General features: G+C 71.7%; 46 protein-coding genes (1 of these 46 running past the window's edge). 17 read left to right on the forward strand and 29 right to left on the reverse strand.

The window, feature by feature from the left end; translation table 11 throughout:
- Positions 1-78: 78 nt before the first annotated feature.
- Positions 79-309: a hypothetical protein gene (locus tag Aut01nite_RS08700; protein ID WP_043529344.1), complete on the reverse strand. Its 231-nt coding sequence runs from the start codon at positions 307-309 to the stop codon at positions 79-81.
- A 591-nt stretch (positions 310-900) separates the two neighbouring features.
- Between Aut01nite_RS08700 and Aut01nite_RS08705 the strand changes: the two genes are divergently transcribed.
- Positions 901-1734, forward strand: coding sequence for a hypothetical protein (locus Aut01nite_RS08705; protein WP_204037475.1), 834 nt, complete (start codon positions 901-903; stop codon positions 1732-1734).
- Between the two features lie 75 nt (positions 1735-1809).
- Here the strand turns inward: Aut01nite_RS08705 and Aut01nite_RS08710 are convergent, their stop codons facing one another.
- The 3 genes from Aut01nite_RS08710 to Aut01nite_RS08720 all read right to left on the reverse strand — a co-directional run bounded on the left by Aut01nite_RS08710 (position 1810) and on the right by Aut01nite_RS08720 (position 7323).
- Positions 1810-3729, reverse strand: a complete 1920-nt coding sequence (locus Aut01nite_RS08710; protein ID WP_236642978.1) for a S8 family peptidase — start codon at positions 3727-3729, stop codon at positions 1810-1812.
- Between the two features lie 93 nt (positions 3730-3822).
- Complete coding sequence (locus Aut01nite_RS08715; protein ID WP_043529349.1) at positions 3823-5805, reverse strand: S8 family peptidase; 1983 nt, start codon at positions 5803-5805, stop codon at positions 3823-3825.
- Positions 5806-6078: 273 nt separating this feature from the next.
- Positions 6079-7323, reverse strand: a complete 1245-nt coding sequence (locus Aut01nite_RS08720; RefSeq protein ID WP_043529352.1) for an IPT/TIG domain-containing protein — start codon at positions 7321-7323, stop codon at positions 6079-6081.
- Positions 7324-7790: 467 nt separating this feature from the next.
- On the opposite strand from Aut01nite_RS08720, the gene Aut01nite_RS08725 reads away from it, so the two are divergent.
- Together Aut01nite_RS08725 and Aut01nite_RS08730 are read left to right on the forward strand one after the other, a co-directional pair.
- Entirely contained in the window at positions 7791-8741 is a 951-nt protein-coding gene (locus Aut01nite_RS08725) for an IPT/TIG domain-containing protein (protein ID WP_043529353.1), read from the forward strand.
- A 196-nt stretch (positions 8742-8937) separates the two neighbouring features.
- The gene (locus Aut01nite_RS08730; protein WP_043529355.1) at positions 8938-9639 is read left to right on the forward strand and encodes a hypothetical protein; all 702 of its coding nucleotides are present in this window, start codon (positions 8938-8940) and stop codon (positions 9637-9639) included.
- A 119-nt stretch (positions 9640-9758) separates the two neighbouring features.
- Here the strand turns inward: Aut01nite_RS08730 and Aut01nite_RS08735 are convergent, their stop codons facing one another.
- Complete coding sequence (locus Aut01nite_RS08735; RefSeq protein WP_043529357.1) at positions 9759-11621, reverse strand: IPT/TIG domain-containing protein; 1863 nt, start codon at positions 11619-11621, stop codon at positions 9759-9761.
- 383 nt (positions 11622-12004) lie between these two features.
- On the opposite strand from Aut01nite_RS08735, the gene Aut01nite_RS08740 reads away from it, so the two are divergent.
- The 5 genes from Aut01nite_RS08740 to Aut01nite_RS08760 all read left to right on the forward strand — a co-directional run bounded on the left by Aut01nite_RS08740 (position 12005) and on the right by Aut01nite_RS08760 (position 16428).
- Positions 12005-12295 carry a DUF1540 domain-containing protein gene (locus Aut01nite_RS08740; protein ID WP_083999609.1) on the forward strand — a complete coding sequence of 97 codons (291 nt, stop codon included), beginning with the start codon at positions 12005-12007 and terminating at the stop codon, positions 12293-12295.
- 172 nt (positions 12296-12467) lie between these two features.
- Entirely contained in the window at positions 12468-13235 is a 768-nt protein-coding gene (locus tag Aut01nite_RS08745) for an NUDIX hydrolase (protein ID WP_043529359.1), read from the forward strand.
- 32 nt (positions 13236-13267) lie between these two features.
- Positions 13268-14224, forward strand: a complete 957-nt coding sequence (locus Aut01nite_RS08750; protein WP_043529407.1) for a protein kinase family protein — start codon at positions 13268-13270, stop codon at positions 14222-14224.
- 9 nt (positions 14225-14233) lie between these two features.
- On the forward strand, positions 14234-15190 hold the full coding sequence (locus tag Aut01nite_RS08755) for a hypothetical protein (protein ID WP_043529361.1): 957 nt from the start codon (positions 14234-14236) through the stop codon (positions 15188-15190).
- A gap of 29 nt (positions 15191-15219) precedes the next feature.
- Positions 15220-16428, forward strand: coding sequence for an adenylosuccinate synthetase (locus Aut01nite_RS08760; protein WP_043529362.1), 1209 nt, complete (start codon positions 15220-15222; stop codon positions 16426-16428).
- 61 nt (positions 16429-16489) lie between these two features.
- Here Aut01nite_RS08760 and Aut01nite_RS08765 read toward each other — a convergent pair whose 3' ends face one another.
- A complete protein-coding gene (locus Aut01nite_RS08765; protein WP_043529364.1) occupies positions 16490-16927 on the reverse strand; it encodes a nitroreductase family deazaflavin-dependent oxidoreductase in 438 nt (145 codons plus the stop codon).
- A 125-nt stretch (positions 16928-17052) separates the two neighbouring features.
- Between Aut01nite_RS08765 and Aut01nite_RS08770 the strand changes: the two genes are divergently transcribed.
- The 3 genes from Aut01nite_RS08770 to Aut01nite_RS08780 are packed head-to-tail and all read left to right on the forward strand — an operon-like array spanning position 17053 to position 20260.
- Complete coding sequence (locus tag Aut01nite_RS08770; RefSeq protein ID WP_043529409.1) at positions 17053-18879, forward strand: S8 family serine peptidase; 1827 nt, start codon at positions 17053-17055, stop codon at positions 18877-18879.
- A gap of 37 nt (positions 18880-18916) precedes the next feature.
- Positions 18917-19516: a sulfite oxidase-like oxidoreductase gene (locus Aut01nite_RS08775; protein WP_043529366.1), complete on the forward strand. Its 600-nt coding sequence runs from the start codon at positions 18917-18919 to the stop codon at positions 19514-19516.
- 6 nt (positions 19517-19522) lie between these two features.
- Entirely contained in the window at positions 19523-20260 is a 738-nt protein-coding gene (locus Aut01nite_RS08780; protein WP_043529368.1) for a ferredoxin reductase, read from the forward strand.
- A 129-nt stretch (positions 20261-20389) separates the two neighbouring features.
- Here the strand turns inward: Aut01nite_RS08780 and Aut01nite_RS08785 are convergent, their stop codons facing one another.
- Genes Aut01nite_RS08785 through Aut01nite_RS08805 form a run of 5 tightly spaced genes read right to left on the reverse strand, consistent with a single transcriptional unit; the run spans position 20390 to position 27480 of the window.
- The gene (locus tag Aut01nite_RS08785) at positions 20390-22462 is read right to left on the reverse strand and encodes an alpha-galactosidase (RefSeq protein WP_043529370.1); all 2073 of its coding nucleotides are present in this window, start codon (positions 22460-22462) and stop codon (positions 20390-20392) included.
- Positions 22463-22464: 2 nt separating this feature from the next.
- On the reverse strand, positions 22465-23790 hold the full coding sequence (locus Aut01nite_RS08790; RefSeq protein ID WP_152628946.1) for an ABC transporter substrate-binding protein: 1326 nt from the start codon (positions 23788-23790) through the stop codon (positions 22465-22467).
- Between the two features lie 26 nt (positions 23791-23816).
- Positions 23817-24650, reverse strand: a complete 834-nt coding sequence (locus Aut01nite_RS08795; RefSeq protein ID WP_236642980.1) for a carbohydrate ABC transporter permease — start codon at positions 24648-24650, stop codon at positions 23817-23819.
- Complete coding sequence (locus tag Aut01nite_RS08800) at positions 24647-25510, reverse strand: carbohydrate ABC transporter permease (protein ID WP_043529374.1); 864 nt, start codon at positions 25508-25510, stop codon at positions 24647-24649. Before Aut01nite_RS08800 ends, Aut01nite_RS08795 begins: the two co-directional genes overlap by 4 nt.
- Entirely contained in the window at positions 25507-27480 is a 1974-nt protein-coding gene (locus Aut01nite_RS08805; RefSeq protein ID WP_043529376.1) for a beta-galactosidase, read from the reverse strand. The genes Aut01nite_RS08800 and Aut01nite_RS08805 overlap by 4 nt, the downstream gene beginning before the upstream one ends.
- Positions 27481-27671: 191 nt before the next feature.
- Between Aut01nite_RS08805 and Aut01nite_RS08810 the strand changes: the two genes are divergently transcribed.
- Entirely contained in the window at positions 27672-28682 is a 1011-nt protein-coding gene (locus tag Aut01nite_RS08810) for a LacI family DNA-binding transcriptional regulator (protein ID WP_043529377.1), read from the forward strand.
- Between the two features lie 155 nt (positions 28683-28837).
- On the opposite strand, the gene Aut01nite_RS08815 is transcribed toward Aut01nite_RS08810, so the two are convergent.
- The gene (locus Aut01nite_RS08815; protein WP_043529379.1) at positions 28838-29212 is read right to left on the reverse strand and encodes a hypothetical protein; all 375 of its coding nucleotides are present in this window, start codon (positions 29210-29212) and stop codon (positions 28838-28840) included.
- 151 nt (positions 29213-29363) lie between these two features.
- On the opposite strand from Aut01nite_RS08815, the gene Aut01nite_RS08820 reads away from it, so the two are divergent.
- The 3 genes from Aut01nite_RS08820 to Aut01nite_RS08830 all read left to right on the forward strand — a co-directional run bounded on the left by Aut01nite_RS08820 (position 29364) and on the right by Aut01nite_RS08830 (position 31869).
- Positions 29364-30134, forward strand: a complete 771-nt coding sequence (locus Aut01nite_RS08820; RefSeq protein WP_043529381.1) for an SGNH/GDSL hydrolase family protein — start codon at positions 29364-29366, stop codon at positions 30132-30134.
- A gap of 61 nt (positions 30135-30195) precedes the next feature.
- Positions 30196-30507, forward strand: coding sequence for a PLD nuclease N-terminal domain-containing protein (locus tag Aut01nite_RS08825; RefSeq protein ID WP_043529383.1), 312 nt, complete (start codon positions 30196-30198; stop codon positions 30505-30507).
- 132 nt (positions 30508-30639) lie between these two features.
- A complete protein-coding gene (locus Aut01nite_RS08830; protein ID WP_043529385.1) occupies positions 30640-31869 on the forward strand; it encodes a PQQ-binding-like beta-propeller repeat protein in 1230 nt (409 codons plus the stop codon).
- A gap of 98 nt (positions 31870-31967) precedes the next feature.
- Here the strand turns inward: Aut01nite_RS08830 and Aut01nite_RS08835 are convergent, their stop codons facing one another.
- The 3 genes from Aut01nite_RS08835 to Aut01nite_RS08845 form a co-directional block, all read right to left on the reverse strand.
- The gene (locus tag Aut01nite_RS08835) at positions 31968-33596 is read right to left on the reverse strand and encodes a serine/threonine protein kinase (RefSeq protein WP_236642982.1); all 1629 of its coding nucleotides are present in this window, start codon (positions 33594-33596) and stop codon (positions 31968-31970) included.
- A 42-nt stretch (positions 33597-33638) separates the two neighbouring features.
- Positions 33639-35663 carry a response regulator gene (locus Aut01nite_RS08840; RefSeq protein ID WP_236642984.1) on the reverse strand — a complete coding sequence of 675 codons (2025 nt, stop codon included), beginning with the start codon at positions 35661-35663 and terminating at the stop codon, positions 33639-33641.
- Positions 35664-35735: 72 nt separating this feature from the next.
- Positions 35736-36674: a ribose-phosphate diphosphokinase gene (locus Aut01nite_RS08845; protein WP_043529391.1), complete on the reverse strand. Its 939-nt coding sequence runs from the start codon at positions 36672-36674 to the stop codon at positions 35736-35738.
- Between the two features lie 66 nt (positions 36675-36740).
- Here Aut01nite_RS08845 and Aut01nite_RS08850 point away from each other — a divergent pair, with 66 nt between their 5' ends.
- Positions 36741-37583, forward strand: a complete 843-nt coding sequence (locus tag Aut01nite_RS08850; protein ID WP_043529393.1) for an ABC transporter ATP-binding protein — start codon at positions 36741-36743, stop codon at positions 37581-37583.
- Between the two features lie 471 nt (positions 37584-38054).
- Here Aut01nite_RS08850 and Aut01nite_RS08855 read toward each other — a convergent pair whose 3' ends face one another.
- The 3 genes from Aut01nite_RS08855 to Aut01nite_RS08865 all read right to left on the reverse strand — a co-directional run bounded on the left by Aut01nite_RS08855 (position 38055) and on the right by Aut01nite_RS08865 (position 45028).
- Positions 38055-38708: an ABC transporter ATP-binding protein gene (locus Aut01nite_RS08855; RefSeq protein WP_043533841.1), complete on the reverse strand. Its 654-nt coding sequence runs from the start codon at positions 38706-38708 to the stop codon at positions 38055-38057.
- 297 nt (positions 38709-39005) lie between these two features.
- The gene (locus tag Aut01nite_RS08860) at positions 39006-41999 is read right to left on the reverse strand and encodes an FtsX-like permease family protein (protein ID WP_043533842.1); all 2994 of its coding nucleotides are present in this window, start codon (positions 41997-41999) and stop codon (positions 39006-39008) included.
- Positions 41996-45028, reverse strand: coding sequence for an ABC transporter permease (locus Aut01nite_RS08865; protein ID WP_043533843.1), 3033 nt, complete (start codon positions 45026-45028; stop codon positions 41996-41998). Before Aut01nite_RS08865 ends, Aut01nite_RS08860 begins: the two co-directional genes overlap by 4 nt.
- 235 nt (positions 45029-45263) lie before the next feature.
- Between Aut01nite_RS08865 and pnuC the strand changes: the two genes are divergently transcribed.
- Positions 45264-45974, forward strand: a complete 711-nt coding sequence (pnuC, locus tag Aut01nite_RS08870) for a nicotinamide riboside transporter PnuC (protein WP_043533844.1) — start codon at positions 45264-45266, stop codon at positions 45972-45974.
- A 193-nt stretch (positions 45975-46167) separates the two neighbouring features.
- Here the strand turns inward: pnuC and Aut01nite_RS08875 are convergent, their stop codons facing one another.
- The 11 genes from Aut01nite_RS08875 to Aut01nite_RS08925 form a co-directional block, all read right to left on the reverse strand.
- Positions 46168-48948 (reverse strand): DUF5682 family protein, encoded by a 2781-nt coding sequence (locus Aut01nite_RS08875; RefSeq protein ID WP_204037477.1) that lies wholly within the window; start codon positions 48946-48948, stop codon positions 46168-46170.
- On the reverse strand, positions 48945-50057 hold the full coding sequence (locus Aut01nite_RS08880) for an ATP-binding protein (protein WP_043533845.1): 1113 nt from the start codon (positions 50055-50057) through the stop codon (positions 48945-48947). The genes Aut01nite_RS08875 and Aut01nite_RS08880 overlap by 4 nt, the downstream gene beginning before the upstream one ends.
- Before the next feature lie 17 nt (positions 50058-50074).
- Positions 50075-51424 carry a VWA domain-containing protein gene (locus Aut01nite_RS08885; RefSeq protein ID WP_043533846.1) on the reverse strand — a complete coding sequence of 450 codons (1350 nt, stop codon included), beginning with the start codon at positions 51422-51424 and terminating at the stop codon, positions 50075-50077.
- Entirely contained in the window at positions 51421-52794 is a 1374-nt protein-coding gene (locus tag Aut01nite_RS08890; RefSeq protein ID WP_043533847.1) for a hypothetical protein, read from the reverse strand. Before Aut01nite_RS08890 ends, Aut01nite_RS08885 begins: the two co-directional genes overlap by 4 nt.
- The gene (locus Aut01nite_RS08895; protein ID WP_043533848.1) at positions 52794-53294 is read right to left on the reverse strand and encodes a hypothetical protein; all 501 of its coding nucleotides are present in this window, start codon (positions 53292-53294) and stop codon (positions 52794-52796) included. The genes Aut01nite_RS08890 and Aut01nite_RS08895 overlap by 1 nt, the downstream gene beginning before the upstream one ends.
- A 144-nt stretch (positions 53295-53438) precedes the next feature.
- On the reverse strand, positions 53439-54764 hold the full coding sequence (locus tag Aut01nite_RS08900) for a PP2C family protein-serine/threonine phosphatase (RefSeq protein ID WP_052164687.1): 1326 nt from the start codon (positions 54762-54764) through the stop codon (positions 53439-53441).
- A gap of 17 nt (positions 54765-54781) precedes the next feature.
- On the reverse strand, positions 54782-55570 hold the full coding sequence (locus tag Aut01nite_RS08905; protein ID WP_052164688.1) for an ATP-binding protein: 789 nt from the start codon (positions 55568-55570) through the stop codon (positions 54782-54784).
- 86 nt (positions 55571-55656) lie between these two features.
- On the reverse strand, positions 55657-56469 hold the full coding sequence (locus Aut01nite_RS08910) for a nitroreductase family protein (protein WP_043533849.1): 813 nt from the start codon (positions 56467-56469) through the stop codon (positions 55657-55659).
- Entirely contained in the window at positions 56469-56813 is a 345-nt protein-coding gene (locus Aut01nite_RS08915; protein ID WP_043533850.1) for a hypothetical protein, read from the reverse strand. Before Aut01nite_RS08915 ends, Aut01nite_RS08910 begins: the two co-directional genes overlap by 1 nt.
- Positions 56810-57532: a class I SAM-dependent methyltransferase gene (locus Aut01nite_RS08920; protein WP_052164689.1), complete on the reverse strand. Its 723-nt coding sequence runs from the start codon at positions 57530-57532 to the stop codon at positions 56810-56812. The genes Aut01nite_RS08915 and Aut01nite_RS08920 overlap by 4 nt, the downstream gene beginning before the upstream one ends.
- Before the next feature lie 63 nt (positions 57533-57595).
- On the reverse strand, positions 57596-57671 hold the 3' portion of the coding sequence (locus Aut01nite_RS08925; RefSeq protein WP_152629162.1) for a hypothetical protein. Its footprint extends 317 nt past the window's final position; only the last 76 of its 393 coding nucleotides appear in the window; its start codon lies off the right edge, out of view; its stop codon occupies positions 57596-57598.

Genomic DNA, 57671 nt, shown 5'->3' on the forward strand with positions numbered 1-57671 from the left:
AGAAGCGCTATGCGGCCGGGTGGTCAGGAGAGCGGATCCGGTGCCGGGCGCCCGGTTCTCGCTGGAGCACGTCCGGTCTCAGTCGGTCCAGCGGAGGAAACGGTCGAAGAGTTCGGAGGCGGGCGCGTGGGGCATGTCCCGGGCGGCCTCCTCGAGGTGTTCCCACATCAGCACCGCGAGATCGACCCGGCCGCGGTCGCGCACCAGCTCGGAGCGGGCCGGATGACACGGCCAGGGGCGTCCGCACGAGCGGCAGTCCCAGGAGGGCCGGGCGGGGCTGTGCTCCGCCTGGTTCCCGCTCTCGGTCATGTCCGCTCCGCCCGGTCCCCGTGCTCGGCCGCCGTCGCCCGCACCCGCGTGTCCCACACATTGCGCGTGCATCGCGCACCGGTCAACCGCCGAGGCCACCGGCTCGCCGGTCCGGGTGACCCCCGACCGGGCCATCGGTACTGGTCGTTCCGGCACAGTCACCGTCGGTCGATCGGCCACGGCCCACCGGTCACGCGCGCGCCGTGTCCGGCCGGCACTTGTCCGGCGTCGTTTCGACGCTGCGCAACCTCCCTTTCACGACCAAAAGCCTTGCGGAGGTACGCCGAACCGCAGCCCTCACCGATTCCGGGCATCCCCGGCGCCCACTGACCGGATCCGACAATGCCGACCGCACCCCGCCCGCCCTTGGTGCCGGTGTTCGGGTTCCGTGGGGAGCCTTGAACGAGCCGGGAACCCGCCGGGCCGGATCCCGTCCGCCCTCGAGCGAACCGGGAAGCCGACGGGCCCGGAACCCGTCCGGCGCGAACGAGTAGGCGGCGACGATGAGAGCGATGGGTGGATTTACGCCCTATATGTCCAGGTATTTGGAACCATGGGGAGACGAACAGCGCGCGGCACGAGGACGGTGAGATGGCCTACGACGAGCACCCGGAGGTGGTGCACGAGGGTGGGTTGTACGCGTCCTCGACGGCCTCGACTCCGCAGCGGTCGGCGCAGCGGCGCAAGCAGGCCGTGGTCGGGATCATCGGGGTGGCGGCGGTGCTGGCGGGGGTGGGGTTCCTGGCGATCGAGCTGATGAGCGAGAGTCAGACTCGTCTTCCCGAGCCGGAGGCGGTGGCGCCGTTGACGACCGCGGCCACCACCGCGTCGGAGGGGGTGGAGGTGGAGCCTTCGGTGACCCGTACGCCGAAAGTCACGAAGCACGCCGCACCCGTCGAACGCAGCCCGATGCCCACGCCTGCGGCGAGCCGTGAGGCGAGCCCGGATCCGGGTGCGGCGCGGGCCTCCGTCGCCATCAGTGAGCTGCTGGGAGACCGTGGCGAGATCACCGACCGGACGGAGGCGCTCGGCGACGGCACGATCCGGATCGTGAGCGCGCGGCGGGACCTGAGCGACGAGCGGCGGATGCTCCTCGCACGGGACGAGAGCGCGGACGAGAGCGCGGACGAGAGCGCGGACGAGAACGCGGACGAGAACGCGGACGAGAACGCGGACGAGAGCAAGGACGAGAGCAAGGACGAGAGCAAGGACGACGGCGAGGGCAAGGACGTGGGGCGTGGGGTCCGATGCGCGACCGGGATCCGGTACAGGTCGAGCCTGCCGTCCGCGGCTCCGGGGACGCTGTTGTGCTGGCGCATGTCGGCGCGCCGCAGCGTGATCACGATGACGTCGTCCACGGACGGCGGGTCACCGACCGCGGGCAGCATCGACGCCATCGACCGCGAGTGGGCCCGCCTGGAGTGAACGCGGAAAACCGGGGTGACGCCGGAACCGCGACGGGATCGGAGGATCCCGCCGCGGCCGGCGTGTGAGGTTTCGTCAGGCGACGATCGGGGCGCTGGTGATGCCGCCGATCCGGGTGCTGTCCGGGACGACGATGCGGTAGGTCTGGCCGGGCGTCACGCCGGTGAACGTCACGCGGGCGGAGGCGGTCGGGGCGGTGTAGGTGCCGACGGTCCGCCAGGTGCCGCCGACCCGCTGCTGGATCTCGGTGGCCTGGCCGGCGGCGCCGACGAGGGTGACGCCGAGCTGGCCGCGGGCGGCACGGGCGACGGTGACCGACGCCTTGACCCGGTAGCTGACCGGCGCCGAGGCGGCGCCGTCGGCCGTGGCCTTGAGGACGACCTGGTAGGAGGCGGTCGCCTTGCGGCCGACCTGGACGGTTCCGAGCATGCCGGTGGTGGTGTCGGTGCACGCCTCGGCAGCGCCGGCCTCGGTGACGCAGACCTCGACCTGCTTGCCGGCCTGCGCCTGGCCACCGGCCTTGACGGTGAACGTGGTGGACGTGGTGGCGCCGTAGGTGACCTCGGCCGTGGAGACGTTCGCGCTGATCTCCAGCTTGCCGGTCACCGGCGCGGGCGTGGTCGGGCTCGACGAGGCGGGCGGCGTCGCCGGGGCGGTCGTCACGGGAGCGGTGGTGGGAGCCGTCGTCGGCGCCTTGGTGGGGGCCGTGGTCGGCGCGGTGGTGGGAGCCGTGGTCGGCGCCTTGGTGGGAGCGGTGGTGGGAGCCGTGGTGGGCGGCGTGGTCACCGGGGCGACCGCGGCCAGCGCGGCGACCGGGTCGATCCGGCCGTAGCCGTAGTCGTTGTCGAAGCCCTTGGTGCCCAGGTCGACAGCGGTCTTCTCCAGGGCGGACTCGATCTGGTCCGGCGTGAGGGCCGGGTTGTACGCCTTGAGCAGCGCGGCGATCGCGGCGACGTGCGGCGCCGCCATCGAGGTGCCGCTCATCGTCTTGTACTGGGAGCCCAGGTTGGCCGGGTACGCGCTCATGATGTTGGTGCCGGGCGCGGCGATGTCGACGTAGGAGCCGGCGTTCGAGTAGACGCCGTACTTGTCGGCCGAGTCGGTCGCGGCGACGGCGACGACACCCTCGTCGGCTCCCGGGTACGCGGTCGGGCTGCCCTGCTGGCGGCTGTTGCCGGCCGCGGCGATGACGGTGACGCCCTTGCTGCGGGCGTACTTGACGGCGTTGCTGACCGCGGTGACCTTGGTGGTGCCGCCCAGCGACATGTTGATCACCTGGGCGCCGTGGTCGGCGGCCCAGATGATGCCCTCGGCGGTGTCGGACATGTTGCCGCTGCCCTCGTCGGACAGCACCTTCACCGGCATGATCTTGGCGTGCGGCGCGAAGCCGGAGACGCCCACGCCGTTGCCGGTGACCGCGGCCACGGTGCCGGCCACGTGCGTGCCGTGCCCGTGCCCGTCGGTGGTCATGCCCGCCCGGTCGGCGATCGCGTCGTAACCGCTGACCATGTTGGCTTTGAGGTCGGCGTGCGTGGCGTCCACACCGCTGTCGATGACCGCGACGGTGACGCCGGCGCCCGTCGACTTCTGCCAGGCCTCGGTGGTGCGCAGCTTGCCGAAGTCCCACTGCTGCGACCGGTACGGGTCGGTGCCGGTGGGCACGTCGAGCGCGTACACCTTGGCGTCCATCTCGACACCGACCGCCCCCGCGGCCTGCTGCGCGTCCTTGACCAGCTTGATCGCGGCAGTCTTGTCGGTCGCCTCCCGCACGGTGACGACGGGCTTGCCGTCCTTGCCGACCGTGGTGCTGACGACCCGCGCCGGCTGGGCCTCGGTGACGACCGCCGGAACAATCTGCTCCGGAGCGTCGGTCAGGCCGTAGGTCACCGGGGTCCAGTCCGCGCTGCCGGTGGGCAGAGCGAACACACCGACAGCGGCGAGCGCACCCGCGGCGACGGCACCGACGGCGAACTTACGGATCTGAACCTGCTTCAAAGTATTTCCTCCCCCTCGGAACGACTTCATAAGATTCGCGGGGCAGAGTTGTGGATCCAGTTGTCGGACTGTTGCTCGTCAGTTGTGGATGTATCAGGCGGTCACCGGGGTGCTGGTGACCCCGAGGACGGCGGTGGTGTCGGCGACGACGACCCGGTACTGCCGGCCGCCGGTCGCGCCGCCGATGGTCGCCTTGGCGACCGCGGGGTACTCCAGGACGGTCTGCCACACCCGGTTGGCGTACTGCTGGACCTGCACGTTCTGGCCGCTCGCGCCGTTGACGGTCACCGTGAGCACGCCCTTGCCGGCCCGCTGGACGGTCGCCTGGGCCCGCGCGGTCCAGGTGGCGGCCGGCGAGGTCGCGGCGCTGGTCGTGCCGGTCTCGGACATCTTCACGAAGACCTGAAAACCGGCTTTCGCGGTACGGGGTACGAGCACCGTCCCGGCCGCGGTCGTCGTGGCCGCCGTGCAGGCGGCGGGGGCGCCCGCCTCGGCCAGGCAGACCTCCACCGGCTTGCCGGTCCACGCCTTGCCGGCCACCCGGACGGTGAACGTGGTCGACGTCGCCGAGCCGTAGACGACCTCACGCGCCGTGACGTTGGTGGTGATCAGGGGGTTCAGTTTCGGCGCGCTGGGGCTCGTCGTGACCGGCGCGCTGGTCGTGGGAGCCGTCGTGGGTGCGCTGGTGGCAGGCGCGCTGGTGGTGGGCGTGATCGTGGGCGTACCGGTGGTGGGCGCGGTCGTCGGGGCCTTGGTCGGGGCGGTCGTGGCCGGAGCGGTCGTGGCCGGAGCGGTCGTGGCCGGAGCGGTCGTGGCCGGGGCGGTCGTCGGGGCCTTGGCCGGGGCCGTCGTGGCCGGTGTCGTGGGGGCGGGGGCGACCGCGGCCAGGGCGGCCACCGCGTCGATCCGCCCGTACCCGTAGTCGTTGTCGAACCCGGAGGCGCCCAGGTCGACCGCCGACCGCTCCAGGGCCGCCTCGATCTGGTCCGGCGTCGTCGCCGGCTGATAGGCCTTGAGCAGCGCGGCGACCGCCGCGACGTGCGGCGAGGCCATGGAGGTGCCGTTCAGGGAGGCGTACGCCCTGCCGAGCGCCGTCGGGTACGTGCTGATGATGCCGCTGCCGGGCGCGGCCACGTCCACGTAGCTGCCCCGGTTGGAGTAGGAGGCGAACCTGTCGGCGGAGTCGGTCGCCGCCACCGCGATGACACCCTCGTCCGCACCCGGGTAGGAGGTCGGGCTGCCGGACGTCCGCTCGTTGCCGGCCGCCGCGATCACCGTGACACCCTTGCTGCGCGCGTACTTGACCGCATTGCTGACCGCGGTGACCTTCGTCGGCCCGCCCAGCGACATGTTGATCACCTGGGCGCCGTTGTCGGCCGCCCAGATGATGCCCTCCGCGGTGTCCGAGGAGTAGCCGCTGCCGTTGTCGGCGAGAACCTTCACCGGCAGGATCCGCACGTCCGGCGCGATCCCGGTGACCCCGACGTCGTTGCCGGTGACGGCCGCGATCGTGCCCGCCACATGGGTGCCGTGGCCGTTGCCGTCCCGGCTGGCACCGGCCCGGTTGGTCGTCGCGTCGTAACCGCTGAGCACGTTCGCCGCGAGATCCGGGTGCCGGGGGTCGACCCCGGTGTCGATCACCGCGACCTTGATCCCGGCGCCTGTCGACTTCTGCCAGGCCTCGACCGTGCGCATCTTCGCGATGTCCCACTGCTGCGACCGGTAGGGGTCGGAGCCGGTGGGGACGCCGAGCGCGTACACCGGCGCGTCGATCTCGACGCTCACCGTGTCCTTCGCCTTCTGCGCCTTCTCGACGAGTTTCACCGCGGACGCCTTGTCGGTCGCCTCCGCCACGGTGACGACCGGCTTGCCGTCCGCGCCGACAGTGGTGCTGAGGACCCGCGCGGGCTGCGCCTCCGTGACGGTCGCCGGAACCAGGTCCTCCGGCTTCTGCGCCAGCCCGTAGGTCACCGGCTGCCAATCGTCGCTGCCGGTCGGCAGCACGAAGACCCCCACCGCGGCGAGCGCACCCGCCGCCACCGCCCCGGCAGCGAATCGAACCAGCTGAACCCTCATCGTGGAAGCCCTCCCGTTGGCGATCGGGGAAGAGCATCGGCGGCGCCCCGCGGCGGCGGATCCTTTCCCGGGTTGCCACTCGGTAGCGGTTCAGGGTCCCCTTTCGCGGGTCGCCGCGAGAGGCGGCTCAGGGTGCCCTTTCGCAGGTCGCCACGGGATGACGGTTCAGGCTCTGGACAGCGAGCGGCCCGGCGCCTTCACGGTCGCCGGGCCTATGTTCGATACGCCGGATTCAGTGGCGTACGCCGGATTCAGTTGTTCGGTACGCCGGGTTCAGTAGGGCGCCACGACGAACACCGCGCCGGTGCTCACGACCGTCGGCGCCGCGGCCACCCCGGCACTGGTGCTGCCGTCCTCGACGACCGTGAGGATGTAGGCGCCCTCCGGGATCGGGGTGTCGTCGACGACCGCGCTGTTCGCCGGGCTCAGCTTGTCCTCGGAGAGGTCGAGCGTGCAGACCAGCTCGGTGTCGCTGAGCACCACCGCGTCCCGGCATTCGGCGACACCCCGGTTGGTAGCCGAGGCGTAGGCGCCGCTGACCAGGAACACGTGCGCGTAATCGCTCGTCGGATCCCCTCCCGGCGGCCCGAAGTCGAGCCGGTTGAAGCCGACCCCGCGGATGTCGACGGTCACCATGCGGCCCGCCGGGCTGCTGCCGGGCGAGATCGTGATGCCGTTGGTGTAGGCGAAGAGGATCGGCGAGTCGTCGGTCAACGGGTCGTTGTCCGGGTCGAGGCTGCCGACCGTGCCGCCGGCAGCGGTCACCTCGACCTGCAGGTTCGCGCTCGGCACCCGCGGCGCGGTGATCCCGGTGAGGCTGTTGCCGTTCGCGGCGAGCTTGACGTCGGTCAGCGGCGTGCCCCCGATCGTGACGCTCACCGGTCCCGTGCCGAACCCGACACCGTTCACGGTGACCAGCTGCCCACCGGCTGCCGGGCTGGTCGCCGGGAGGATCGAGGTGATCTTGGGTCGCGCGACCAGGGTGTAGGGAGCCGAGGCCAGCAGAGTGCTGCTGTCCGTGGAGTCGCTGTCATAGACGCAGACGTTCCACTTCGCCATCGTCTGGGCGGCCGCCAGCACCAGTCCACCGGTGTTGATGCCGTTGCCCTGCGGATAGGACCCGGACGGAACCTCGAACGCGACCCTGTTGTACGACACCCGCTTCACATCAGCGGGATCGACCGTCACCACTCCCGCGGTCGTGGTGGTGCCGGTGGCGACGATCTGGGTGACCGGCCGCGCCGTCGCGTTGCAGACCGGCGTGGCGGCCCCGACGAATTGGAATTGAACCGTCGGGACCGTGCCCGCCGCGATCGGAATCGGAACGGCGGAACTCGGCGTGATCACGCCGACGACGAGGTTTCCACCACCGCTCGGGCCACCCGGACTGCTGAGCGTCATCGGTAACGGAGCGGCCTGCGCCGGAGCCGCCGCGGCGACCACGACGAGAGCCGATGCGGCGGCAGAGATCAGGGCGGTTCCCGCCGCCCGGAAGAACGGATGTTGCGACTTGGCCATCGGTATTCACTCCTTGGAAACGGCATCGGGAAGGAGCGTAACGACGCGCCGCCCTTTCTTGCCGAGAGCGCGAGAATAGGCCGTTCACCGATGTTCTCGGCCCATTCGTGATACGCGGGAAAGTAAATGACCGGCGTTGATTCTGGTGCCGCCGGGACGGAAGGAACCCACGACTACTTTTGGTTACCACAGCGGCAGGTGTTTCTCCCTTAAAACGTGGCAAACCGTGCTCGGCAGCAAACGTCGCTGGCTAGTCTGAATTCACTCTCAGTCACGCCGGTGCATGACTCAGCCACCGCAAGGACTGCCGTTTCAGCATGGAAGGACTCGTCCCAATGCCGCTTCTCTCATCGAGGCGTCGACGCAGGGCGGCCGCCGTAGGTGCCGCAGCTGGCCTCGTGGTAAGCGCAACGCTCGCAGGCTCCCCGGCGTACGCCGAGGCCAAGTACGGCGTCACACTCACGGCCGTGAGCCCCACGAAGCTCGCCGCCGGCCTGGCGAACCGGGTCGTCACCCTCACCGGCACCAACTTCGACGAGGACCAGATCCTCAGCATCGACCTCGGCGCCGACGCCGACTGCCAGGCGCTCACCAGCTATGTGGTGACCAGCGCGACCAGCATCGCCGTCAAGACTCCGACCGGTGGCTGCGACGCCGGAGCAGCCGCGCCGGTCACCATCAACCAGACGGAGACCGGCGAGGTCGTCAAGACCGGCGCGATCACCTTCGTGGATCCGCCCACCATCACGGCCTCCAACCCGATCTCCACCGAGAACAGCGCGGCGCTCGACGCCGCGGACCGGGTGACCAAGCTGAGCACCACCGGCGGGCAGGTGATCCGGATCAAGGCAGGCAGCGGCACCACGTTCACCGGGCAGTCGGGCGCGGCGCTCTCCGGCACTTTCGGCGGCAAGGCGCTGACCACCGTGGGCTTCCTGGACAACGCCGGCGCCCCGCAGCTGGCCTCGGCCGCCGGTAACGCCGGCAACTACTGGATCGCGCGGACCGGCACCGGCCTGTCGGCGGCGAGCAACACCCTCACCATCAACCTGAACGGCGTCTCGAAGACCTTCTCCTCCGCCGACACCGGGCTCACCATCGCGCCCATCCCGACGGTCACGTCGCTGGACGTCACGTCGGGCAAGGCGAAGACCGCCACCACTGTCAAGATCACCGGCACCAACTTCACCGCCACGGCGGCCGACTGGCGGGTCGAGTTCTGCGGCGAGGACGTGACGCCCAGCGCCGCGACCACCACGCAGCTGACGGTGACCACACCCGCCACCATCGGTGACGAGGTCGGCTTCCCGGACACCGTCTGGGAGGGCGTCTGCCCGGTCCGGGTCTACCCGGCGGCTACTCCGGCCAACATCAGCCCGGTCAGCCCCGGCAGCTTCTTCACCTACCTCACCACCTGAGTCTCATCCTGCTCGAAAAGGAGAGGCCGGCGCTCGCATCGAGCGCCGGCCTCTCCTTTTGTGCTGCCACCGACACGGACATCGTCCGCGAAATATCGGTTTCGTGAGCAATAGTCCGGATCGACTGTGACGATGGGGCTTCGGGGCCCGCTCACGGCGGACACCCCGTCGATGAGATCGCGAACGATGGGAAGACATGATGCCCGACGCCAACCACGGCGCGGCCGGGGACAGCCCGGCCCAGGCCATCCGGCGCAAGTCGCGACGGCGCAAGGCCGTCATCGGGGTCACCGGCCTCGCCCTCGCCCTCGGCACCGGCTCCTACGTCCTCGCCGAGAGACTCACCGCCGGAGACGAGGCGGAACAGCGGGAAGTGATCGCGCAGCCGCTGCCGGGAGCCGAGCCGGCCTCGCCGGAGGCGAGCCCGCCGGCCCCGACGGCCGGGGCGCAGGCAGCCATGCCGGAGACCGAGAAGCCGGCCCCGCAGGTCTCGGCGGAGATCATGGCCGCTCGCAGCCGGGCGGCCGCCGACGGTCACGAACTGCAGCGCGCCCGAGGCCACACACCCAAGCTGACCAGCGACGACGTGACTGTTACGCAGTCCGGGTCGCTGGAGCAGGGGCACACCCTCAAGGTGGTCTCCGCCCGTGGCGACCTGACGGACTACGAGGAGCTCGGCTGGCTCGGTGACCAGCCCAAGCCGGCCGGGAAGACGGACTGCACGCAGAAGTTCCAGCTCGCCACCGACCGGGAGCCCACCGAGCGGCCCACCCTGCTGCTCTGCTGGCGGATCACGGCGCAGAAGAGCGCCTACACCGTCGCCGTCAACCTGAAGGGCCGCCCCGATCGGAAGGAGAGCGTGGCCGCGCTGGAGAAGGCCTGGTCCAAGCTCTCCTGAGCAACGTTCGCAGAGAAGCCGCCGGCCGCGTGACACGGCCGGCGGCTTCGTCTCCCCGAAGGAGCAACGGGTGCGGCCCGGGGCGTTCGCCCCGGGCCGCGTTACGCGTTACGTCGCTGTCAGAAGTCGGCGACGGTGAAGGTGGAGCCGCTGGAGACCACGCTCACGGAAGCCGTGCCCCCGAAGAGGGCGTCCACACCGCCGTCGCTGACGACGGCCAGCGAGTACGTCCCGACGGGGACGACGACATCCGTGCCGGTCTGCGCCGCGCCGCTGGTCTGGACCAGGTGCCCGCCGGCCAGGTTCAGCTTGCAGAACAGCTCGTTGCCGCCGATGATCGCCGGGGTGAGGCACTCGGCGCGCGGGCCCGAGCCGGCCGTCCAGGCGGTGCCGCTCGCCGCCAGGTAGTTGTTCTGCGGGCAGATCACCGGGCTGGCTGACGTGCAGGCCCGCGAGCCGTCCAGAAGCCACACCCGCGCCTCGTTGTCGGACGGGCCGGTGTAAGCGGCGGTGGGCCAGGTGTAGCTCTCGAAGCCGGTGCCCCGGACGTTGACCCAGACGTTGTTCTGCTTGTTCGAGGCCGTGTTCGGGGTGACGTCGATGGCGTTCAGGAAGTCGAACTGGCCCGCGAGGGTGTCCGAGCCGACCTCGGTCTTCACCACCAGCGCCACGTCGTTCTCACCGGCGTGAGCCGGCGTGACAGCGGTGAAGGTGTTGGAGTTGATCGCCGTGATGTTCGTCATCGGCAGGCCACCGAGCGTCGCGGTGATGTTGCCGGAGACGGTGGAGAGGTTGGTGCCGGTGATCGTCACCGTCTCGCCGCCCCGCGACGAGCCAGCGCCCGGGCTGATCCCGGTCACGTCCGGCGGTGTCGTCGCCGTGTAGGTCGCGTGGGCGATGATCCGGCTGAGCGGGTTGGTGCTGGTACTGGTGTAGACGCAGACGTTGTACGGGATCGCCGACGTCGTCACGCCGGCCGGCAGCGTGACCGCGGCACGGTTGTTGGCGCTCTTGAGAACACTGGCGGTCACATACCCCGTCGTGCTGGTGGGATACGTCGTCGGGCACCTGCCCGTCGACGGCCCGTAAAGCGCCGCGGGCGCGCTGACACCGGTCAGGAAATCGGTGGTGGAGGACATGGTCAGCGCCGCAGTCGTCGAACCCGGACCGCCGATGGCGGTGTTCAGGGTGACGGTGGGGAGGGTGACGGTGTAGGTCGGTACGAGCGAGTCGGGCGCGGTGCCGGCGACGACCGCGCTGGTGTGGCTGTACACGCAGATGCCGTAGTTCGTGGCGCTACCGAGTTGGCCGCCGACACCCACCGGCACGGTGGCCGTCGCTACGCTGGTAGACCCGGAGTTGGGAACCAGCGTGGCGTCCATGGCCGCGTCAGCCGCGCCCCAGGTTGCGGGGCAGCCATCCTCCCGCGGCACCCAGCGGGCGATGTTGTACGCCTCGAGCGGGGCCGCCGCCGGCGCGGTGATGGTGACCGTGTTGCCACCACCGCTCGGACCCGTGGCCGGGTTGGTGGTGCCGGTCGGCAGGAGCGTGTAGGTGAGGGTCGGAGTCGCATCGTTCAGCAACGCGCTGGTGCTCGCGGTGCCGGCGTAGGCGCAGATGTTGTAGGCCCGCGCCGCACCGGCGTTCAGCGTCGCCGTGGTCGGCACCTGGAAGGTGGCGGACGTGCCGCTGACCCGCACCGGGTTGGTGCCCGCGAACGAGACCGCCGGCGAGGCGGCGGTCGTCGTGTAGGTGGCGGGACACGACGCCAGAGTGGTCAGGATGACGCCGACCGTGGTGCCGGTGAAGAAGTTCGACGGCGCCGTCAGCGTGACGGTGGTGCCCGTGGTGCCGAAGGACGGCGCCGCCGACGTGATGGCCACGGCTTGGGCGGCCGTCGGCGCGGCGAGCAGGGCGGCCCCCACCGTCCCCGCGGTGAGCCCGGCCGCGAGCAGCCGGGATGTGGTACTGGACTTACGCATGCGAGGTCCTCCTACGGGTCCCCTTGGGACCACGTCGCTGGATGTGTCGGGCCCTGGCGTCCGGTGAACCGTCGCGGGCCATTCGCCGGAAGCGTAACGATTCGCGGAGGTTCGCCAGGTAATTCTCAGAAACATGCTCATATGTCAGACTGCACCGATCGAAGCCGCTAGGCTTCCGCCGCCCGACGACCGGGCGCGAGGCACGACCGCGACCGATATCGCTCAGGAATGCGTCAGGTTTGGCACGCCTAAATTGTTTTAAGTAAGGCTTGCCTTAGCATTCTTGATTTTTGAGATAATGGCGCGAAAAGTGTGTGCGGATCCGAAAGAATGGATACATTCGGCGAGGAGCCTCATAACCTGCCGGCCTAGGGAGATTCGTCGTGACCCAGATGATGAACATGCCGCGCGTGCAGACCTGCACCGTGACGGACTGTGGGTACAACCACGATGGCTGCACCGCGTTCGCCATCACCATCAGTGAGAGCAACTCGGCCTGCGACACGTTCGCCGGCGCCGGGCTCTCCGGTGGGATGGGCATCGCGACCGCTCAGGTGGGCGCCTGTAAACGCGCCGACTGCACGTACAACAAGAATCTCGAGTGTCAGGCGCCGGCGATCACCGTGGGCGCGTCCGCGGACAAGGCGGACTGCCTCACGTACCAGCACGCCTGACCGTTTCCGGATCGACGCCCGCCGTCCCGCATCGCGCGGGGCGGCGGATTTTTTGTGCCCGTACTCGGTTGACGGGTGGATCGAGGCGCGCTAGGTTCACCTCAAGTCGAGTAATACTCAAATCGAGAAGAACTCAGATCAAGAACAACTCGGAGCGAGAAGGACCACGCGGATGGATGAGGCCGGCTTCCTGGCGGCGTACGACCCACGGGACTACCCGGCGGTCGCGGTGACCGTCGACGTGGTGGCGCTGACCATCCGCGACGGCCGGCTCAGCGTTCTGCTGGTCGAGCGCGGCACGTCGCCCTTCGCCGGTCACCGGGCCCTTCCGGGCGGCTTCGTCCGCGAGGAGACCCTGGAGCAGGCGGCACTGCGGGAGCTGGCCGAGGAGACCGGGCTGGCCGGCCAGGTGGACGCGTCGAGGGCCGAGGGGGACCTCGACCGCGTCCACCTGGAGCAGCTCCAGACGTACGGGCAGCCTCAGCGGGACCCCCGGATGCGGGTCGTCTCGGTGGCCTACCTGGCGTTCGCGCCGAGCCTGCCCGAGCCGACCGCGGGCAGTGACGCGGCCCGCGCCTTCTGGGTGCCGGTGGACGAGGCGAAGGATCTGGCCTTCGACCACGACGAGATTCTCGCCGACGGCCTGGAGCGGGCCCGGGCGAAACTGGAGTACACGCCGCTCGCCACCGCCTTCACCGGGCCGGAGTTCACCATCGGCGAGTTGCGGCAGGTCTATGCGGCGGTGTGGGGCGAGGACCTGCACGCCGGGAACTTTCACCGGAAGGTGCTGTCGGTTCCGGGGTTCGTGGAGAGCACCGGTGCGACGACGGCGCGGGGCGGGGAGCGGGGCGGGCCGAAGGCGAAGCTGTACCGGGCGGGGGATGCCCGGCTGCTGCACCCCGCTCTGCTGAGACCGACGAGAGAGGACCGGGTCAGGTGACGCAGACGACGTTCAGAACCGAGCCGCCGCGGATGGGGGGGCCGTCCTTCGAGGAGGCGGTCCAGCGGATCACGGCGGCGCAGAGCTTCCGGGATCTGCAGGGTCCGACGGTGAGCGGCTCGGCGTACAAGAAATGGGCGAAACTGGTCCACCCGGACGCCGTGAGCGCGGCGCGGCGCGCGACCGCGACCGACGCCTTCGCCAGGCTCTCCGCTCTGTACAAGAAGGCGGAGAAGGCGCCGGTGCTGCCCGGCCGCCGCCGCGCCTACCGGATGGGTGAGGCGTTCGCGGCCGGTGACATCACCGAGCTGTACGCGGACGGCGCCGCCCTGATCAAGGTGCCGCGCCATCCGGCCGACAACGATCTCCTCGCGACCGAGGCGGAGGCGCTGCGCCGGCTGTGGAGCCACGGCGACCCGAAGTTCCGGCCGTACGCGGCGCGCCTGATCGAGAGTTTCCTCTGGGAGGACGCCCAGCGCCGGCGGCGGCGGGTGAACGTGGTCGAGTTCCAGCGCGGCATGATCAGCCTCGACCGGATCCGCGGCCCGAGGGACGCCCAGGACGTGGCCTGGATATGGCGCCGGCTGCTGGTGGCCGTCGGCTGGGCGCACCGGGCGGGGGTGACCCACGGCGCGATCCTGCCGGAGCACGTGCTGATCCATCCGCAGGACCGTGGGGTGGTTCTGGTCGATTGGTGCTATGCGGGCCATCGACCGAAGGCGATAGTGAAGGCACGGATGTCCGACTACCCGCCGGAGGTGCTGCACGACAGTCTCGCCGGACCCGCCACCGACATCTACATGGTGACCAGGCTGATGACACGGCTGATCGGGCCGCGGATACCGCAGCCGCTGCGCCTGTTCGCGGCCGGCTGCATGTACGCCGCGCCCCGGATGCGACCGCAGGACGCCTGGTCGTTGCTGGGCGAGTTCGACGAATTGCTTCACCACCTTTACGGCCCGCGCAAGTTCCGGCCGTTCGTCGCATAGGAGGACAACATGGGAAGCGGCAACTGGTCCACCGATGTCTACAGCGCGGCGGCGAACTATCGTGCCGCCACCGGGGCGAGCGCTTTCGCGTACAGCGACGGCGGAGCCCGGACGGTCCACCCGGATCTCGACCCGCACGGTGTGTTCATGCGAGAGAGCCGGGACAGCGACGAGCACCCGTTCAGCACCCCGATCGCGGTCCTCTTCGACGTGACCGGGTCCATGGGCCACGTACCGCGTGCCCTGCAGACCAAGCTCCCCCAGCTGCTCGGCTTGCTGACCCGCAAGAACTACGCGATCGACCCGCAGATCATGTTCGGGGCGATCGGCGACGCCACGTGCGACCGGGCGCCGCTGCAGGTGGGGCAGTTCGAGTCGGACAACCGGATGGACGAGCAGCTGGAGAAGATCGTCCTGGAGGGTGGCGGCGGCGGTCAGAAACACGAGTCGTACGAGCTGGCGCTGTATTTCATGGCCCGGCACACGGTGCTCGACTCGATGATCAACCGCGGCCGGCGGGGATACCTGTTCCTGATCGGGGACGAGATGCCGTACCCGCGGGTCAAGCCGCGTGAGGTGAAGGCGGTCATCGGCGACGAGCTGGCCGAGCCGATCCCGATCGAGGCGATCCTGGCGGAACTCAAGCGCAAGTTCGACGTGTACTACATCATTCCGACCGCGGCGCACCACAGCGGCGACCGGGAGATCCTGAGCCGCTGGCGCAAGCTGCTCGGGCAGAACGTCCTGGAGCTCGACGATCTGGACGCGGTCTGCGAGACGATCGCGCTCACGGTCGGCCTCGGCGAGGACGCCATCGACCTGCACGAGGGCCTCGACGATCTGACCGACGTCGGCTCGCGCGCCGGTGACTCGGTGGGCCGGGCCCTGGCCCCGCTGCAGCGCACGCCGGTGGTGCGGTCGACGTTCGAGATCGCCGGCGGCCCGGGCGGGAACCAGCGCCTGTGAGACGGCGGCCCCGGCCGGATCCAGCGGTTGTGAACGAGCACGTGGCCGTGGTCGATCTCGGCTACGGCGACGCCGGCAAGGGCACGGTGGTCGACGCGCTGTGCGCGGCCTCGGAGAGACGGGCCGTCCTGCGCTTCAACGGGGGAGCGCAGGCCGCGCACAACGTGATCACCGAGGCGGGCCGGCATCACACGTTCGCCCAGTTCGGGTCGGGCACGCTGCGGGGCGTGCCGACCCACCTGACGCGGTTCATGGTGGTGGACCCGCTGGCGCTGGCGGGCGAGGCGGCAGCGCTCGGCAATCCCTTTCACCTGCTCACGGTCGACGGGGATGCGCTGCTCGCCACGCCGTGGCATCGCGGAGCGAACCGTCGACGGGAGCTCGCGCGTGGCGGCTCCCGGCACGGTTCCTGCGGCATGGGCGTGGGCGAGACGATGGCGTACGCCCTGGAGCACCCCGACGCTCCGCGGGTGAGCGACGTCCTCTCCCCCGCTCGTCTTCGGCGCCGTCTCGCCGCGGTGCGGGACGCTCTCGGCGACGGTCCCCCCGTCGACGACGTGGTCGACGCCTTCACCGCGTTCGGCGAGGCTGTCCGCATCGTCGGGGACGACTGCACCGAGCGGCTTCTCACGGAGGGCCCCTGCGTCTTCGAGGGGGCTCAGGGCGTGCTGCTGGACGAGTGGCGCGGCTGGCACCCGCACACGACGTGGTCGACGACGACGTTCGACAACGTCGCGGCGCTCTGTCCGGATTTCCTGAGACTCGGGGTGGTACGCACGTACACCACCCGGCATGGCGCGGGGCCCTTCGTCACCGAGGCCGAGCTGGGCCTGGCGGAGGCGCACAACGGAAGGGACCCCTGGCAGGGGGAGTTCCGGACCGGCCACTTCGACGCCGTCGCCCACCGTTACGCCGTCGAGGTCGCCGGCGGCGTCGACGCTCTCGCGATCACCCACCTGGACGCCCCGGACCGCTCCCCCGGTCTGCGGATCTGCACTTCCTACCGGATCGACGGCGGGACCTGGGACCGCATCGAGCCCGGCCCCCCTCGCGATCTGGCCCACCAGGAGCGGCTCGGCGAACGCCTGCGGCGGGCCGTGCCGGGCGAGTGTCACCGCCCGGACGACTGGTCCGCGGCGATCGCCACCCACCTGGGCGCCCCGGTCCTTCTCGAGTCCACCGGCCCGCGCTCGACGGACAAGCGGATGTATCCGCTCGGCGTACCAGCCCTGACGTAGATCCCGGCGTGTGGAGTCGCGGCGCGCACCGCGGCCGCACTCCACACGCGGGACGCGGGGGTCAGGAGACCGGGGTCAGCAAAAAGAGCGGGATGACCCGGTCGGTCTTCTTCTGGTAGTCCGCGTACGGCGGGTAGGCGGCGACCGCCCGCTCCCACCAGATCTCCCGCTCCTCGCCGGAGATCTCGCGGACCGTGTAGTCCTGCTTCCGCGGGCCGTCCTGCAGCTCGACCAGCGGATTGGCCCGGATGTTGTGGACCCAGACCGGATGCTTCGGGGCGCCGCCGAGAGAACCGACAGCGAGGTACTCCCCGTCGTGCTCGACCCGCATCAGCGGAGTCTTGCGCAGCTTGCCGCTCTTGGCGCCGACGTTCGTCACCACGACGATCGGCATGCCCTGGATGTCGTTGGCCTCGGCACCATTGGAAGCCTCGTACTTCTCTGCCTGATTGCGCGCCCAGTCGGAACTGCTGGGGGCGTACTCACCCGTCAATGGCATGATCCCGACCCTACCTCGCGCTCCCGGATCGCACCGGCCACGAGCCCGCTTCGCACTGCGACGGCCGCACCTTTGTCCACACGGGCCCGCCACGGACGGACGGCTCACGACGGAGGGTGGACCGGATGCGCCGCAACGTACTCGCTGGTGGGCTCGCGGCGATCATCGCCGCCTCGGTGGGCGCCATCGCTCTCCCCACCGGCAGCCACGCGTTCTCCCCCGTCTCGTACGGGCTGGCCCTGCCCGCCTCGGTGACCCCGGCGAACCCGGTCCGGATCGTCACGACCACCCTGGACGCGACCGGCCGCCCGGTCTTCACCGTGCAGGAGGCCGCCGACCGGGCGCACGCCACCCGGATCGCCGCCGCCGCACACGACGGCGCCGCCCCGGTCGCCGTCGAGGTCGACGTCCCGGTCCACGCCCTCGATCTGGTGTCGGCGGCCGGTGACCCCTACAGCGTGCACCAGTACGAACTGGCGAAGCTCGGCATGGAGCGGGCCTGGCGGTCGAGCACCGGCGCCGGTGTGGTGGTCGCCGTCATCGACAGCGGTGTGCAGGGTTCGCACCCCGACCTGGCGGGCCAGGTCCTGGCCGGTTACGACGCGATCGGGAACGTGGCGGGCGGCGACACCGACGGCAACGGGCACGGCACCCATGTGGCCGGCACCATCGCCGCCGTGGTCGGCAACGGCGTGGGCGTGGCCGGGCACGCCCCGAACGCGAGGATCCTGCCGGTCAAGGTGCTCGGCGCCAACGGCGAGGGCACCACCGCGGACACCGCCGAAGGCATCGTCTGGGCCGCCGACAACGGCGCCCAGGTCATCAACCTGTCGCTCGGCTCCAGCGTCGCCACCAGGGCCGAGGAGGCGGCGATCCGCTATGCCCGGAGCAAGGGCGTCACGGTCGTCGCCGCGGCCGGCAACGAGCGCCGGGACGGCAACCCGGCCAGCTACCCGGCCGCGTACGACGGGGTGATCGCGGTGGCCGCCAGCGACGCGTACGACGAGGTCGCCCCGTTCTCCAACTTCGGCGACTACGTGGACGTGGCCGCGCCCGGCGTCGCGATCATGAGCACCTACCCGGCCGGGCTCGTGAAGGACGGCGGCGCGTACGTGAAGATGAGCGGCACGTCGATGGCGGCGCCGCACGTGGCGGCGGTGGCGGCGCTGGTCGAGGCGTACCGGCCGGAGTTCGGCCCGGACCGCGTCGAGCAGGTGCTGGAGGATTCGGCAGTCGATCTCGGCGCGCCCGGTTTCGACACCGACTTCGGCAACGGGCTGGTCGACGCCGCCGACGCGATCCACCTGGCCGGCGGCGGCAGCGTTGAGAACGGTGGCGGCGACAGCGGCGGCGACGTCGGCAGCGGAGACGGCGTTGGCAGCGGGGACGGCGTTGGCAGCGGGGACGGCGGCTCGGTCGACCAGCGGATGGCGCCGGTCATCACGCCGAGCGCGAACGGCCGGACGGTCGTGCACGGCGCCAGGACCAGCACCGCCTTCACGATCGCCGACAGCTCGGGACCGCTGGCCGGGGTGAACCTGGACGCCTGCGTCTCGGCCGGCGGCGGCGCCTGGCGATGCGTGCCGGGCCGGGCCGACACCCGCGGCGGGTACGTCGTCACGCATGTCGCCACCGGCTCCTTCAAGGTCCGGGTGACCGTGCCCGAGGGCCCGAAGACACTGGCGGGCTCGGCGACCGCGTCGTACACGGTCAAGGCCGCGGTCAAGGCCGTCCGCACCGCCAAGGGCGTGCTCACCGTGCGGGTCACCGGCGCGGCCGGGCAGAAGATGACGCTGCAGCGGCTCGTGAACGGCAGGTGGGCGGCCGCGAGGACCTTCACCGCGACGGCCACCCGCAAGATCAGCGGGCTGGTGAGCGGCGGCAGTTACCGGGTGGTGCTGGCGTCCGGCCCGGCGATCCAGGGCGTGACCAGCGGCACGGTCAAGGCCTGACACGTTCGGTGACGCTCGTGAGGTTTACTCGTACCCCATGAGCATCATCTCCCGGGGTTTCGGTGGGCGGCGGCGTGAGCCGTCGCCCGACCTGCCGCCCGGCCAGTACCTCGCCCACGATTTCCCGGTCCTCTCCGCGGGGCCGACGCCGAGGATCCCCCTCGACCGCTGGCACTTCTCGATCGTCACCGAGACCGGCGAGAAGCACACGTGGAACTGGGCGGAGTTCACCGCCCTGCCGGCCGAGGAGTTCACGGTCGACATCCACTGCGTCACCAAGTGGTCGAAGCTCGGCACCTCCTGGAAGGGCGTCTCCCTCGACACCCTGTTCGAGGACGTGGAGACCGCCGGGGACTACGCGATGGCGCACAGCTACGGCGGCTACACCACGAACGTCCCCCTCGAGGATCTCCTCGACGGCAAGGCCTGGATCGCGTACGAGTACGACGGCGAGCCTCTCCACCCCGAGCACGGCGGCCCGGCCCGGCTGCTGATCCCGCACCTGTACTTCTGGAAGTCGGCCAAGTGGGTCGACGGGCTGCGGATGATGCACGAGGACGAGCCCGGCTTCTGGGAGGACGCCGGCTACCACATGTACGGCGACCCCTGGCGCGAGCAGCGCTACCACGGCGACTGATCTCCCGTGGTGAAACGCATCGCATGGCGTGCGGCCACGGTCGTCGAGGTCCGCGCGGAGACCCCCTCGGCGCGGACCCTCGTGCTGGACGTCCCGGAGTGGGGCGGGCACCTGCCCGGCCAGCACGTCGACATCCGGCTCACCGCCGAGGACGGCTACCAGGCCCAGCGCAGCTACTCCATCGCCTCCGCCTGGTCCGCCGAGTCCGGGCGGGTCGAGGTGTCGGTGCAGCGGCTGGCCGACGGCGAGGTGTCGCCGTACCTGACCGACGTCGTCGAGACCGGCGATCAGATCGAGGTCCGCGGCCCGATCGGTGGCTGGTTCGTCTGGCGGCAGACCTCGACGGCGCCGGTGGTGCTGGTGGCCGGCGGGTCCGGCGTGGTGCCGCTGATGGCGATGATCCGGGCGCGCGGTCTGGCGGGCGGCCGGCAGCCCTTCCGGCTGATCTATTCGGTACGGACTCCCGAAGACGCGCTGTACGCCGATGAGCTGCGCCGCCGTGCCCGGGAGGACGCCGGCCTGGACGTGCACTTCGTCTACACCCGCAAGGCGCCGGACGACTGGCCGGTCCCGCCGAGACGGCTCGACGTCGCGGTGATCAACAGCCACGGCTGGCCGGCCGACTTCGAGCCGGACTGTTACGTCTGCGGCCCGAACACCTTCGTCGAGACCGTCGCCGACATCCTGGTCGCCCTCGGTCACGACCCGAAACGCATCCGCACCGAACGTTTCGGCGGCGCGTGAACCCCGGCTGGGCGTGGTCGCTGTCTCCACCGCCCCGAGACAGCGACCACGACCAGCGGCGAAGATCCGAACCGGCCGGCCGTCACTGCTGCCTGGACCACGCCGAGACCGCGGCCACGACCAGCGGCGTCAGGTCAGTTCGAGCAGCAGGGCCTGTTCGGGGGTCAGGAGCGGGGACGGGAGACCGGCCTCGACGAGGACCCGGCCGGGGAGCGTCACCGAACCCGCCGCGAGCCACGGGGGTGGCGCGTCCTGCATCGTGCGGGGCGGGACGCCGATCGGGCGGACCGTGTAGAGGCGGTCCGGGTCCAGGCCGGGGAACTTCAGCGGCGGCGGCAGCGCGGCCGCCGGCGTGCCGAGGGTGACCAGGGCGAACACCGCGTGGCTACGGTCTCCGGCGACCACCCCGTGGATCAGCTGGGCGGGGTCGGCCGTGTCGGCGCGGACCACGGTTCCGGAGTGCAGCAGCGGCCGCAGGCGCTTGTGCTCGGCGATCCAGGCGGCGATGTCCCGCCGTTCGGCGGGCGTGGCGGTGGTCAGGTTCCATTCGATGCCGGCGCTGCCGAACAGGGCGGTGGCCAGCCGGAACCCGAGGGCCGAGGTGCGGCCGGTGACGTGGGCGGCGCCCGCGCCCAGGTGACCGCCGAGGTACTCCGGCGGGATCAGGATGCCGGTCCAGCGCTGGATCGACTGCCGATCGAGCGGGTCGTTGGTGTCCGAGGTCCAGAACCGGTCGACCAGGTCGAGGATGCCCAGGTCGATGCGAGCGCCGCCGGACGCGCAGCTCTCGATCTCCACGTGCGGGAAGGCGGCACGGAGTTCGGCGAGCAGGCGGTAGAGGGCGCGGGTCTGCCGGTGGGCGGTGCCCGGGGTGAGCAGGTCGCGGTTGTGGTCCCACTTGAGGAACGCGATCGGGTACTCGGTGAGCAGCGCGCTCAGACGGTCCCGGACGTGGGCGTAGGCGCCCGGCTCGTGCAGATCGAGGACCCGCTGCCAGCGCCAGGTCGGGCCGGCGGCGGAAACGGGTGTGCCCGGCGGGGCGGGAGTGGGACGGGAGCCCAGGATCCAGTCCGGGTGGGCGGCGGCCAGGGCCGAGTCGGGGCTGATCATCTCGGGTTCGACCCAGAGACCGAACTCCATGCCGCGCGAGACGACGTGCTCGATCAGGGGGTGCAGGCCGCCCGGCCAGACGTCCGCGTCGACGGTCCAGTCGCCGAGGGCGCGCTTGTCGTCGCGGCGGCCGGTGAACCAGCCGTCGTCGAGGACGAAACGTTCGACACCGGCTTCGGCGGCAGCGTCGGCCAGGTCGCTCAGGACGGCGAGGTCGTGATCGAAGTAGACGGCCTCCCAGGTGTTGAGGACGACCGGGCGGGGCATGCGCGTGTTCTTGAAACCGCGAATCCAGGGATGCAGCCGGTCGGAGAGCCCGTCCAGCCCGGCGTCCGAGAAGACGGCGACCAGCCACGGCGTCTCGTAGGAGTCGCCGGGCGCGAGGCGGATCTCGCCCGGGGCGAGCAGTTCGCCGGCGCCGAGGACGTTGCCGCCGAGCGCGGAGCGTTCCGCCCAGATCCGCTTGTCGCCGCTCCAGGCCAGGTGGGTCGCCCAGACCCGGCCGTTTCGGAAACCGAAACCGGGCTCGCCGGCGATCATCAGGAACGCGTCGTCGTGGCCGGGGCGGCCGTGCCGGCTCTCCCGGCTCCACACGCCGTGCCGGAGCGGGGCGCGCTGCGGCTGCCGTTCGTGTGACCAGAGGCCGGTGAAGTCGAGCAGCTCGGACGCCTCGTGCGGGATCGGGAGCAGGACGTCCAGGCCGGGGACGGCGAGCTCGGCGTCGCCACGGTTGGTGAGGCGGTGCCGGACTCGCAGGACGCCTTCCGGCGACAGCTCCAGCTCCGTGACCACCTCTTGCGCGGAGTCGGGGCTCGACGACCGTACGACAATAGTTTGATCTTGAAGGTGGGCCTCGGCCAGGCGGAAACCGTGACCGGACTCGAGAGCCGGACGCCCGCTCCACCCCTCGGCGAGGGACGGCAGGAGCGACAACCGCAGGGGTACGTCGATCGAGCTCGGTGGGATCGCCGGCACGAAGGTGTCCGCGGAGGCGGAGAAGTCGCCCAGGTCCGGACCCCAGTGGAGGATGTGCGCGGCGGTGCCGCGGGTGTCGAGCACGAGGCTGACACCCGCGGCGCGCAGGTGGAACATGGTCACTCGGCGACCGGGATGGACTGGGACTTCAGGTTCTCGACGGTCTTGGTCTGGGTGGTCTTGAGCGCGTCGAGCAGGGTGCCGGAGCCGGAGACGGCGGACTTGAAGCCGTCCGAGGCGGTGGCGTAGGTGCTGGTCATCGTCGGTCCCCAGACGAAGTCGGCGGCGACCTGGGTGGAGGCGGTCGCGAAGACATCGTAGATCTTCTGGCCGCCGTAGAACTCGACTCCCTCGGTCAGCGCCGGGAGCTTCGCGCCGGCCTTGGTCGCCGGGTAGAGCTGGGCCTCGGAGTTGAGGGCGGTGAGCGCCTCCTCGGAGGTGTTCAGCCACAGAGCGAACTTCGCCGCCTCGTACGGGTGCTTCGAGTTCTTGAAGACCGCGGTGGCCGAGCCGCCCCAGTTACCGGCCTTCGCGTCGCCGGCGGTCCACTGCGGCATCGGGGCGACCGCCCACTTGCCCTTGGTGTCCGGCGCGCCGGAGATGATCGAGTTGGCGCCCCACACCGCGGAGACCCAGGTCCAGGCGTTGCCCTTGTTGTAGGCGTTGTCCCACTCGGTGGTCCACGGCGGCACGCTGGAGACGAGCTTCTTGTCGATCAGGCCCTGCCAGTAGTCCGCGACCTTGGTGGTGCCCTCGTCCTGCAGGTTCACCGTCCACTTGGCGCCGTCGTTGGCGAACCAGCGGCCGCCCGCCTGCCAGGACAGGCCGGCGAACTGGTTGATGTCGCTCTGCGAGAAGTTGGTGATGTAGCCACCGGCGGCCTTCACCTTCTCGGCGGCCGCGGCGTACTCCGCCCAGGTGGTGGGGACCGGAATGTTGTTCTTCTCGAACAGGTCCTTGCGGTAGAAGAGGGCCATCGGGCCGGCGTCCTGCGGCACGCCGTAGACCGAGTCCTGCTCACCGAAGGTGACCTGACCCCAGGTCCAGTCGACGAACTGGTCCTTCGCCGCGGTCACCTCGCCGCAGCCGGCCAGGTTCGCCAGACCGTCCTGGACGCGGAAGCTGGGCAGCGCGTCGTACTCGATGTGGCCCAGGTCCGGGGTGTTGCCGGCCTTGATCTGGTTGAAGAAGTTGGCGTAGGTGCCGCCGTTGCCGTTCGGGCCGGTCTGCACCTTGACCTGGATGTTCGGGTTCTTGTCGTTCCAGAGCTTCACCACCTTGTCGATCCCGGGGATCCAGGTGGTGTAGGTGAGCGTGACGTTGCCGGTCGACGGGGCGCAGTTCCCCGCCGCCGCCGGGTCGCCGCCCTCCGAGGAGTCGGTCGACGAACAGGCGCCGAGTGCAAGCGCCGAAGCCAGCACGACGCTGAGTGACCTCATACGCATGGTGATCCTCATTTCTCAAAGGGGGATTACTTGATGGCGCCGGAGCCGAGGCCGTTGCGCCAGAAGCGCTGCAGGAGCAGGAAGGCGATCACCAGCGGGACGATCGAGACGAGAGCCCCGGTGAGCACCAGCATCCGCAGCTCGGGGATCTGGTTGACCTGGGTGTTCCAGGTGTAGAGGCCGAGGGTGACCGGGAAGAGCTTCTCTTCGCCGAGCATGATCAGCGGGAGCAGGAAGTTGTTCCAGACCGCCACGAAATGGAACAGGAAGATCGTGACCAGGGCCGGGAACATCAGCTTGCTGGAGACCGTGAAGAAGGTGCGGATCTCGCCGGAGCCGTCCAGGCGGGCCGCCTCGAGCAGCTCGTCCGGCACGCTCGCGGTGGCGTAGATCCGGGCCAGGTAGACGCCGAACGGGTTCACCAGGCTGGGCAGGAAGACCGACCAGAAGGTGTTCGTCGCCTCGAACTGGCTGAAGATCAGGAACAACGGTAGGGCCAGGGCGGTGGCCGGCACAAGGACCCCGCTGAGAATGACGTTGAAGATCGCCTCGCGGCCCCAGAACCGGTACTTGGCCAGGGCGTATCCACACATCGCGGCCAGCAGGGTGCCGAGCAGCGCGGCGCCGCCGGTGTAGACGACGCTGTTCAGCATCCAGCGCAGGAAGACACCGTCGCGGTAGGCGAGCAGCTCCTTCAGGTTGTCGATCAGCGCGAAGTCGGCGAACCACAGCGGGTCGGTGCTGGAGAACTGGCTGCGGGTCTTCGACGCGGCGACCACCAGCCACCAGATCGGGACCAGGAAGTAGAGCGTGGCGGCGCCCATGACCAGCATGGGGCCCACACGGTTGAGGTTCTTCACTTGTCGCCTCCCCGCTGGGTGAGCTTGAGGAAGGCGAACGAGAGCAGGCAGGTGGCCATCGCCAGCACCACCGAGAACGCCGCGGCCAGGTTGAAGTTCGGGATGGACGAGGTGGAGTAGACGGTCAGGTTCGGCGTGTAGGTGCTGGACACCGCGGAGCTGAACGTGCGGAACACGGCCGGCTCGGCGAGCAGCTGCAGCGTGCCGATGATCGAGAAGACGGTGGTCAGCACGATCGCCGGCATGACGAGCGGGATCTTGATGGACCAGGCGGTCCGAAGCGCCCCGGCGCCGTCGATCTTCGCGGCCTCGTACACCTCCTGCGGGATGGCCAGCAGGGAGGAGTAGATGATCAGCATGTTGTAGCCGACGTAGACCCAGGTCACCACGTTGGCCATGGACCACAGCACCAGATCCGCGCTGAGCAGGTCGGCGGCGCTGGTGACGGCGGTGAACGGGGACAGGTTCGGGGAGTAGAGGAAACCCCACATGATCGCGGCGACGACACCGGGGATGGCGTACGGCACGAAGAACGCCAGCCGGAAGAACCGCCGGCCCTTGACCAGTCCCGAGTCCAGCAGCAGGGCCAGGGCGAGAGCCAGACCCAACATCACCGGCACCTGTACGACACCGAACAGCAGCACCCGGCCGATCGACTCCCAGAACGGGCCGTCGGTGAAGACCCGCTGGTACTGGGCCAGTCCACCGAACACCTCCTGGGCCTTGCCGAAGGTTCCCTTACGTTCCACCTGGTAGAGGGACTGCTTGATCGCGTACCCGATCGGGGCCAGGTAGAAGGCGGCGAACAGCAGGCCGAACGGGAGGATGAAGAAGAGCAGCGCCTTCTTGTTCGCTTTCACTTCCTCTCCTCCCGGATGACGGCGACCCCGCCGCCTTCGACGGTGACGCTCCCGTCGCTGTGCTTCCCGGTGACCAGGTCCTCGCCGGTCGCCGGGTACTCGACGGGTTCGGCGCCGTGGTTGATGACGAACAGGTAGGCCCCGCGCCGTACCACTTCCACGTCGTCCGCCGTCTCCCGCGATCCGATGCCGGCGGTCGTGGCGGCCTCGCGGAGGAGGCCAGTCATGTCCGTCGCCGTGGCGACGTACCAGGCGACGCCCTCGCCGTGCCGGTTGCGGGTGATCGCCGGGACACCGGGCAGCGGGCCGTCGACATAGTGCGCGATCCCGGTGGCCGTGGTGACGCGGAGCCGCTCGGTCCACAGCGAGCCGGCCGAACCGTCGCTCAGTTCCACCGTGACGCCCGGCAGCAGCGGCGCGAACTCCTCGGCCAGCACGCCGAGCACGTCCCGGAACGCCCCCGGGTAACCGCCGAGCCGGATCCGGTCCCGCTCGTCGACGATCCCGCTGAAGAAGGTGACCACCACGTGCCCGCCACCGGCCACGTAGTCGGCGATCGCCTGCGCGTCGGCGTCCGAGACCATGTAGAGCCCCGGGACGACGACCAGCTTGTACCGGCTCAGGTCGGTGCCCGGCGCGATCACGTCGGTGGTGACGCCCAGGCTCCGCAGCGCCCGGTGGCTCGCGTGCACCTGGTCGAGGTAGGTGACCGCCTGCGACGGCCGGGCCTCCCCCTCCGCCGACCACCACGACTCCCAGCTGAAGAGCAGGGCGGCCTCGGACTCGACCTCGGTGCCGGCCACCTCGGCGATCCGGTCCAGGATGTCCGACAGCTTGAGCACCTCCCGCCAGGCGACCGTGTCGGTGCCGGCGTGCGGCAACATCGCCGAGTGGAACTTCTCGGCGCCCTGTGCGGAGGCCCGCCACTGGAAGAAGCAGATCGAGTCGGCGCCGCGTGCCACGTGGGTCAGCGAGTTGCGGATCATCTCGCCGGGCGCCTTCGTCAGGTTGTGCGGCTGCCAGTTGACCGCGCCGGCCGCCTGCTCCATCAGCATCCACGGGCGGCCGCCGGCCAGGCCGCGGGTCAGGTCGGCGGCGAAGGACAGCTCCGCCACCGGGTCGCCGAGGCGGTGGTCCAGGTAGTGGTCGTTGGCGATCACGTCCATCTCCGGCGCCCAGGACCAGTAGTCCAGGTTGCGGATGTGCGCGGTGACCATGAAGTTGGTGGTGACCGGCTTCTCCGACGACCGGCGCAGGATCGCCGCCTCGGCCCGGTAGTGGTCGAGCAGCTCGTCGGAGCTGAACCGCTGGAAGTCGACGAGCTGGGCCGGGTTGCGCAGGGACAGCGCCAGACGCGGCACCCGGATCTCGGACCAGTCGCTGTAGCGCTGGCTCCAGAAGGAGGTGCCCCACGCCTCGTTCAACGTCTCGATCTCGCGGTACCGGCCGCGCAGCCAGGTCCGGAACGCCTCGGCGCTGGTCTCGCAGTAGCAGAGGGCGTTGTGGCAGCCCAGCTCGTTGGAGACGTGCCAGAGGGCGACGGCGGGGTGGCCGCCGTACCGCTGCGCGACCCGCTCGACCAGGTCCAGCGCCCGCTTGCGGAAGACCGGCGAGCTGGGGCACCAGGCCTGCCGCCCACCCGGGAAACGGACCGTCCCGTCGGCGGTGACCGGCAGCACCTCGGGGTGCAGCGTGGTCAGCCACGGCGGCGGCGAGGAGGTGCCGGTGCCCAGGTTGACCCGGATGCCATGGGCGTGCATCAGCTCGACGACCTCGTCGAGATCGTCGAACCGGTACTCGCCGGGGCTCGGCTCGAGGTTCGACCAGCCGAAGATGTTGACGGCCACCAGGTCGACCCCGGCCTGGCGCATCAGCGCGGCGTCCTCACGCCAGACGTCCGGCGACCACTGCTCCGGGTTGTAGTCGCAGCCCAGGCTGATCCCGGGTAGCGGCATGCGCACGGTTTTCATAGAACTCCTGGTCAAGGCCCATTCGAGTGTGGGGAGTACGGACGCGCTGGGCAGCCGGAATCCGCACACTCGGGGATGTGTGCACGTGCACACATTGCCGTGCGCCGTCAGGGCGGTTACGGATGTGTGAACGTGCACACGTTAGGACCGACCCCCCGCAAGGTCAAGAGGCCGGCGGCTACTGTTGACCGATGAAGCCCGCGAAGCGCCCGACCGTGCACGACATCGCGGCGGCGGCCGGGGTTTCCCGAGGCACCGTGAGCCGCGTCCTCAACGGGGGCTACGTCTCCGCCGAGGCGCGCGCCGCCATCGAGACGGCCATGAGCGACCTCGGCTATGTGCCGAACAATGCCGCTCGCGCGCTGAAGATGCGCCGGTCGCAGGCGGTCGCCTTCGTCGCGCTGGAGCCGCACTCGCTCTTCCTCGACGACCCCAACATCGGCGCGATCATGCTGGGCGCCAACGCCGCCCTCTCCCTCGCCGATCACCAGATGGTCAGCCTGGTCGTCGAGTCGGCCCGCGACACCGAGCGCGTCGCGCGCTACCTGAGCGGCGGTTTCGTCGACGGCGCCATCGTCGTCTCGGCCCGCACCAAGGACCCGATCATCAAGGTGATCAGCGACCTGTCCCTGCCGGCCGCGTTCGTCGGCCATCCGCCCGAGCTCGACCAGCACATCCCCTTCGTCGGGATAGACAACGTCGGCTCCGCCCGGGCGATCACCGAGCACCTGCGCTCCACCGGCCGCCGCCGGATCGGCATGATCGCCGCCGCCCTCGACCGGGATTCCGGCATCGACCGGCTGACCGGCTTCCGGTCCGCGCTCGGCGACCTGTTCGACGAGGATCTGGTCGCCGACGTGCCGCACTACGACTACGGCTCCGGCGTCAAGGGCATGCGCGACCTGCTGGAACGTGAGCCGGCCATCGACGGCGTCTTCGCCGCCTCGGATGCCATCGCCGCCGGCGCGCTCGAGGTCCTGCGGGAGGCCGGGCGCAGCGTCCCCGGTGACGTCGCCGTCGCCGGGTTCGACGACAGCACCTGGGCGGTCCGCACCCAGCCGCAGCTCACCACGGTGCACCAGCCGGCCAAGGAGATCGGCTCGTGCGCCGCGCAGGTGGTGCTGCGCCAGCTGCGCGGCGAGCCGACCGATGCGGGCGGGCAGCTGCTGCCCACTCCCCTGGTGCTACGCGACTCCGCCTGAAACAGAGCGGTCGCCCTCGACCGTGTGTGAAGTTCGGCCGGCCCACACGCGGCCGAGCCCGCCAGGACTCGGCCCGGAGGCGTTGGGCGAGGCTCGGCCGGGGCCACGCAGACCCCGGAGGCGCTGGGCGAGGCTCGGCCGGGGCGGTTGAACGGTCAGCCACGCAGACCCCGGAGGCGCTGGGCGAGGCTCGGTGGCGGGGGCGGCGGAACGGGGCGCTGCACCGCGGGCCGCGCGGAGCGGCCGATCGGGCGGTCGTAATCAGCGGCGGCGATGGCGTCGACCACCTGCTCGTCGGTGAAGTCCTCGGAACCCTCGATCGCGTCGACGAACCCGACCAGGACGCCGTTGCGCATCACCTGCGCCTTGAGGGCGGCGGAACCGTCGTCACCCCAGAGCGCCTCCCGGCCGTCGGGCAGGACGACGCGGACCGCGTATCCCGAGCGGCCGGCGCTGGGCAGTTTCAGGTGGGCGAAGACGCTGCGTGCCCGCAGATCGGCGACGACTCGGCGGGCTCGGCTCTCGTGCATGATCCGACGCTAGCGCGCCGTCCTGGAGGATCGCTGAGCAACCCCTGAGCGCCGGTCATATTGATGGACGTTACTACTTCGTAACAGGAATTTCACCGGATTTCTTTTCTCACCATCGCGGCCTACCGTGCGGTAACAAAGGAGGTCATCGATGAGAAGAGCCATCGTCCTCGTCATCTCGTCCGTCCTCAGCCTCGCCGTCGCCACCCCCGCCTACGCGGCGAGCACCGTCGACTACGTCGCGCTCGGGGACTCCTACTCCTCCGGTGTGGGCGCGCCCGGCCAGTCCGGGACCTGCCTGCGCAGCAACACCAGCTATGCGGCCCAGTGGGCCGCCCGCAACGACCCCGCGTCCTTCCAGTTCCTCGCCTGCGGCGGCGCCACCACCGACGACGTCCGCACCAGTCAGGTTCCGGCCATGCGGGCCGGCGCCGATCTGGTCAGCATCACCATCGGCGGCAACGACGCCGGGTTCGCGCCGACCATCCTCACCTGCCTCACGTCCAGCGACTCGGCCTGCGCGGCCAAGGTCGCCGAGGGCCGGGCGTACGTCGCCAACACTCTCCCCGCCGAACTCGACGCCACCTACGACGCGATCCGGGCGAAAGCGCCGGACGCCCGGGTGGTGGTCCTCTCCTATCCGCTGATCTTCGACACCTCGTCGATCCTCTGCGAGATGAGCGTGGCCAAACGGCGCTCCCTCAACGAGGGCGCACGGGTCCTCGACGAGATGATCAAGCAGCGGGCGGAGGCGGCCGGGTTCGTCTACTCCGAGGTTCGTGACGAGTTCACCGGTCACGGGGTCTGCTCCTCGCGGCCGTGGCTCAACGGCCTGACGATCATCCCGCCGCAGAACTCGTACCACCCGAACGGAAGCGGCTACACCAGCGGATACCTGCCGGCCTTCAGCGGCGCCGCGTAACAACCCACCGGCACCGTGGGCGGACCCCGATCGCCGCCCACGGGCGCCAGGATTCTCGGTCATGGCCCGAGTGAACACGCTGATCTTTCTCGCCGTCATCGCGTTCAGCGTGGTGGCGCTGCTCGACTGTCTGCGCACCGAACAGTCCCGTCTCCAGTCGTTCCCGCGGCGCGCCTGGGCCGTACTCATCCTGCTCTGCCCGGTCTTCGGGGCGATCGCCTGGTTCCGCGCCGGTCGCGGCCCGGCACGCCGGCCGGCCCCGGCGGACCACCCGGTCGCGGCAGGCGGCGCGGTCGCGGCGGGCGTCTTCGTCGGCCCGGAGGACGACCCCGATTTCGTACGCCAGATGGCGGCGGCCCTGCGCGACCGCTGAAACCCGTGCGCAGGTGAGGCGCGTACAGCGGCCGAACTCCCCACTCGGCCGGGGTGGGTCCCGGGCGGCGCCGATCGAACCGGTTGAATACCCTCTCGTGCGACCATCAGCGCGACGACGAGGGGATCAAGCATGAGCGGACCGGGACGGGCCCTCGGGGCGGCGACACTGCTGGCGGTTCTGGCCGTGGCGGGCTGCGACACCCCGGTCGCTCCGAAGCTCGACACCTCGCTCGCGCCGCCGGAGGCGAAGGCCACCGCCGGGGCGACGTTCGATCCACCGGTCCGTTTCCAGCCGACTGCGCTGAACATCGGCTGGCCTAACGGCAGCAACGTGCTGCTCCGCAAGAACCTGGCCTTCTACGGCGACAGCAAGGGTCTGACCGTGACCGACGTGCTCACCGGCAAGACGGTGGGCGTCCTGGCGCCGGGGGGCGCGCAGGCGGCCGGCGGCGGTACCCCGCTCCTCTTCCGGGAGCATCCGTCGGTGCTGGTGCGGACGTCGGCGGGCGAGCGGGTCGCGGCGGTCTACCCGGTCGCCGTCGCGGCCGCCGGCACCAGCCGGAACCGGAACCGGCTGGAAGTGGTCACGGCCGACGCCACGACCGGCAAGGGCACCGGCTCGGTCGTTCTGGACGCCCCGGCCACGCCCGCGAACGGCGCCGACGCCCACGACACCGTCCGGATCGCGGGGACTCACGGCGATGTGGTGGTGCTGGTCTTCGGCGCGAGCATCCTGATGAAGAACCCGGAGACCGTCGCGGTCGACGTGATCACCGGGAGGACGCTGTGGCGGCGGGCCGGACTGCGGGCCGGGGCGGTGCTCGGTGACACGCTGCTCGCCCAGACCGGTACGAAGCCCGCGTTCGTGAGCGGTCTCGGGGTGGCCGACGGCGGACAGCGCTGGAAGGCGCTGCAGGTGCCGTCCGGCAGCTTCACGATCACCGCGGCCGGACCGGACGCCGCCGCCGTCGCGGTGAGCGACCACGCCACCGGGAAGCGGTCGGCCGGCTTCCTGGACTCGGCGGGCCGGCTCACCGGGCGGATCTCGGCCACCAGGGTCGGCGACTGCCACTACGACGAGCAGGCGATCACCGTGTGCTCGCTGGACGGTGACGAGGTGGCCGGATTCGACGCGGCCACCGGCCGGGAGCTGTGGCGGCTGCCGACGGCGGACCGGCTCGCGCCGCGGGTGACCTTCGCGTGGCACGGCGCGGTGTACGGCCGGGTCAAGAGCGACGCGGTCGTGCTGGACGCCCGGACCGGCGCCGATCGGGAGGCCGAGGCGGGCATCGACCCGATCGCGGTCAACGAGTACGGCGGCGTGTCCAACGTGCCGCAGTTCCACCCGGCGGCCGGCTGACCGCGAACCCGGCCGGCCGGCCCGTGCAAGGTCCACTCCGGCCGGCTGTCAGAGCTGTCTCGGCGCAGCTGAGACAGCCACTACAGCCGGCCGGGCGTTCACCAGGTGAAAGGGCGGCCGCGGGTGGTGCTGGAGGTGGTGCGGCCGTCCCGGCTGTAGCGGTAGGACATCACCACGGTGTAGCTGCGGCCGCGCCGCGGACTCGCCCCGCCCGGTCCGCAGTCCCGGGTGTACGACTGCCGGGTGAAGTTCAGGTTGTCGCAGGTGGCAGGGCCGGCGACGGTACGGCCGGTGGTGGTGTCCTGGAGCGTCACCTCGATCCGGCCGCGACCGCCCGCCGGGGCGGTCAGGGAGGCCTGGAAGCGGACGTCACGGCCGACCGAGTGGCACGGCCGGGGGCCCAGCGGGGTGCGGCTCGGCAGGTCGAAGACGAACCCCTGCGAACACTGCCAGGGACCTCGTGTCTTCGCCTCCGGCAGGGGCGGGCCGGGCGCCTTTTTCGTGGGGGCGGGGCGCGTCACCCGTACCGCCGCGGGGTTGGTCTCGACGTCCGGAACGGGAAGCGTGACGTCGCGGGTGACCTTGCGCGGCTGCCGCGTGGGTCTGGCGGAGGCCCGCCGCGAAGCGGCGCCGCTCGGGGACCGGGCGACCGGGATCCGCGTCGCGCTGGGACCGGCGATCACCGTGGGGACCTCCTGGACCTCGGTGCCGGACCGGCCCAGGTGCCAGGCGGTGGTGGCGATGGCGGAGGCCAGCATGGCGCCCGCGACCAGCACGGCGATCGCGCCGGGCCGGGACCAGCGGCCCGCCGGGGCGTCATTGCGCGGGCGGTGGCGGCGCGGTGCGGGCACGGCACGGTTCGCCGGTGGCGGAGGTTCCTCCCGCGAGGGTACGGCCGGGGGCAGCGCCGGGATCTCGCCGAGGTCGGCGGCCATCGCCGTCAGATCGGTGACCAGTTCGGCGGCGCCCGGCCGCTGGCGCGCCTTGCCGGACAGGCAGGCCGTGATGATCCGCCAGAGCGGGCCGGGGATGCCGGGACGGCGCGGCGGATCGCCCTCCGCGTGCAGGCGCATCAGCTCCGGTATCGAGTCGCTGCGGTACGGCGGTTGCCCGCACACCAGCTCGTAGAGCATCACCCCGAGCGCGTAGACGTCGGTGGCCGAACTCGGGGTGACGCCGTGGAACGCCTCCGGGGCCATGTAGTGCGGGGTGCCGACCACCGCGTTCGGCGTGGTCATGCTCGGCAGGTTGAGGATCCGGGCGATGCCGAAATCGGTCAGCCGGGTCTCGCCGGTGCTGTCCAGCAGGACGTTGTCCGGTTTCAGGTCCCGGTGGATGATGCCGAGGTCGTGCGCCTCGGCCAGCGCGGCGGCGATCTGCGCGGCCAGCCGGCACGCCTCGGCGGGGGCGAGGGTGCCGTTGCGGTGCAGGTGGTCGCGCAGGTTGCCGCCGTCGACCAGGTCCATCACCAGGCCCAGCGTCTCGCCGGCGCTGAACAGGTCACGGACCCGGACCACGTTGGGGTGCCGGAGCATCAGCAGGATGGTCCGCTCCTGCACGAACCGGGTGACCAGTCTGGGCTGCCGGAGCAGACTGTCGTGCAACAGTTTGATCGCGACCGGTTCGCCTGACGTCTGGTCTTCACCGCGCCAGACGGTACCGGTCGCGCCCTGTCCGATCGGGCGGATCAGGCGGTACGAGTTCCCGACGACTTCGTCCTCAGCCACCCGGGAATAGTGCCGTTTGCCCGAAATTTCGGCAAGTCTGCGTCATTTTCTTGACACGGGCGGTTGCGGGCCGCACAGCGACCGGATCGCGCCCAACAGGGTCGACCGTGTGAACGGCTTCTCCAGCAGCATGCTGTTCTCGTCCAGACTCAACTGCGGGCCCAGCGACGCCGCCGTGTACCCCGACATGTAGAGAACCGGCAGATCCGGCTGATGGGTACGCAACGCCCCGGCCAGCTCCGGCCCGGTCATCGTCGGCATCACCACGTCGGTGATCAGCAGGTCCGGCCGGGCGCCGGAGGCGACCTGGGTGACCGCCATCAGCGCGTCGGTGGCGACCGCGATCTCGTACCCGGCCGGCTCGATCAACCGCCGCACCAACTGTGCCACGTCCGGCTGGTCCTCGACGATCAGCACCCGGCCGATCACCGCGGTCCGGCGCTGCCCCTCCCCCGACGTGCCGGGCTTCTGCTCGGCCGCCGGAAGGTAGATGTGCACCGTCGTGCCCATCCGGGGCTGCGACTCCAGCTCGATGTGGCCGCCCAGGTTCTGCACGATCCCGGCGGTGGTGGCCAGGCCCAGACCGGCCGCGGTGGGACGGGTGGTGAAGAACGGCTCCAGCGCGCGGCGGCGTACCTCCTCCTCCATGCCCTGACCGGTGTCGGTGACCACCAGGTGCACCAGCCTTCCGGCCGGCGCGCCCTCGGCCGCCAGCTGACCCGGCTCGACCACCTCGTTGGTGGCCGTCACCCGGACCATGCCGCCGTGCAGCATCGCGTCCCGGGCGTTCGCGGCCAGGTTCACCAGGGCCTGCTCGAGCGGGCCGCGTTCGGCCTTCACCGGCCACACGTCCGGGCCGAACGCCAGATCCAGGCCGATGCGCTCGCCGAGCGTACGGCTGAACAGCGCCTGCACGTCGGTGAGCAGGTCCGGGATCGGGATCACCTCGGGCCGGTTGCCCTCGCTGCGGCCGAACGCCAGCAGCTGGTGGGTCAGCGTCCGCCCGGTGCCGACCGCGTCCAGGATGTCCTGCGCCAACTGGGCGTGCGGCGAACCCTCCTCGGCGGTGCCCAGGATCATGTCGGCCGAGCCGGCCACCACGGTCATCAGGTTGTTGAAGTCGTGCGACAGGCCGCCGATCAGCTGGCCCAGGCTGTCCAGCCGGCGCAGGTGGTCGAGCTGCCGCTTCAGGCCGCGGGCGTCGATGTGATCGGTGGTGTCGGTGATCATGCAGAGGACACCGGTGAACTCGTGGTTCTCGTCCTGGACCGGCATCATGCTGACCCGTACGCTGCGCCGCGAGCCGTCGGCCCGCATCAACCGGGTGGCGCCCACCGTGGACCGGCCGGTCTTGCACTCGTTGATCCGTCGGTCCAGTTCCTTCTGGCCCACGTTGTCCAGGAAACCGCGCAGCGACACCCCGATCAGCTCGGCCCGTGGCATGCCCAGCACCACGCCGATCGGCTCGTTGGCGTAGGTGGCCACCCCGGCCGGGTCGAGCTGGAGCACACCCTCCGGGATCGTCTCCAGCACCCGGCGGTACCGCTCCTCCGCGGCCCGCAGCCGTTCCTGGGCGCGGGCGCTGCTCACCGCGAGGGACAGCTCACCGGCGATGTCCCGGGCCAGTTCCACCTCGGGGGTGGAGAAGAAGGCCTCCTGACCATGCCGGGTCAGGATCAGGTACCCCGAGTACGTGTTGTCCACGATCACCGGGCACAGCACGGCGGCCTGGATCGACAGCTCCGGGTTGGCCAGGGCCGCGGCGGACTCCCCGGCCAGCACGATCGGGCGGCGGCTCGCGGCCAGGGTGGTGGAGTACTCGTCGTCCGGGGTCTGGCCGGCCCGGGACAGAGCCCGGGCCAGCGGTTCCGAACGTTCGTTGTCGAGATGGTGGTACGAGATCTCCTCGTACTTGCCGTCGTCGCGAAGCAGCTGCACCCCGCCACCGTCACCGATCATGTCGGCGGCGGCGCGGGCCGCCGTGGACCGAACCTCGGCCGGATCCGCCGCGGCGCGGCTGAGCGCGAGGGCGAGATCGGCGAGCGCGTACCGGAGGGGGTAAGCCATGACACCCATGAGCATCATGATTCGGGTTTGGCCCGGTGTGCGTAGCCGATTCGCCGGATTTCCTCGCCTCGGTCAGGCGAACAGCGCGCTCACCGACTCGCCGTTGTGGATCCGGCGCATCGCCTCGGCCAGCGCCGGGGCCACCGAGATCACCGTCAACTTGTCGTCGGCCTTCTCCCGCGGGATCGGGACCGTGTTGGTGCAGACGATCTCCTCGATCTCCTTCTCCGCGGCCAGGCGCTTGATCGCGTCGTTGGTGAACAGGCCGTGGGTGCAGGCCACCCGGACACTGCGCACGTTGCGCTCCCGCAGCCGGGCCAGCAACTCGAACACCGTGCTGCCCTTGGCGATCTCGTCGTCCAGCACGATCACGTCCCGGTCGGTGACCTCGCCGATCACCGAGCTGATCACCACCTTGTCGTCGGCGAACCGCTGCTTCGCCCCGGCCGCCACCTCGACCCCCAGCATCCGGGCGAAGGCCGCGGCCTCCTTGGCGTTGCCCAGGTCCGGCGAGACCACCACGGTGTTGCTCAGGTCGTAGCCACGGAAGTGGTGGGCCAGCTCCCTCAGCGCGTGCAGGTGGTCGACGGGGATGTTGAAGAAGCCGTGCACCTGCGGCGAGTGCAGGGTCATCGCCAGCACCCGGTCGGCGCCGGCGGTGGTCAGCAGGTCGGCGACCAGGCGACCGCCGATCGAGATGCGCGGGGCGTCCTTCTTGTCACTGCGGGCGTAGGCGTAGTGCGGCAGCACCACGGTGATCCGCCCGGCCGACGCGCCCCGGGCCGCGTTCAGCATGAACAGCAGTTCGGCGAGATGTTCCTGGGTGGGCGGGACCAGCGGCTGGATCAGGAAGACGTCGCGCTCCCGGCAGTTGCCCTGCAACTGCACCTCGATGCAGTCGTTGGCGAAACGGTCGATCTTGGTCGGCGACAGCATTACACCGAGGTGTTCGCAGATCTCCTTCGCGAGCTCGGGGTGGGCGGATCCGGTGAAAACGGCGATGTCACGCACGGCTTCACGATAGGTTGCGCCCGGACGGGGTCGTCAGGCCGGTCCACCTCGATTAACTTGACAGGCATGAACGGACTCGCCGTCGCCTGCCGCCGCGTGGTGCACATCTATCGCGCCGAGGCCGGCGACGTCGTCGCCCTCGCCGGTGTCGACCTGTCCATCGCCCCCGGCGAGACCCTGGCCCTGGTCGGCCCCTCCGGTTCCGGCAAGTCCACCCTGATCGCCCTGCTCGCCGGACTGATGCGGCCGTCCGCCGGCCGGATCAACATCGGCACCTACGACATGGGCAAACTCTCCGACAGCGAGATCTCCCGGCTGCGCGGCACCGAGATCGGCGTCGTCCTGCAGGGCGCCGCCCGCAACCTGCTGCCCTATGCGACGCTGCACCGCAACATCTGGCTCGCCCAGCGCCGGGCCGCGCACACCCGCGGCATCGAACTCGACGACCCCGATCGCATCCTCGACCTGGTCGGCCTGCCCGGCCAGGGCCGCCGCAAACTCGCCGACCTCACCCCCGGCGGCCGGCAGCGCGCCGCCCTCGCCGTCGGCATCGCCACCGGCCCCGGCCTGCTGCTCGTCGACGAGCCCACCAGCCGGCTCGACACGTCCGGCCGCGACGAGGTCCTGGACGCCCTGGAGACCGTCAACACCGAACGCCAGACCACGATCGTGGTGGTCACCCACGACAACGAGGTGGGCGCCCGGCTGGGCCGCGCGGTCACCATCCGCGACGGCCGGGTCGGCGCCGAGGGCCGCGACGGCCAGGACTTCGCCGTGGTCGCCGGCGACGGCACGGTCCAGCTGCCGCCGGAGGTGCTGGGCTCCTATCCGCCCGGCACCCTGTTCACGGTCCAGCACATCGACGGCGAGGTCAGCCTCGTGCCCTCCGGCCACGAGACCGCCGCCTGACACGCTTCCGGGTGACCGGCGCCGGCGATCACTTCCGGTCCGCGGTTCCTCTGTCACACCATGCTCCGGTACGGGCCACGCATCGTCCCGTGACTCCCCGCGGCCACGGCAGGCGTCCCCTGACGACCGTCCCTCGGTGCCACTCATGCATGCCCCCCACGGTCACCCCTCCGGCCGGCAGCCAGGCCCGCCGCCGCAGCCAGGCCCAGGTCCGGGTCCGTAGCCGGGTCGGGGGCGGGCCCGCAGCCGGGCGGGGCGAGCCGGGAGGGGGTCCCGCAGCCGGGGCGGGGCCCGCAGCGCGGTCCGCGGCCGGGGCGGGGCCCACAGCGCGGTCCGCGGCGGGCGGGACCCGCAGCGCGGGGCGGGGCCCGCAGCGCGGGGCCGGGCCCGCAGCCGGGCGGGGCGAGCCGGGAGGGGGTCCCGCAGCCGGGGCGGGGCCCGCAGCGCGGGGCGGGGCCCGCAACGCGGGTGTCAGGGGCGGGGCCAGGTGGCGGCGCCGTCGGCGAGGTGGAGTTCGCGGTCGCAGGCGGCGGCCGCCTCCGGGTCGTGGGTGGCGAAGACGACGGCCGCGCCCCGGGCCGCCTCGGCGCGCAGCAGGTCGAGGACGCGCTGGCGGTTGGCGGCGTCGAGTTCGCTGGTCACCTCGTCGGCCAGCACGACGTCGCCGCGCAGGGCCAGGCCGCGGGCCAGGGCGGTGCGCTGCTGCTGGCCACCGGACAGCTCGTCGATCAGCTGGTTCGCCTGGCCGGAGAGTCCGAGCGCATCCAGCGACTCGGCGGTCCGGCGCCGCGCGTCGGCGGGTGAGCCACCGGTCGCGATCACCGCCACCGAGACGTTCTCGGCCGCGGTCAGGATCGCCGCCAGCCCGTTGTCCTGCGGAATCAGCACCACACCGAGTGACACGGCATGATCCCGGCCGGTCAGCGGGACGCCGTCCACGGTCACCGTCCCGGATCGGGTCGCGAGCGCCCCGGCCATCGCGTTGAGCAGCGTGGTCTTCCCGGCTCCGGAGGTCCCGGTGACCGCGAGCACCTCCCCGGGCCGGGCCGTCACGGTGATCCCGCTCAGCACCGCCGGGCCGTCGCCGTACCCCAGATCCGCCCCCTCCACCGTCAGCGTCCCCATCGCCGTCCCCTCTCCTTCAGCATCCGCGCCGGCTGCCTTCATCTCCGCGCCGCTCACCGGTCTGCGCCCGCCGCATTCTCCGCCGGCGCGAAGGGGCGAGAGCGCGGCGCGGGAGGGCGGGTCATCGATCCTCGATTCGGTGGCGAGCTGGCGGCACCGGAGGGCGGGTCGTCGGCCCTCGATTCGATGGCGAGGCGACGGCACCGGAGGGCGAGTCGTCGGCCCTCGATTCGATGGCGAGGCGACGGCACCGGAGGGCGAGTCATCGGCCCTCGATTCGGCGGCGCGGGAGGGCGGTCATGGGCGCTCGATCCGGCGGCGGAGGTTGCGGCCGCTGAAGAGGGCGACCAGGAACTCGACGACGAGGACGGTGCCGGCGGCGGCGAGCACGGCGGACGGGCGTGGCCAGGTGGGCAGGGGCAGGTCGGGTGGGGTGAGGCCGGCCAGGGGCAGGGCCCACCCGGTGAGGCGCCACGCCGCGAGGGCGACCAGCACGCCGACGCCGGTGGCGATGGTGACCAGCACCGGGTACGTCCACAGGGTCGCCTGCGACGCCGGGCCCCGCCGGAGTCCCTGGATCCGCAGCGCCGTCAGGTCCTCGGCGCGCCGGGTCCGGTCCACGGCCACGGTCAGCGCCAGCGCGCCGGCGCCGAGCAGCCCGGCGAGGACGGCGGCGATCAGGTGGAACCAGAGGGCGACGGCCGGGCCCTGCCGGTCGAGCCCGGCCCGGACCGTGGCGGCCGGCGCGTCGGAGGCGACGGACAGTCCCTGGCCGGCGAGCCGGTCGGCGATGTCGGCGGGCGCCGCGGCGTTGAGCCACACCTGGGGTTCGGAGGCTTCCTTCGGTTCGGCCGACAGCACGTCGAGGTAGTCCAGCTCGACGAGGGCGGCCTGGCGTCCGGCGGCGGGCACGGCGGGCAGGGCCGCGACCGGGGTGAGCGGGACCGGCGCCGGGGCGACGCCGGTCACGGTGACGTCGTTCAGTTCGCGTCCGGCGTACGCCATCGGGACCGGATAGGGGGTGGCGACCGGCTGGATCCAGGCGCCGACGGCGCCGTCGGCCGGAACCGTGACGTCGGCTCGCAGCCCGTCCGGCGCCGCCGACAGCCTGGCCTCCTCGGTGGGCCGCCAGCGGGCCGGGTCGGTGAGCGGGGCCGGCTGCCCGGTGTTCAGTCCGCGGATCACCACCTGCCCGCTGACGGTGGGGGTGTCGGCGTCGCCACCGGTGATCGAGAGGGCGTTGAGCCGGCAGCCCTGGGCGCACAGGGCGACCTGGTGGCGGTACGTGTGCGTGCCCGGTCTCAGTTCGCCGAGCTGCAGCAGACCGTCGCCGAGCCCGGCCGTCGAGGACAGCGAGAACGTGAGCCGCAGCGGCGCGCCACCGCTGGTGTAGGTGATGTCGGCGGTGATCTCCGGGCCGGTGAAGAGGGGTGGATCGGCTGCCCGCGGGTGCAGGAGCCGGTGCACGTCGTCCGGGTCCGGCCCGTCCTCCGGCCAGGCGGCGACCGTGGCGAGCCGTTCCGAGTCGACCGCGTACCCGGGTGGCGTTTGAGCGCCGGCGGGCAGTTTCACGGCCGCCATCGCGAACCTGCCGTCCGGGTCGACCGCCCGGACGGCGTCGATCAGCTTGCGTTTGGTCACCGGGTTCACGGTGAGGACCCGATCGGCGCCGGTGCCGAGCATCGCCTCGACCTCCCGGCCCCGGGCGGCGGTGTCGACCGCGGAGGCGGCGTACCCGGCGACCGCCGCGGCGGCGACGAGCAGGGCGAACAGCCGGCCGGCGCCGGGGCGGCGGGAGAGCTGGAGTCCGGCGAGCGCGAACCCGAGGCGGCCGCGGTGCAGGGCGGCCACCGCTCCCCGGTTCACCAGCGGGAGCAGAGCCCGGGCCGCGACCAGGGCCAGGGCCAGCACGAGCAGCGCCGGGGCGAACATCCCGACTCCGGTGAGCGGCTCGTCGGCGAGCGCGTACTGGGCACCGGTGGCGATGGCGAGGACCACCACCACGGCCTCGGCGGCGGCGACCCGGCGGCGGCCGGTGGCCGGGGTGCGCCGGAGCAGGCCGGCCACCGAGCTGGTCAGTTGCCGTCGCTGTGCCACCACCGCGGCGACCAGGGCGGCGACGGCGGCCAGTGGCGCGTACCGCAGGGAGGAGAACGCCGGGTCGGCGCCCACCCCGGGGAACAGGGCCGCCGCGGCCGCGTTGACCAGCAGCTGGCCGGTCAGGCAGCCGGCCACCGCCCCGGCCAGCACCGCGATCAGGCTCTCCCCGGTGGCCAGCCACCAGCGGGTCCACCACCGGGTTCCGCGCAACGCGACGACGGCGAGCTCGCTCTGCCGGCCCTCGGCGCCGTAGCCGACGGTCAGGTAGATGGTGAAGCAGGCGAGCAGCACCAGCGGCACCGCGATGACCGGCACCAGCAGGCGGGCCGCGGCCCGGCCCTCGTCGATCCGGTCGAGCAGGCGCGGGATGGCGCTGCTGAACTGGATCTGGTCCAGGTCGTCGGAGGTCGTGTTGATCCGTACGAGGTCCGCCCGCAACTGGTCGAGCCGGTCGATGTCGATCGTCCCCGGTTCGGCGATGCCGTCGATCGCCATCGTGGTGACGGTCCGCTGCATCGTCTCCAGAGTCTCGTGGTTGGTGAAGACCGGTTCGCCGCTGCCGATCCCGGGCCCGCCGACGAAGTACCCGTGCAACCCCCAGTAGGCCTCGGTGGAGTCGACCGGCCGGTACGTCCCGGACACCGTCATCGTCTTCGGCACGCCCTCGGCCGTCCACGTCGGCGGATTGGTCAGGTCGTTCTGCCGGGCCGCCCGCAACGCGATGACGTCGCCGGCGGCCAGCCCGAGCCGTCGCGCGGTGTCCTCGCCGACCAGCGCGTCGCCCTCGGCCGCCGGGCAGCGCCCGCTGACGATCCGCACGTGGTCGCAGATCCCCTGGCGGTAGACGGCCCGGGTGGGGAACTCGATGCTCTTCTCCAGCCCGACGGCCGGCACCTCGGCGGAGTGGTAGTAGGTGAAGCCGTTCAGGTTGAGCAGCACCTTGCCGGCGTCCGGGAAGTCGATCCCGGCCCGGCCGGACGGGTCGTCGATGGAGTCGAGGCTGCGCCTGGTCACCATGGTCAGTTCGCTGGTGGCGGCGGTCTCGATCTGGCCGGCGGCGACGGCCCGCTCGGCGGCGATCAGATAGGCCGGGGCGGCGACCGCGGAGGCGACCGCGAGCAGGGACAGCAGGGCGAGCGTGCCGGCCTGCCCACGACGGCGCCAGAGCATCGCGAGAACCAAGGAGATCATCGGCCACTCTCCGCACGTCCGGTGGGCGTGCTGTCACGCAGGCCGCGCAGCAGCGGCAGCAGGGCCGCCCAGGCGGTCAGCCCGAGCACCGCGCACGCGGCGAGCACCGCCAGTGCCGTGGTCCCGGGGTTGAGCGGGGCGGGTGGTTCCAGCACCGCCCAGCCGTCGGCGAACAGCGGCACGGTCCGGCCGATCAGCGCGACCGCCAGCACCGCCGCCAGGATGCCGCCGAGCAGGCCGGCCACGATCAGCGCGGCGGCGCCGGCGTACCCGGTGGTGATCGCGACCCGGCGCGGCAGGCCCTGGGCGCGCAGGGCCGCGAACTGGTCGGTCAGCGAGCGCCGGTCCACCGAGGCGGCGACCGCGACGGTGGCGGCCGCGAGCAGCAGCGCGGCGACGCCGGCGAGCAGAGCGAACCGGACGACGACGGCGGGGCCCTGGGCGCCGAGGCGGGCGGCGTGGGCGGCCACCGTCGAGTCGGCGGTGACGGTGAGCCCGGCCGCGGTCAGGTCGGCGACGATGCCGGGCCGGGCGCCGGGCGCCAGCCACACCTGGTACTGACCGGTGGACTCGGCCTCGGCGGCCACCCGGCGGGCGGTGTCCAGGTCGATCATCAGCCCGCCGCGGCCGATCAGTGGCAGCGCGCCCACGGTGGCGGCGACCCGTAGCGGCACCGGTTCCCCGTACGTATCGAGTGCGGGGTCCGCCTCGCGCCAGTCGTCCGGAAGCGGCCCGGCCAGCAGGGCGGGCAGTGGCAGCAGGGAGTCGGAGGCCCACGCCTGGACGCCCACCGGGCCTCGCCTGTTCTCGTTGGGGTCGGTGGCGAGCCGCAGCCGCCCGTCCGCCGTGGACAGGTCGAGGGCCGCGCCCACGGTCCCGGCCCGCCAGCGCCGGATGTCGCCGAGCGTGGCGGCGTCCAGCAGCCCGGACTCCGAGCCGCCCTGGCCGAGCCCGGACACCGTGATCGAGGCGCCGTCCGGCGGCGGCCGGAACCGGCCGTCGGCGTCCGGCGGGCTCGTCATCTCCCAGCGGACGATGCGGCAGCCGGGCGCGGTGGCGCAGCCGGCCACCGGGACGGTGATCGTCTGGTCGCCGGGCCGCAGCGTCCCGAAGCCGGCGGTGACCGCCTCGCCGGTGCTCTCGTGCTGCAGGCGCAGCCACAGGGCCACGTCGGACCGGCCGGCCCGCTGCGCCCGCAGGGTGAGCCGGTCCCCGGTGACCAGTGGCAGGGGCGGCCGCGCGGCGCCGGCCACCGCGTCCGGCAGGGCGGCCGGCGGCCCGTACTCCGGGCGCCAGGAGGTCACGGCGGTGAGCCGGGCGGTGTCCACCTCGAGGACGTCGAGGACGTCGGCACGGTTGCGGACGGCGGCCATCGCCTCCCGGCCGCCGGGGTCGGCGCTGTGGACGGCGTGCAGCAGGGCGGTCCGGTTGGCGGCCTCGACGGTCAGCACCCGGACGGCGCCGAGCTCGGCGCCGCTGCGGGCCAGCCGGGCGTCGGTCTCCGCGCCCCAGCCGCCGGCCGCCGTCACGAACATCGCGACCGCCACCACGACCAGCGCGAAGACCCGGTCGGTCCCGGGCGAGCGGGAGATCCGCAGGGCGGTGAGGCCGGTTCGCAGCCGGCCGGAGCGCAGCGCGGCGCCGCCGCCCCGGTCGGCGGCCCGGCTCAGCAGGCGGGCCGTGACCAGCGCGACGGTGAGCGCGATCAGGGCGGGGGCGGCGGGGCCGAGCCCGTCCGACGGGCGGCCGGACCGGGCCTGATAGATCGCGGCGACCGCGACGGCGATCAGCAGCATGTCGATCAGGGCGGGGCGCCAGGCGCCGCCGGTGGTGGGGGTCCGCTGGAGCAGCGCCGACACCGGCCGGCCCAGCACCGCGGCCTCCACCGCGGCCAGCACGGCCAGGCCGCCGAGGAGCACGGCGCCCACCGCGAGCACGCTCTGGGTCAGGGCCGACTCCCGGTCGGGGACCACCGGCACCGGTCCGGCCAGGGCCCGGGCCAGCAGGTAGCCGGCCGGGACTCCCACCAGCGCACCGGCGGTCAGCGGCACCAGATGCTGGCCCCAGGCCAGGCGCAGGCGGCCGAACCGGCTGATCCCGCGGAGCTTGAGCAGGGCGGCGTCGGCGCGGCGGTCGCGGAGGGTGTACCACCCGGCGAGGCCGATCGCGAACAGGGTGAGGATCAGCAGCTGGGCGCCGGAGGTGAGGACGCCGTTGAGGATGGTGGCGCGGTCCCGCACGATCGCCTGGTGCAGGGAGACGGCCTCGGTGGTGAGCCGGTTCTGTGCCCGGCCGAGGCGCCGGTCGGCGTCGGTGATCTCGGTGCCCAGGTCGAGGCCGCCGTCGCCGCGCAACAACGCGGCGGGGACGTCCACGTCGTACGCCATGTTCGGGGTCCGCAGCTCCCAGTGCGTGAAGGTGGCGACCGTGGTGAAGGCGGGGTCCAGGCTGGTCTCGCCGCGGAACATCCGGTTGTGCCAGTAGGTCCCGGCCGGGTCGGTCAGGGTGTAGAGCCCGACCACGCGCAGCCGGATCGGGCCGTCGGAGCCGTCGCCGAGGGTGGTGAGCGAGCCGCCGATCCCGACGCCGGCCCGCTCGGCCGCCCGGCGGCTGAGCGCGATCTCGCCGCGGGCGGCCGGGCACGCCCCGTCCAGCCGCACGTGGGCGCAGAAGTCGTCCCGGTACGCCACCGGCAGGGTGGTGAAGGCCGCCCCGGTCTGCACCCGGAGCGGCCACATCATCCCGGTGACGCCGTCGCCGATGCCGGCCGGCAGCTCCTCGCGCACCTCGCTGGTGAACCGGCGCAGCCGCGCGGCCGGGTCGTCCTGGAGGTCCACCCGGTTCGCCACCGAGATGGTCCGCTGACCAGCCGTGGCGACGTCGAGATAGGCCTGCGCGCTCGTGCCGACGGCGGCGAACCCGTACCACGGGGCGGCGACGGCGACGGCGGACGCGAGCAGGGTCAGCACGAGGATCGTGAGCACCTGCGCGGCGCGGGCTCGTACCGCGCCGATGACGAGCGCGAACATCCACCCTCCCCGGTTCGGGGGCGACGTTACGCGATCGGGAGGCCGCTCGGGGACCCGTGTGGACAGAGTTTGCTTAACCGGTTCATATGCCGCCGCGGCGCTTCAGGTAGGCGTACAGCCCGCCGCCCGACACCACGATGTCGGTGGCCGGACGGCCGTTCCGATGGGGCCATGTCACCCGGCTCACTATGCCCGCGCGTGGAATACCGGGAGACCCGGCGCGCTTACCTGGACCGTGGACTGGATCGATCAGCTGCTGACGAGTTTCTACACGGCCAAGTGGCAGGTGACCGCCGACCAGGCGATCTACTGGCGGGAGATCGTCGGCAACGCCTTCGGGCTCGGCTCGGCGCTCTTCGGGCTGCGCCGTAACGCGTGGGCGTGGCCGGTAGGGATCATCGGCAATCTCCTGCTCCTCACCGTCTTCCTGGGTCAGGCGCTCGGCAACGACCAGGGCACCCCGCTCTACGGCCAGGCCGCCCGGCAGGTGTTCTTCCTGGCCACCAGCGTCTACGGCTGGTGGGCGTGGCAGCGCAACCGGCGCCGTGACAACGGCACCGCGGTGGTCCCGCACTGGGCGACCGCACGCCAGCGGGCGATCCTCATCCCGCTGGCGCTGGCCTCGGTGGCGCTCTTCTTCTTCGTCTTCCGCGAGGTCGGGGCCGGTTTCCCGGTGCCCTGGTGGTACTACCTCGCCGACTCGTGGATCTTCGTCGGGTCGATGCTCGCCACCTACGCGATGGCGCGCGGCTGGGTCGAGTTCTGGCTGTTCTGGATCGCCGTGGACCTGGTCGGTGTGCCCGAGCTGCTGCACTTCGGCTACTACCCGTCGGCGATCCTCTACGCCGTCTACGCCGCGTTCGTCATCTGGGGATTCGTGGTCTGGCTGCGGATCTCCCGCGCCGCGTCCGCCGCGCCGTCCGGGCCGACACCTGCTCTGGCCTGACACCACAATCGATGGACCGGCCTCCCCGAAAGGGCGTGACAGCGCAGTGCCGTCACGCCCTTTCGGCATACCCCGGCGATGGTCCGACCGGCCCCGCTCCCGGAAAGATCGGTTCCGCCACCACGTACCTCGAGTAGCGCCCCGCACTCCCCGGCCCGGCGGCCCCCTCGCCGCCGGGCCGGGGTTTCCGTGGTCAGGGGCAGACCAGGTCCGCGACGGCTTCCGCCGCTCGGGGGTACGCGGTGAGCAGCCCCGCCACCGCCACCCCGTCCCCACCGGACCCCGCCGGGAGACCGGTCTCCACCGGCGTCCAGTCGCCCTCGCAGCCGAACAGCGCCACCACCGCGTCCGGCACCATCCGGTTCGCCCTCAGCAACACCGCCACCGGATCGGCCGGGCCGGCCGGCCCCGCCGACGGCCGCCGGCGGGGCGGGGCCTTCCAGGGTGGCGTCCACGCGTCCAGGGCGGCGAGACCGCCCGGGAACGTGCGGCCGGCCTCCCTGGTCAGCACCGGCACCAGCTCCGCCGCCTGCTGCCGCAACGTGGTGATCAGGTTGGGCAGCCAGGGCAGCAGCACCGGATCGGGCAGCCGGCCGAACGCCTTGGACAGCGTCTCCACCACGAACGGCGCCAGCCTCGGCACCGGTTCGAGGGCCTGCACGAAGCCGCTCACGTACTGCGGGAAGGCGGGCACCACCAGCGGATTGCCGAGCAGCTCGTCGACCCGGACCCGCAGGTCGGCCAGCGGAAGCGCGCCGAGCTGGTGTCGCGCCGCCCAGAGCAGAGCGATCTTGGCCGGTGACTCGGGATGCGACTGCCGGACCGCGATCTCCAGCTGGGTGCGGTCACAGCCCAGCGACAGCGCCAGGCTCTCCATCCCGAACAGGAACCCGAGCATCGCCCCGACCTGCCGCACCCCGGTCTCCTCCTCGACGAAGGCGGTCGGCAGCAGGGTGCAGTAGTGCGCGTACCCCTCGGTGACGAACCGCTCGCACCAGGCCGGCAGCACCGGCGTGGTGGCGCGGTAGTGCGCGAGCAGCCGCCGGATCCGCCGCAGCACGTCCGGCGCGTCGTCGACGGTGCGCTCGGCCGCCAGCAGCTCGATCGCCCGGGCGCCCAGCTCGTCGGTGAGGCGCGGGCTCTCCAGGAACAGCAGGCTGTTCTCGACCGCTTTCAGCGCGGTGGCGGCGGTGGCTTTCGGATCCCAGGCGTCCCGGCGCAACCGCTGCTCGAGGACCTGCTCGACGGTGACGCCCTCGTAGCCGAGTTCGATGACGGCCCGCTGGTTGCGGCCCAGATCGAGGTCCCAGCTCTCCTGGATGTGCTTCTCGCCGAGCCGCCGGCTGCCCATGATCGGGCGGACCGCCTGGTCGGGCAGCAGATATCGCAGCATCCACAGCAGCTGTGAGCAGGCCGCCAGCTCGGGCCGGGCGGCCAGGTCGAGCAGCGCCCGCTGGATGCTGCGCTGCTCCAGGTTGAGGCCGAGCGGGCCGAGCCGGTCGTAGACGTCACGGGCCAGCGGGGGCAGAGCGTCGTATCCCACCTGGCCGATCCGGTCGCCGCCGAGCAGGATCTCGCAGAGCCGGCGCACGTCGCGGCGGCCCGGCACGCTGTCCTTCTCGATGCAGGTGACCGCGGCGTCCTGGAAGTCGTACGGCGTCGGCCGCACCCGCCCGCGCATCCCGGCGAGCAGGATCGACGTCTCGAAGACCGCGATCGCGTCGGCGGTGCTGGCGAGGTAGCCGTTGCGGCGGGCGAGCCGGACGATGTCGACGCACCAGCCGCGCAGCTCCTCCTCGTCCAGCCCGTCGAGCGCGGGCGGCCCGGCCAGGTAGCCGGAGAGGTGGTCGGTCACCGGCCCGGACGCGGCCGCCGGCGCCGGGAGCGTCTTCTTCCTGCCGCCGCCCTTCTGGCCGTCCAGCCGGAACGGGGTGAGCCGCAGCCTGCCGAGCTGCTTGCGCCAGTTCGCAGCCGCGATCGACACCGAGCCGGGCGCCAGCCCGAACTGTGCCTCGATCGCCGAGTGGCTGGACGGGATCAGTCCGTACAGCCAGGTCGTGCCGGTCCTCGGGGTGATCGCGAAGTCCGGTGTCCCGGGGGCGGAGCCGGCCTCCGGAACCCGGCTTGCCGCGTGGAAGGCACCGCAGATGTACAGACAGTCGGCCGGGTCGGCGCCGGAGGTCGCCAGGTGCTCCCGGATCCGGGTCCACATGTAGCGTTCCCGGTCCTCGTCCCCGGCGTACCGCCGGGTGTCGTGCGGGGCCAGCCGCCGGAACAGGCTGCCGATCAGGACCATCACCTGCCGGTACGTCTCGTGGTCGGCGCCGGCGAGCGGCTGCTCGACGTACTGCTCCCACCACTCGGACCAGTGCCGCACCCGGCCGTGGTGCAGCAGGTGCTCCTCCAACTCGGCGAACCGCGGCCGCAGGTCGCCGATCTCGACGCCGACCGCGTCGCCGTGCAGGTCCTCCTCCGGCTCGGGTGTCCCGGCCGGCGACGACACGTCCGGCTGCCACTGGAAGACGTGGTCGGTGGACCGGTCGACCAGGACCAGCTCCACGCCGGGGGTCTCCAGCGCGTACGCGATCGCCTGGTACTCCGCGGAGGCCTCGGTGATCGGCGCGATCACCGAGAGCGGGGCCGACTCCTTGGGGAAGCCGTCCAGCTGGGAGGCGAAGGCCTGCAGCGCCACCGGCAGCCGGCAGTTACGCAGCTCGGTCAGCAACGGCTGGAGATCCTCGCAGAGCTCCAGGTAGATCACCGTGGGCTGTTTCTCCCGCAGCCGCCGCAGCATGGCCAGCGCGGAGGCGGGCGAGTGGTGACAGACCGGGAAGATCTCCAGCGGCTCCCGCAGGGCGTGGTCGACGTCGTCGACGATCCCGGCGAGGATCTCCGGCAGTGCGGCCGGACCGCCGGCGAGCGACTCGGCCGCACCGAGCAGCTGCTCGCGCAGCGCGTCGAAGGGCCTGGTCACGACAGGGTCGCAATCGCCTGGCGGCCGCCCTCCAGGAACCCGGTCCACTCGCCGCTCTGCTCCTTGCTCCGCGGCTCGACCACGCCGTGCCAGTACTTGTTGAGGATGGCCAGGTCCTCCGGACTGCGCCGGGCGAGTGAGCCGACCAGCGAACTCGCCAGGGTCTCCGCGGTCAGCTCGCGGGCGCCGAAGAAGTTGCTGTGCAGGATCGCGTCCTCCAGGACGCCGATCTGCTCGGCGGTGGACAGCGCCGACTCCAGCCGCTCGTCGTCGCTGCCCGCTCCGGCCGCGGCGGCACGCAGGTCGGCGAAGCTCTGCAACAGCACGTCGAGCAGGGTGGGCGGCACCTCCAGCTCGATGTTGTGCCGGCGCAACAGCTCCTCGGTGCGGAACCGGACGATCTCCGCCTCGCTCTTACGGTTGGTCACCACCGGGATGCGGACGAAGTTGAACCGCCGCTTGAGCGCCGAGGACAGATCGTTGACACCCCGGTCCCGGCTGTTGGCGGTGGCGATGATGCTGAATCCCGGCTTGGCGAAGACGATGTTGTCGTCGTCCAGCTCGGGGATCGACACGTACTTCTCGGAGAGGATGGAGATCAGCGCGTCCTGCACGTCGCTGGTGGACCGGGTCAGCTCCTCGAACCGCCCGATCACCCCGCCCTCCATGGCCGTCATGATCGGCGACGGGATCATCGAGGCACGGGACTGTCCCTTGGCGATGACCATCGAGACGTTCCACGAGTACTTGATGTGGTCCTCGGTGGTACCGGCGGTGCCCTGCACGACGAGGGTGGAGTTGCGGCTGATCGCGGCGGCGAGCAGCTCGGCCAGCCAGCTCTTGCCGGTGCCCGGGTCACCGATCAGCAGGAGGCCGCGGTCCGAGGCGAGGGTGACGATGGCCCGCTCGACGAAGCTGCGGTCGCCGAACCACTTCTGGCTGATCTCCCGGTCCAGGCCGTCGGCGCGCTCGGAGCCGAGGATGAACAGACGGACCATCTTGGGGCTGAGCCGCCACGAGAACGGTTTCGGGCCGTCGTCGACCGACTCCAGCCAGTCCAGCTCCTCGGCGTACTTGACCTCGGCGGGGGCGCGCAGCATGTCACTCATCAGGGGTTCTCCTAAGGTCAGACGAGGAAGTTCTTGAGCTCGGTGACGAGCTTCTTGATGTGGCCGGACAGGACCGGGGTGCCCTGGTCCTTGAAGCGCTGGCGGAACCACGGGTTGACGCTCTGGTGGCCGCCGCTGCTGACCGAGCCGACCGGGATGAACTTGACCCCGGCACGGTGAATGGCCTGCATGCCGTCCCAGACGGCCTGCTCCCGCCACTCGTAGAAGTCGGAGATCCAGACGACCACGGTGTTGCGCGGGTCGGTGATCTTGGGGCGGGCCAGGTCGAGCGCGACAGTGCCGTCGGTGCCGCCGCCGAGATGGGTGTGCAGCAGCACCTCGAACGGGTCGTGCACCCACGGGGTCAGGTCGAGGGCACGGGTGTCGTACGCCACCAGGTGCACGTCGACCTTGGGCAGGCCGGCGAAGATCGAGGCGAGGATGGTGCAGTTGACCATCGCGTCGACCATCGACCCGGACTGGTCCACCACCACGATCAGCCGGGCCGGCTCGATCCGTTTCGCGGTCTGCCGGTAATAGAGCCGGTCGACGTAGAGCCGCTCGTCCTCGGGGCTCCAGTTCGGCAGGTTCTTCCAGATCGTGCGGTCCAGGTCGAGGTTCCGGAAGACGCGTTTCGGGGGCACGGACCGGTCGATCGTGCCGGTGCCGGCCTGGGCCACCTGGGTCCGCAGCACCTCGGCCACCTCGTCGACGAAACGGCGGATCAGCGCCTTGGCGTTGGCCAGGGCGACGCCGTCCAGGTTGTCCTTGTCGCGCAGCAGTTGCTCGATCAGCGACATGCTCGGGGTGAGCTGCTTGGCCAGCCGGTTGTCGGCGAGCACCTCGCGCAGCCGCATCCGGCTCACCAGGTCGCCCTCGATGCCGGCCAGGACGCCGCCGAGACCGGCGGAGTCGCTGCCCGCCGCGCGGCCGCGGAGCTGGCCGGGCCGGCAGCCCATCGACCGCTCGAACCAGCCCGCGTCGGACTGCCAGCGCTGCAACTGCTCGGCGGTCACGTTTCCGGAGCCGGTGGCGAAGACGTTGAGCAGCAGTTTCGACACCAGGGCCGCGCGCCGGACCTCGCCCTCCCGGTCGCCGGTGGCGGTCGAGTCCTCCGCCATCAGGCCGTCGAACTCGGCCTCCAGCTGTGGGAACCGCTGCACCACGGTGTCCACCGACACGGCGGGGTCGAGCAGAGCCGCCGGAAGGCCGAGGTCACCGACGATCGCGACGCTCGCCGACTCCAGGGTGGCCTGCTCCTCGGGGTCGAACAGGCGGGCCAGGAGCCGCCAGTAGAGAACCTGGCGGCGGCTCTCCGCACCGCCCGCGGCCGGCTCGGAGGCGGCCGGATCGACAGTGGCGCTCATTTCCGCAGCAGCCTTCCCGCGCGCTCGCGCAGCACCTCGACGGCGGTCCCGGCGGCGGCCTCGGCCTTGGCGGCCTTGGCCTCGGTGGGGCCGAGCGCCCAGTCGGCGGTGTGCACGACGACCGGCTTCTTGCGCACCGTGGCCTGCACGGCGAGCGGCTGCACGACCCATCCGCCGTCCCAGCGCAGCAGGCCGAGGCAGGCGGTGGAGGCGGCGATCAGGGCCGGGGTCAGCGGCCCGGCGGCGGGCAGCCGGTCATGGTCGACGGCGAGCGTCACGCCGCCCAGGTCGATGGTGTCGGCACCGGCCGTGTAGCCCTCCAGCAGCACCGGCTCGGCGATGGCGGCCGGATGCCGGTCGAGCGGCGAAGCGGACGCGGCGGTCACCGCGCCGAGCCGGACCCGGGCCGTCGCGAACGGGTCGGCCGGCTCGCCGGCCACCGCACACGACTCGTCCCACAGCAGGTCTCCGGCGGGGGTGAGCGGCATGCCGGCGATCTCCACCCCGCGGTGCCCGGCCAGCGCCGTGAGGAACACCGGGTAGGCGGACAGCATCCGCCAGGCGGACGGGCCGCTGATCGTGTCCACCTTGGCCGCGGCGACACTGGCGCGGACCAGCCGCACCTGCCCGTCCGGCGACTCCAGCAGACCGTGCGCCTGCGCCCGGAAGGCGGTGGGGTGCTCGTGCAGGTCGACGCCGAGCGGCAGGAACCGGCCGTCGGCCGGGACGGCCGTGGGAGCGGGGAAGCCGTCGTGGGCGAGCAGGATCGCCCGCGCCCAGAGGTCGGCCCAGCGGCGCACCGGGATCCGGTCGAGGCCGGCGACCGGCGCGGCGCTGCGCAGCTCGGCGGCGAACCCGTCGAGCAGCACGGCGAGACGGCGGCCGCCCGGGGCGGCGAGCAGCGCCTGGACCGCCTGGGCGGCGCCGCCGGCGAGCTCGTGGTCGACACCGCGCCAGCCGGCGATGGCCAGCTCCCGCAGCCAGGACCGGGCGCCGGCCGGCAGATGCCCCGCGGCCGGCGTGGTGGGCCCGGTGGCCGGGGCGGGCCACGGCTCACGGGTGCGGCCGAGCGCCTCGTCGAGGACGTCGAGGAGGGCGTCGTGCACGGCGCCGGTCAGGGCGGCCCGGGCCCCGGCCAGCACGGCCAGATGGTCGTCGGTCACCGTCCCCGCGATGATCTTGCCGATCGAGTCGGTGACCCGCCCGGCGAGCGGTGACCCGGTGAAGGCGGCGGCGAACGACTCCAGCGCGGCGGCGCGCTCCTCGTCGATCCGGGCCAGGCCGTGCACCAGGGCGTCGTCGAGGCCGTCGATCAGGGTGAACGCCTCGTCGAGGCCGGCCGGAGCGGCGCGCAGCGCGTCGGCGAGCATCAGCTCACCGCCCCGGCGGCCGGGAACCAGTGCAGGTCGGGCAGCGGCTCGGTGGTGGACGGGACCTCCAGATAGGCCAGGTGGCGCAGGAAGCCGGCGAACACCTCGGCCGCCCGGTTGGGCGCCGTGGTGGTGTGCAGGCCGGACCAGAGATCGTCCGAGCCGTCCGGAACCGTCACCTTGAGATAGCGGGCGACACGGTCCAGCCCGTACTGCGCGACGGCGGCGTCGGCCAGGGCGCGCAGATGGTTGCAGGCGCGTGTGCCGCCGGAGAGGCCGCCGCAAGGCCGGTTGTTGTTGGTGTTGCAGCTCAGGCCGTGGTCACCGGCGGTGATCGACGAGACGTAGACCCGCTCGACGTCCGACCCGCTCGACACCACGCCCTGCAGCCGGCCCTCGGCCAGCTCCACGAACGGCACCTTCGCCAGTTTCCGCGGCCGCACGGGTGCGATGACGGGCGCTGCGCTGCGCCGCTCGTAGGCGGCGCTCCCGCTTGTCACAACAGACCTCCTTCGAACCAGGTGTGCGAAGTTCTATCCCAGGGGTACGACAAAACCGCGTCGATCGAGCTCAGCGGCATCGGCGAGGCACGGGACGCGCCCCGGGGAAGGGGACACCGGAACGGCTGGAGGCGCCGGGCCGTGTCAGCGGTGACCGGGTCGCTGACGGGCCCGGATGACGAGTGCCGCGATGTCGTCGTGATCGGTCGCGGCCAGCCAGTCGCCGATGCGCTGATCGATGCGTTCCGCCACCAGCGCGGCCGGCATGTCGGCGTACTCCGCCAGCAGTGCGGCAAGCCGATCCGTCCCGAACGTCCTGCCGTGCGGGCCGCCCTCGGCATCGATCAGCCCATCGGTGTAGAGCACGCAGAAGTCTCCCGGAGCGAGCCAGACCGCCGCCTCGGCGAACGTCGCCGGGCTCGCCACCCCGAGCATCATGCCGCCGAGACGGATCGCCTTCACCGTGCCGGTCCGCCTCACCATCAGTGGTGGCGGATGACCGCCCCCGGCCAGTCGCACCAGGGCGCCGCCGTGGGCGCTCGGCTGGACGACTCCGAGGATCAGCGTGGCGAACTGCGTCGCCTCCGTGGCGTCGGGATCGAAAGTCGCGTCGTTCAGCAGGTTCAGGATGTCCCGAGGCTGCCCGGTGATCCGGCACAGAACCCGCAGGGACTGCCGCAGCCGGTTCCCCGCCACCGCCGCCTCGATGCCCTTGCCGCAGACGTCGCCCAGGGCGTAGAACGCGCCGCCGCTCGTCAGCGGCTCGACGTGAACCATGTCGCCGCCGATGCGGAGGGCCTCGCGAGCCGGCCGGTACACGGCCGCCAGCTCGATGCCGTCGACCTCCGGCAACGGAGCGGGCAGCAACGCCGCGCGAAGGGTGTCGGCGACCTGCACCTGATCGTGGTAGAGCAGAGCCGCTGTCACCGCGCGGCCGGTGGCGGCGCCGAACTCCACCGCGAGCGACCGGTCGGTCTCGGTGAATTCCGGCTGGCCGGCGTCGCGCAGCAACGCCAGCACACCCTGGCACTGGTAGGAGCACGTCAGCCGTACGGCCATCCCATGACCCTCGTGTTCCCCGCCGTCGGGCAGGCGCCGTCGTCCCCGCGGGACCGGATGCACCCGGACACTCTCCGCCCGGGAGAGGATCGTCCGTATCCAGTCGGGCAGATCGGCCACGGCGCCGTCGTCGTCTCGATCCGATCCCGATGCGGCCACCGACGGGTCGCCGTCCTGTTCCGCGCCACTCGCCATCCACCACCGCGCCCGCTGCAGGTCGAAGGCGAGCACCAGGACCGCCGTCCGGGCCAGCGAGGGTACGGCCAGGCAGACGGCGGCAACGGCGTTGCGGTGCAGGTTGAGCGAGCGGCCGAGCCCTCGATAGGCCTCGAGGAGCAGGTCCCGCCCGGGCCGGTGCGCGATCACGCCGGCCGCGAGCGGGCTCGTCGCGAGCTCGTGACGGCCGCTCACGACGGTCGGCCCGATCCTCAGCCGTCGGTGGACACGGCGAAGGTGAGCCGCACCGTCGTACCGCCCGGCCCGGTGCGGATGTCGACCCGCTCGCATATCTGGCGCGCCATCCACAGGCCCTGCGAACCGATCCGCCCGGGACGCGGCGGCGGGCGGTCGCCGAGGTGGCGTCGCGGGATGCCGCGGCCGGTGTCTCTGATCTCGAGGTGGAGGCGGTCGGCCAGGCGATTGACCGTGATGCGGCCGGAGCCCCCACCGTGCAGGACCGCATTGGCCATGATCTCCGAAGCCGCGAGCACCAGCTTGTACCGGTCCTGCTCCGACATGCCACAGCTGACGGCGTAGCCGGACAGTTGTGCCCGGACCTTCGCGATGCTGTCGAGGTCGAACCGCTCGTCGAGGATCTCCACCGAACCCGGGCCGCGGCCGTCCGCACCGTCGAGCGCGACGGGAGCCCCGTCATCGATGATCGCCGGAGCGGCGTCGGCCGGCGGCTGCAGTCCGAGCAGCAGGGTGAGACCCGCCAGGTACAGATGCCTCATCACCTCGGGCCGAGCTCCGAGCAGGCGGAAACCCTTGCCGGTACGACGCGCGCGCCGGCGCACGAGCAGCAGCAGCGCTATCCCCGACGAGTCCATCGACGTGACCTCGCTCAGGTCGATCACGACTTCCGAACTCGGCTCGGCTTTCAGCGCCGGATCGAGTTGCGCCAGGATGTCGTCCTGCCGTACCAGGATCACCGACCCGGCGAGGATCAGTCGAACGGTGCCCTGGGCGGTGACCTCGACACGCACGGCGTACGCCATGAGAAGTCCTTCGATTCGTCCCTCGTCCAGATTCCAGCATCGCTCGCCGGGACGATCCCCCGCAACGCCGACATCACGATCGGGGGTCACCCGGCGCTCTCGGCGCCGATCTGGTCCCAGCCCTCCTGAGGGGTGGCGCAGGTGCCGCGGAAGACGTACTGCGACGGCAGCTTGCGCTGGGAACTCGTCCAGTCGATGGGTGGCCGCCGCTGCTTCTCGGGCAGGTAGCCCAGGCGGTAGACGGCCATCAGCTCGAGATCGTCGGGCACCTCGAGCAGGCGGACGATCTCGTCCCAGCGCCCCGGAACCTCCATCGGGAAGGAGATGAACTGGATGCCCATGCCGAGCTCGACGGTGGTGAGCCAGACGTTCTCCATCGCCGCGCCCATGCTGAACACCGAGTAGAACGACGACAACTCCCCGGGCCGGTACTCGGATCGGTCCAGCATCACGCCGAGCAGCAGCGGCGAGCCGGCCACCAGTTTGCGGTTCTCCTCGCCGAGGGTCTGCGGCACCCGCATGGCGTTCATCAGCTTCTGGCCGCGGGAGGTGAACACCTGGCTGGTGAACGGGCGCAACGGTGCGGGCAGGCGGTCGAACAGCATCCCGTCGCGGCGGCGTTCCATCTCGTCCTTGCTGAACCGGAAGTACGGCTTGTAGCGCTCGAAGAAGGTGCCGTTGGACATCGCCTCGGTCATGCTCTCGCCGCTGATCCGCGCGATGGTCTCGATCGTCTCCCGGTCCTCCACGATCACGAACCGCCACGGCTGGCTGTTCAGCTGCGACGGGGCGCGTCCCGCGACCTCCATCAGCAGGCGCTGGTGTTCCTCGGAGACCGGGTCGGGCAGGAACGCGCCGTTGGTGGTCCGCCGGCGGCGCACCACATCGAGAAAGTCCATCAGCGATTCCTCCAGGCGAGAACAAGGGCGATGGCGTACGCGGGAGCGGCCGCCCCGGCGACGGCGGCATGCCGGCGCAGTCTCCCGCCGGCATAGGGCAGCGCGAGGAGCGGGCCGGCCGCCGGCAACAGCGCCAGGCCGGCGGTACGGCGCTCGACGGCGCCGGCGACGAGGGCGGTCGCGGTCAGCGAGGAGGTCACCACGTACAGGGCGTGGTGGACCCAGCGGATGCGCCGGTTGTCGATCGCTCCGGTGGCGACGGCGGCGCCGAAGGCGGCGTTGCACAGGTAGCTCACGGCCGCGGCGGTGATCAAGCGCGGGGCTGTCGGCGTACGTTCGCTCATCGGTGCGCTGCCGTGTGGGTGAGCAGCAGGCGCTGCGGGAACATCGACGTGACCTGCCACCCTGGCGGGACGACCGCTTGCAGCTCCGGGCGCCGGTAACTGCGGCGGATGGAGAGCAGCCCGTCCTGATGGATGAACGAGCGGCGCGCGAACGGCCACGTGGTCACGGCGTAGAAGCCGTAGCCGGCACGACCGCGCGACAGGTCGTTGTGGACGACGAGCCGGCGCGCCAGCGCCCGGCTGTCGGCCAGCAGGGCGGCGAGCCCGTCCGGCTCCAGGTGGTGCAGGAGATGGTTGGAGATCACCAGGTCGTACCGGTCGCCGCGGGCCACCAGGTCCGCACTCGACGCCTGCTCGAACCGGACGCCGGCTGCCGGCAACCGGCGTACGTGTTCGAGTGCTCTCCCGTCGGGATCGATGGCCGTCGTGTGCAGTATCAGCCGGTCCCGCGCCGCCCATCGGGTGAGGGCACGCGAGATGTCCCCGCCACCGAAGCCGACGTCCAGCAACGTCGTGGGCCGGTCCGTGTCCAGGTGGGGCCGGATCCATTGCCGGTAGAGGCGTCGCCAGCCCGAGAAGAGCCGGTTGACGGTACGGAACTGCCGGTAGGTGCGCTCCAGCCGGTCGGGGTCGCAGTCCGGGTCGTCCATGAGCTCCCGTGACACGGTGTCGCGCCAGGTCAGGCCCGCACGGAAGCGTGTCGTACCGGTGCTGCTCATGTCGTCGGCCCTGTTCCTTCGCCACCCGAGGATCGATCTCCGGGGATGCCATACCCCCGATGATCAGAGCGCTAACAGAGCAGATACCGGATGCCTGCGGGACGGCCAGGCCCTCCGGCGAGCGGTGGCGCAACCGGCG

Source organism: Actinoplanes utahensis (assembly GCF_016862455.1).
GTDB lineage: Bacteria > Actinomycetota > Actinomycetes > Mycobacteriales > Micromonosporaceae > Actinoplanes > Actinoplanes utahensis.

Bases quoted from the DNA above. Each gene is read 5' to 3' on its own strand.
- Aut01nite_RS08700 (WP_043529344.1), bottom strand. From the start codon at position 309: ATGACCGAGAGCGGGAACCAGGCGGAGCACAGCCCCGCCCGGCCCTCC.
- Aut01nite_RS08705 (WP_204037475.1), top strand. From the start codon at position 901: ATGGCCTACGACGAGCACCCGGAGGTGGTGCACGAGGGTGGGTTGTAC.
- Aut01nite_RS08715 (WP_043529349.1), bottom strand. From the start codon at position 5,805: ATGAGGGTTCAGCTGGTTCGATTCGCTGCCGGGGCGGTGGCGGCGGGT.
- Aut01nite_RS08720 (WP_043529352.1), bottom strand. From the start codon at position 7,323: ATGGCCAAGTCGCAACATCCGTTCTTCCGGGCGGCGGGAACCGCCCTG.
- Aut01nite_RS08730 (WP_043529355.1), top strand. From the start codon at position 8,938: ATGATGCCCGACGCCAACCACGGCGCGGCCGGGGACAGCCCGGCCCAG.
- Aut01nite_RS08735 (WP_043529357.1), bottom strand. From the start codon at position 11,621: ATGCGTAAGTCCAGTACCACATCCCGGCTGCTCGCGGCCGGGCTCACC.
- Aut01nite_RS08745 (WP_043529359.1), top strand. From the start codon at position 12,468: ATGGATGAGGCCGGCTTCCTGGCGGCGTACGACCCACGGGACTACCCG.
- Aut01nite_RS08750 (WP_043529407.1), top strand. From the start codon at position 13,268: ATGGGGGGGCCGTCCTTCGAGGAGGCGGTCCAGCGGATCACGGCGGCG.
- Aut01nite_RS08755 (WP_043529361.1), top strand. From the start codon at position 14,234: ATGGGAAGCGGCAACTGGTCCACCGATGTCTACAGCGCGGCGGCGAAC.
- Aut01nite_RS08765 (WP_043529364.1), bottom strand. From the start codon at position 16,927: ATGCCATTGACGGGTGAGTACGCCCCCAGCAGTTCCGACTGGGCGCGC.
- Aut01nite_RS08770 (WP_043529409.1), top strand. From the start codon at position 17,053: ATGCGCCGCAACGTACTCGCTGGTGGGCTCGCGGCGATCATCGCCGCC.
- Aut01nite_RS08775 (WP_043529366.1), top strand. From the start codon at position 18,917: ATGAGCATCATCTCCCGGGGTTTCGGTGGGCGGCGGCGTGAGCCGTCG.
- Aut01nite_RS08785 (WP_043529370.1), bottom strand. From the start codon at position 22,462: ATGTTCCACCTGCGCGCCGCGGGTGTCAGCCTCGTGCTCGACACCCGC.
- Aut01nite_RS08790 (WP_152628946.1), bottom strand. From the start codon at position 23,790: ATGCGTATGAGGTCACTCAGCGTCGTGCTGGCTTCGGCGCTTGCACTC.
- Aut01nite_RS08805 (WP_043529376.1), bottom strand. From the start codon at position 27,480: ATGAAAACCGTGCGCATGCCGCTACCCGGGATCAGCCTGGGCTGCGAC.
- Aut01nite_RS08810 (WP_043529377.1), top strand. From the start codon at position 27,672: ATGAAGCCCGCGAAGCGCCCGACCGTGCACGACATCGCGGCGGCGGCC.
- Aut01nite_RS08815 (WP_043529379.1), bottom strand. From the start codon at position 29,212: ATGCACGAGAGCCGAGCCCGCCGAGTCGTCGCCGATCTGCGGGCACGC.
- Aut01nite_RS08820 (WP_043529381.1), top strand. From the start codon at position 29,364: ATGAGAAGAGCCATCGTCCTCGTCATCTCGTCCGTCCTCAGCCTCGCC.
- Aut01nite_RS08825 (WP_043529383.1), top strand. From the start codon at position 30,196: ATGGCCCGAGTGAACACGCTGATCTTTCTCGCCGTCATCGCGTTCAGC.
- Aut01nite_RS08830 (WP_043529385.1), top strand. From the start codon at position 30,640: ATGAGCGGACCGGGACGGGCCCTCGGGGCGGCGACACTGCTGGCGGTT.
- Aut01nite_RS08840 (WP_236642984.1), bottom strand. From the start codon at position 35,663: ATGGCTTACCCCCTCCGGTACGCGCTCGCCGATCTCGCCCTCGCGCTC.
- Aut01nite_RS08850 (WP_043529393.1), top strand. From the start codon at position 36,741: ATGAACGGACTCGCCGTCGCCTGCCGCCGCGTGGTGCACATCTATCGC.
- Aut01nite_RS08855 (WP_043533841.1), bottom strand. From the start codon at position 38,708: ATGGGGACGCTGACGGTGGAGGGGGCGGATCTGGGGTACGGCGACGGC.
- Aut01nite_RS08860 (WP_043533842.1), bottom strand. From the start codon at position 41,999: ATGATCTCCTTGGTTCTCGCGATGCTCTGGCGCCGTCGTGGGCAGGCC.
- Aut01nite_RS08865 (WP_043533843.1), bottom strand. From the start codon at position 45,028: ATGTTCGCGCTCGTCATCGGCGCGGTACGAGCCCGCGCCGCGCAGGTG.
- Aut01nite_RS08880 (WP_043533845.1), bottom strand. From the start codon at position 50,057: ATGAGTGACATGCTGCGCGCCCCCGCCGAGGTCAAGTACGCCGAGGAG.
- Aut01nite_RS08885 (WP_043533846.1), bottom strand. From the start codon at position 51,424: ATGAGCGCCACTGTCGATCCGGCCGCCTCCGAGCCGGCCGCGGGCGGT.
- Aut01nite_RS08890 (WP_043533847.1), bottom strand. From the start codon at position 52,794: ATGCTCGCCGACGCGCTGCGCGCCGCTCCGGCCGGCCTCGACGAGGCG.
- Aut01nite_RS08905 (WP_052164688.1), bottom strand. From the start codon at position 55,570: ATGGCGTACGCCGTGCGTGTCGAGGTCACCGCCCAGGGCACCGTTCGA.
- Aut01nite_RS08910 (WP_043533849.1), bottom strand. From the start codon at position 56,469: ATGGACTTTCTCGATGTGGTGCGCCGCCGGCGGACCACCAACGGCGCG.
- Aut01nite_RS08915 (WP_043533850.1), bottom strand. From the start codon at position 56,813: ATGAGCGAACGTACGCCGACAGCCCCGCGCTTGATCACCGCCGCGGCC.
- Aut01nite_RS08920 (WP_052164689.1), bottom strand. From the start codon at position 57,532: ATGAGCAGCACCGGTACGACACGCTTCCGTGCGGGCCTGACCTGGCGC.